This is a genomic window from Streptomyces sp. 11x1 (assembly GCF_032598905.1).
In the GTDB taxonomy this organism is placed as follows: domain Bacteria; phylum Actinomycetota; class Actinomycetes; order Streptomycetales; family Streptomycetaceae; genus Streptomyces.
The window spans coordinates 3722524-3778783 of sequence record NZ_CP122458.1 but is presented as its reverse complement, the minus strand read 5'-3'; the positions used below and the strand labels follow the sequence as shown (position 1 = coordinate 3778783).

The following is a 56260-nucleotide window of genomic DNA, read 5'->3' as shown; positions in this document are numbered from 1 at the left end:
CGACCGCGCGGCTACCATCCGAGCAGGGGAACTCATGGGGATTGTGGTCTGTCTTGGGCTCGTCACTCTGGCCGGGTACATGGTGCGGAGCGCCGTCATGGTGTGGCATGACCCCCACCGGGCACGGACGGAGGCCGACGGGTGGGACCGGCTCGGCAAGCGTGGGGCCTGGGCGGTCACGCGTGGCATAGTGCCCGTCGCTGCCATGTTCACCTGCGTGGCCCTCATGATGCTCTCAGCTCTCGGAGCCGATACCTGGGGCGCCGTTCGCGGCCCCCTGGAGACCACGGGGACCGTGTTCTTCATCCTGATGTTGGTCTGCTGGGTCGTGATCGCCTCGACAGCCGTGTTCAACAGGCCCAGGTTCCTCATACCGCCGTACCTGCGCGACAGGCGCCGTCTGTAGCGACGAACGGAGGACAGGCAGGCGGGGGCCGGGACCACTGTCGGCCAGGACGCGCACTGTGCCGCTGGCGACGGTCACTTGACGCACACGGCGATGGCGTGGCCGAGGCCGACGTCACCACGGCGCCGACTCCGCGACGCCGACTCCGCGACGATGGGCACGGCGGATCACCCGTCCGTGTCGGCGTCACCGCTCCGCCCGGCCTCCGGCTCCCTGGTGAGACGGGTCGCAAGGTGGTAGGCGACGGCGACGTCCTGGTATTCCTGACCGGGCACGACCGGGTCCGGAAGGTGGGTGCGATCGCTGTGGCTCGTCGACTCTCGCTTTTCGGTGCCGGGGAAGCGGACGACTGCCCGGGGTTCCTGCGTGAAGCGGAGCCGTTCGGCGTGGACCGTCGACCGGAATGAGATGTCCCCCACCGGGCTCCCGGCCCCAGCCTCTCGCGTTCAGGGCGGCTCCTCCGGCTCGCCTGCGGTACGTGGGCGACTGGACCTTGGCGGCAGCTTCCCGTCCTCTCCGCGCACCCGGCGCGTGCGGGTGCCGCCCTGGCTCCGGGCGGCTCGGCGCTCTCCCCTCGTGCCCTTGCGCGCCGCACGCGGCTCGGTCGGCTCGGTCCGTTCAGCGGTGGCGTCCGCCGTCTCGGCGGCGTGCGCGACGGCGTGGCCGCCGTCCCGGACCGTGTCGCCTGCTGCTTCCGTCACACCCGCGGCCTGTCCGGCCACGCTCCCGGCGGTGCCGCCCACCGCCTCGCCGGCGCTTCCGACGGTCCGGCCCACCTCATGGCCGACGTCCTCCACCGCGCGCCCGGCACCACCGCCCACGTCCCTGAACGGCCCGCCCGGCTCCCTGGCCGACATCCCGCGCCACGGAGCCGACGCCCCGACCCACGTCCTGGTCGGCAACCCCGGCACCACCGCCCACGTCCCTGAACGGCCCGTCCGGCTCCCTGGCCGACATCCCGCGCCACGGAGCCGACGCCCCGACCCACGTCCTGGTCGGCAACCCCGGCACCACCGCCCACGTCCCTGAACGGCCCGTCCGGCTCCCTGGCCGACATCCTGTACGGCCGCTCCGGCGCCCTGGCCGACCTCCTGGACGGCCCTTCCGGCACCCGTACCCAGCTCCGCCACGGCCTGACGGGCTCCGCCGCCGACATCCTGCACGGCGGACCCGACTCCGCGGGCCAGCTCGTGCAGGATCTCCGGGTTGCGGTCGAGCGTGGTGAGCACTCGGTCGATGATCTTCGCGACGTGGTGGAGACGCACCTTGAGCTGGGCCTGTGCCTCGACGCCCGAGATGCCCAGGTGCACCCGGCCGAGCGAGACGTCGGCGCCCACATTCAGCTTGAGCAGATCCAGTACCTCGGCCTGCAGCGAGACATGTGCCCGCAGGTCCTCGACGTCCAGGTCGATCTCGTCGACCTTCAGGATCGGAACGTCGAGGAAGACGTCAGGGCTCGCACCGGCCGCGTCCTCCTCGTCGTAGGACGGCGGCTCCTCTTCGAACGCTGCCGGCTCCTCGGCGTAGGCCTCGGGATCGGCGTACTCGTCACTGTTCTCGGTGTCGAGGTCGTCACCGTGCTCGTCGGCGTAGTCCTCGATGGGGCCCTCGTCGTTCTCGGCGTTGCCGCGCATCGCCACGCCTCCGCGGTTTTAGAGTATATTTCGACCATTTTCATCGATGCGCGCCAACCCGAAGCTTGAGCCGTTCCGCCGCAGGTCAGGGGCATCGTCCGGGAAGACCGGGAGCGCGCGCGTGCAGTGGGACCTCGCTCCGTGACGGAATAGCTGAAGTCGTGAGATCTCGGGGCCTCCGGAGTGAGGTTCCCCACCTGAGGCATGGGGAAGCCCGAGCGCTGTGGTGATCCGTCTCCATGGTCATCGAAGGGTGAGGACCTGTAGGTTCGTTGCCATCGAGTGCCGGGTTCGTAGGCACGGTGCTCCGTACCTACGCGTATCTGCGGATGTAAGGGAGTGGCTCCCGAAGTGTCGTCACCGCGTGAGTTCCTTGGCTTCGAATTGGTGCGGCGGGGTTATGACCGTCAGCAGGTCGACCTCTATCTCGCAGCCCTGTCTGAAGCCGACTCGTCAGTGGGCCCGCCTTCGTTCCGGGTCGTGCGGCGGGGTTATGACTGCCGGCAGGTCGACGAGCGCATCAGGGAACTCCTGGCGGACCGAGGCGTCGGCGGAGGTGAGGGGGTGGCTCCCGAAGTGTCGTCACCGCGTGAGTTCCTTGGCTTCGAATTGGTGCGGCGGGGTTATGACCGTCAGCAGGTCGACCTCTATCTCGCAGCCCTGTCTGAAGCCGACTCGTCAGTGGGCCCGCCTTCGTTCCGGGTCGTGCGGCGGGGTTATGACTGCCGGCAGGTCGACGAGCGCATCAGGGAACTCCTGGCGGACCGAGGCGTCGGCGGGTAACTGTCCCTGTCGTGCGAGACGGTGGCGTCAGCGCCTCGCACCACGAGCCCCGAAGCCGGCAATCCGCTCCGACGTTTTTGCCTGCCTGCCTGCCTGCCTGCCTGCCTGCCTGCCTGCCCCGCACCGCTGTCACCAGAAGGATCACGATCTCGGCCGGAGTGCTGCGCCGTAGCAGCAAGGGTTTTGGGCATGCGGCGGCGAAGTGCGTCTCCGGTACACGGGTGAACGACTCTCTACAACCTGCCGCCCGCAGCCGCGCATAGCGCCAACCCGCAGACAGCGCCCGGGCGATCGCCTCCCGCCTCACCCCGTGCGGAAGTGTTCGGCTTCGGCGAGGGTGAGGGTCCGCTGCTGAGCCCGGTGGAGATTCTCGAAACCACGGTCCTTCGGCCGGGGGCCCCATGGCGCCGTTGGGTGGGCAGGCCGGGTACCTGCCATGTCCCAGCCGGGCGGCACATCCGTGTTGCAGGCCACCCAGGGGCGTGATCACATCTTCCCGATGCCGCAAAAGGGATATTCCGTTGTGGCGACGAGGGCAGGCCGACCCGGCCTGCCAAGCCCCTGGGAGGATCACATGTCTCACCTCATACTCCGTTCCGCCGCCGCCCTTGTGCTGGCTGCCACGCCCCTCCTCGCGGCCGCGCCCGCGCAGGCTGCTCCCCAGCGGCAGCTGCCCTGCCAAGCCGACATCCAGAAGACCGACAGCGACCTGACCAGTACGGTCACCCTCACGGTCACATGTGACGTGGACAAGACCGTGGGGGCGAGGATCACCGTCGGGGAGACCGTGCTGGTGAACCTGCAGCAGACCGTGCGCGCCCATGTGGAGGAGCGCCTCACCCTCACCATCCCCCGCGTGCCGCGCGTGTGTGCCACGCTGCAGGCCGACGGGGAGACGACGACGGTCTGCACACCCTGACTGCCGCGCCGACAGGGGGGGGCTCCGGCCGGGACGACAGCGCCGGCCGCACCCGAGCACCACCACCGGTGCCACCTGCCGGCCCGGACTTTCCGCCCCGGACACCGAGTGCCGCTCGCGCGACCGCCCCACCCGCACCGTCTCCCTGTTGTCCCGTCACCGGCCGGTGCCCGCCGGTGCGCTTCATCCCGCAAGCGCAGGGAGAGAGCAGGGGGGCGGCCGTCGCTGTGGCGGAGGCTGACGGGCTGGTGGCGCGGCCAAGGACCGGTTCGCCGCGCCGGCATGGTCGGTGACGCGATGTCCAACCGGTCCCACCAACAGGAGATCGTCGCAGGAGGAAGCGGTTCAGGGCTGTCTTCGGCCGGGCGCCGCTTCCACCACACCGCCGACGAGCCCGCGGGACCGGCTGAGACGCCGGCAGCCGCCCGCTCGTACCGTGCGGTCCTCGTCCTGGCGGGTGCCGTCATCGCCTTCATGGGCCCGCGCAGGGCGCTGCGGCGGCGGTGACCGCCCGCCCTTCTCGCTCTCGCCGGGCCGCACGGGTGAACGCCTGAGCACGCTGGTGTGGCGGCAGATCCGCACCGCATCGACGCAGGCGAAGGGACGGTCCGGTCCGATTCACCACCCCTCTGCACCCATGTGAACGGAGATGCCTGCCGTGCGAATGACCGACATCCAGCATTGCGAGGCCCGGCCGGGACTCCTCGTCGAGTGGACGCTCGATCAGGAGGTCATCGAGACAGCGACGGGTCTGCCAGAAGATTCCCGACCACCGGCGTATGTCCAGGAGTCGCACATCCGGACGGCCAAGTCGGTGAGCGAGGACGGCCTGTTCGTTCCGACCTGGCTCGGCACGGTGTTCGACATGCCGGGCGTGGTCGATCTCGACGTACTGCAGGACGCACTGCGGACCTGGACCCTGCGGCACGAGACGCTGCGCAGCGGCTTCCGCTGGGCCGACGACGAACTGCGCCGGTTCACGCTCGATGCCGAGGCCGTCGTACTCCATCGCGAGGTGGTCGGCGAGTTCTCCGACGTGGAGAGACTCGTGCAGCGCCTCCAGGACCGCTTCGACGTCGCGGCGAACGCGCTCAGCTGGCCGAACTTCATCTACGCGGCGATCGTCCGCGAGGACAGCACGAGCGTGTACATGGCCTTCGACCACAGCAACGTGGACGCGTACTCCATCCAGAGGATCCCCGCCGAGATCCACGAGCTCTGCGCGGCGGCCATCGAAGGCCGTCCCGTTCAATGGGCACCGGTCGGCAGTTACGTGGACTTCTGCGAGGTCGAGCGGGCAGACGCGGACCGGATCGACGACACGCACGAAGTCGTCGCCCGCTGGCGGGAGTTCATCGACCGGTGCGGCGGGGACCTGCCGAACTTCCCCGTCGATCTCGGCCTGGAACCCGGCAGCGCTCTGCCCACCCAGAAGCTCATGCACGACATGCTCGTCGACGCCGACGACATCGCCGCGTTCGACGAGGCCTGCCGGCCCTTCGGCGGGGTTCCGGTCGGCCTCCTGGCTGCCACGAGCCTCGTCGTCCACAAGATCGGCGGCGAACCCGCCTTCCGGACTGTCGTGCCCTTCCACACCCGCGCGCAGACCGAATGGCGGGATTCCGTGGGCTGGTACGTCGGCGGCGCGCCGATCGAGATTCAGACGGCACAGGCGGTCGATTTCCGGTGCGTCCTGAAGATGGTGCAAACCGCGGTGCGTGCCAGCAGGCCGATGGCCCGCATGCCCATCGGCCGGGTGCTGCGCCTGCTCGGCTCGGACTTCCGCCCGACGTCGCCCGACCTGTACTCGATCGTCTCGTTCATCGATGCCCGGCATATCCCCGGATCGGAGCGCTGGACCGAGCTGAAGGCGTACGGCCTGGTCAGAGTGTCCTACGGGGACAGGGTGTGCGCCTGGTTCAACAGGCTCCACGAGGGGCTGTACTTCGCCGGCCGCTACCCGGACACCGACGTCGCCCACAAGAACATGCGGCGGTATGTCGAGCAGATGCGGGAGGTCATCCTCGCGGTGGCCCGGAACGGCCCCGACGAGCCCGTCTGACGGGACCGACGTCGGTGTGGCCGCAGGCAGGGGTGATCACGGCCGGACAACGGGGCGATTCCCCTCAGCCCTCCATCAGACCCGAAGCGGTTCACTCCGTGCGCATCCTCAACGCGTCCCGCACGATCGCCTCCAACTGCTCGTGGTGCGCGCCCTTCCAGTACGCCCGCCCGCATTCGCCACACTGCGCGAACACGTCGTACGACCGTTGCGTCCCACCCTCCAGCCGATCCGCGACCTCCTCCTTCGTCGCCGACTTCAGCAGCCCGTTGCACGCGGTGCAGCGGGTCCACGGCCGTAGCTCGGGCGCGAACCGATCGAGTACATCGCGCAGTTGCTCCTCCGGCTGCGTGCTGTAGACGTACGCCCCGGCCCACAGCTCGCGCCGCCGCAGCAACCCCCGGTCGCGGCTGAGCATCACCCGCTGCTCGGCGGCGGACAGCGAGGCCAGCGCGGGGTCGCCTATGTCCGTGGACTCGTACGCCGCGTCCACCCCCAACAGCCGCAGCCGCCGCGCGAGTGTGCCGAGGTGGACGTCGAGGAGGAAGCGGAGCGGGGCGCCCGGGACGCGTTGAGGGCGGGAGACCGGCCGTACCACCACCGACTCGTCCGCGGTGGGGACGTGCGAGACGGGGATCGCCCGCCCGTCCACCACGAGCGCGCCCACCTCCGTCAGCGGCACGCCCAGAGACTCGATGACGTGACCGAGGGTCGAGACCCCGTCGGTCGCCACCCGGCTCGGGCCGCCGCGTCGCCCGTGCGGGACGAACAGGGCCAGCTCAGGGGCGAATTCGACGAGGATCTCCGGTCCGTTCACCGGGTCAGGATGCCACGGCGAGGGGCGGCGGGCCGTTGCTTTTCCGGTGGCTCCCGGAGGGTCACCGCTTCGGCAGGTCCTTGAAGGTGTCGAGGGTACGGTCGAGCAGCTGGAGCAGGTCGTCCTGGTAGTCGTGCTCGGCCCAGTAGACGACCCCCTCCAGCAGTGCGCCCATCAACCCCATGGCGAAGACCCGCACTTCGAGGTCGCCCTCGTCGCGGCCGGTGCGTTCCGCGAACGCCCGGCACATCATGCGGCCGGTGACGGACATGCTCGCCATGGCGTGGGAGCGCACGGCCGGTACCTCGGCCAGCAGCTTCATCCGCAGCTTCAGCTCGCCCAGTTCGAATCCCGGGTCGTCGGCGATCGCCATGGTCATGTTCTGCCGGATCGCGTGGCGCAGCGAGTCGAGCAGCGTCTCCTCGGCCGGACGTTCCTGCAGCAACCGCTCCACCAAGGGGTCGTACTCGTCCGTCAGGACGATGTCCTCCTTGGTGGGGAAGTAGCGGAAGACGGTGCTCGGCGAGACCTCCGCGCGCTCCGCGATCTGCTCGACGGTCGTGGCCTCGTACCCCTGCTCCTCGATCAGCTCGTACGTGGCGTTCCTGATCGCCCGACGTGTCTTGATCTTCTTCCGCTCCCGCAGGCTCAGCTGCCGGGCGCCCTCCGGGACGGGGGTCCTTGCCGTGGTCATGCTGGTCATTGTCCGTCATCGGCGCCTCGGGCGTCATCGGTGCCCCGGGGGGTCGGCGCTGGTGTTCCGTGGGTGTCCCGCGCGGGCCGTGGGTTCGGGAGCAGGGCGGCCGTCAGCAGCGCGGTGACCAGCGCGGCCGCAGCGCAGACCAGCAGGGTCGCGCCCATGCCGTCCACATACGCGGCGTCGGCGGAGTGGGCCAGGGCGGGCAGGCCGAGCCGCTCGGCGACCAGGTGCGCGGCGGTGAGCGACTCGCGGGCCGCGTCCGCGGCCTCGGCGGGGAGTCCGGAGGTGTCGATCCGGTCCCCGTAGGTCCCGGTCAGGAGGCTGCCGAGCAGGGCGATGCCGATCGCGCCGCCCACCTGGCGCAGCGTCATCAGCAGTCCGGAGCCGCTGCCCGCCTCCTGCGAGGGGATTCCGCCGAGTGCGGCGTCCATCGCGGGCACCATCGCGAACCCGAATCCGAGGCCTGCCACGCTCAGCCAGAGCGCGGTGAATCCGTAGCCGCTGCCGGCCTCGGTGCGGGAGCCGAGGAGCGCGGCGAAGCACAGTACGGTGAGACCGGCTGCGACCACGGGGCGCGGGCCGAGGCGCTGGACGAGGGGGGCGCTCGCGCGGGCGGCGACGATCAGGCCGCCCATCATCGGCAGCAGCCGGAGCCCGGTACCGAACGCGCTGCCGCCGCCCACCTCCTGGAAGTAGGCCGGGAGGACGAACAGCAGCCCCGAGAAGACGAAGGTACCGAGGGTCGCGGCCAGGCTGTTGTACAGGAAGCCGCGGTGGCCCAGCAGCCGCACGTCCAGCATCGGCCGAACGGCCCGGCGCTCCCGTACGACCAGCGCGGCCAGCAGCATCACGGAGACGGCGAACGAGCCGAGCACCAGGGCGCTGCCCCACCCCCGTCCCGGTGCCTCGATGATGCCGAAGACCAGGGCGCCGAGGCCGAGTGCGCTGCACGCGGTGGACAGCGCGTCGACGCGTGGCGTCGCCGGGTCGCGGGACTCGGGCAGCAGGAGAAGACAGGCGGCGATGCCGACGGCGACCATCGGGACGTTGATCAGGAAGATCGAGCCCCACCAGTAGTGGTCGAGCAGCAGCCCGCCGATCAGCGGGCCGAGCGGCATGCCCGCCGCCATGGACGCCGTGACGGCGGCGACCGCCTTGCCGCGCTCCTCGGGGCCGAACATCGACGGCAGGACGGAGAGCCCGAGGGGGATCACCAGCGCAGCGCCGACACCCATGACGGTACGAGCGGCGATGACCGCCTCGGGGGCGTCGACCAGCGAGCCGAGGACCGAACCGACGAGGAACACGCCGAGACCCACGATCAGCATCCGGCGTCGGCCGAAGCGGTCGCCGAGCAGTCCGGCGGGCAGCATCAGCGCCGCGAACACGACGATGTAGGCGTCCACGATCCACTGCAGCTCACCGGTGTCGGCCCCCAGCTGCTCGGCCATGGTCGGCAGCGCCACGTTCAGGATCGTCATGTCGAAGCCGAGCACCAGCATGCTCGCGACGAGGGCGCCGAGGGCCCACCAGCGGCGGGGGGAGGGCCGGACAGGGGAAGACGGAATGACAGTAGCCATGAAATGAGAGTAACTCTCAAAAGATTGCCGCTGTCAATAGGTGGTGCCTCCCGTTCTCGCGGTAGGGGTGTCCGGGCGCACGAAAAGGCCACGGCTCGGAAGCCGTGGCCAGGAAGGGGGGGAGGGGTGGGGGTGGTCTACGTGTGCTGGTACGCCACCAGAGAGATCCCCACGTAGTGCGTGATGAACGCCGCCAGCGTCAGGGAGTGGAAGACCTCGTGGAAGCCGAACCAGCGCGGTGACGGGTCCGGGCGCTTGAGGCCGTAGATGACGCCACCGATGCTGTAGAGAACACCGCCGACGATCACCAGGACGAGGACGGCGATGCCGCCGGTGCGCATGAAGTCGGGCAGGAAGAAGACGGCCGCCCAGCCCATCGCGATGTAGCACGGGGTGTAGAGCCAGCGCGGGGCGCCCACCCAGAAGACCCGGAAGATGATGCCGGCGAGCGCCGCCGCCCAGATGCCCCACAGCAGCCACTGCCCCTTGGCGCCGGGCAGGAGCAGCATCGTCAGCGGGGTGTAGGTGCCCGCGATGATCAGGAAGATGTTGGCGTGATCCAGCCTGCGCAGGATGCCGTCCATGCGCGGGCTCCAGTTGCCCCGGTGGTACAGCGCGCTCACGCCGAACAGCAGGCACGCCGTGAAGGTGAAGATCCCGCAGGCGATGCGTCCGCGTGTGGAACCCGCGAGCGCGGTGAGCACCAGGCCGGCGACGAGCGCGGCCGGGAACATGCCGAGATGGAGCCAGCCCCGGAGTCTGGGCTTGATCTCATCGGTGATCTGTTGGATCTCGTCGGTGATCGTGTGGGCGATCTGATGCGGCAGGGATCGCGTGTCGGGATCGCGGCTGTCGGCCGGCGTCTCCGGGTGCGCATCGGGGACGGACGCTGTCATGTTCTGCATCGTACCTACGGAGCCGTAACTTACGGGAGTGTGCGGGCTGTTCGTGCCTCCACAAGTGGTCAGCGTCTCACGTGGAGGGCTCGCGGGGGGCATCCGGCCGCACGAGCGGACACGCCTGGTGAAGCGCTGGTGACGCAGGGAAACCTCCTGGGTGAAATCGGGCGAGTGGTGATGGTCACGATGCTCATGTGTACGGCCCTCTGGACAGATGGGCGCTCCCGTCGGATGATCAAATGAGTGTGGTCGGCACCGGATGAGCGCCCAAAGATCCAACCGTGAAGCATCCGGGTCGCAGCCCCCACGGGGCCTCCAACAAAAAATCCCTCATTTAGGAGCAATCGTGGCGCGCGACATCGCGGCTCCCCCTTCAACCGTCCCGACCACCCACCGAGAACTCCTCGCGTGGGTGAACGAGATCGCCGAACTGACCGAGCCGGACAACGTGGTCTGGTGCGACGGATCCGAGGCCGAGTACGAGCGCCTGTGCGGGGAGCTCGTCGAGAAGGGCACCTTCCGGAAACTCGACCCGATCAAGCGCCCGAACTCCTACTACGCCGCGTCCGACCCGACCGATGTCGCCCGGGTCGAGGACCGCACGTTCATCTGCTCGGAGAAGGAGGAGGACGCGGGTCCGACCAACCACTGGAAGGCCCCCGCCGAGATGCGGGAGATCTTCCAGGGCGAGAAGGGCCTGTTCCGGGGCTCGATGCGCGGCCGGACCATGTACGTCGTCCCGTTCTGCATGGGCCCCCTCGGCTCGCCGCTCTCCGCCATCGGCGTCGAGATCACCGACTCCGCGTACGTCGCCGTCTCCATGCGCACGATGACCCGTATGGGACAGCCCGTGCTGGACGAGCTCGGCTCCGAGGGCTTCTTCGTGAAGGCCGTGCACACCCTCGGTGCCCCGCTGGAACCCGGCCAGGCCGATGTGCCGTGGCCCTGCAACAGCACCAAGTACATCTCCCACTTCCCCGAGAGCCGTGAGATCTGGTCGTACGGCTCCGGGTACGGCGGCAACGCGCTGCTCGGCAAGAAGTGCTACGCCCTGCGCATCGCCTCGGTGATGGCGCGCGACGAGGGCTGGCTCGCCGAGCACATGCTGATCCTGAAGCTGACTCCGCCGCAGGGCGAGTCCAAGTACGTGGCCGCCGCCTTCCCGTCGGCCTGTGGCAAGACGAACCTCGCGATGCTGGAGCCGACGATCTCCGGCTGGACCGTCGAGACGATCGGCGACGACATCGCGTGGATGCGCTTCGACGAGGACGGGGAGCTCTACGCCATCAACCCCGAGGCCGGGTTCTTCGGAGTCGCGCCCGGAACCGGTGAGCACACCAACGCCAACGCGATGAAGACCCTCTGGGGCAACTCGGTCTTCACCAACGTGGCGCTCACGGACGACGGCGACGTGTGGTGGGAGGGGATGACGGAGGAGACCCCGGCGCACCTGACCGACTGGAAGGGCAACGACTGGACGCCGGACAGCGAGACGCCGGCCGCCCATCCGAACGCCCGCTTCACGGTGCCGGCCGCGCAGTGCCCGATCATCGCGCCGGAGTGGGAGAACCCCAAGGGCGTGCCGATCTCGGCGATCCTGTTCGGCGGCCGCCGGGCCACGGCCGTGCCGCTGGTGACCGAGTCCTTCGACTGGAACCACGGGGTGTTCCTCGGCGCGAACGTGGCGTCCGAGAAGACCGCGGCGGCCGAGGGCAAGGTCGGCGAACTGCGCCGCGACCCCTTCGCGATGCTGCCCTTCTGCGGCTACAACATGGGCGACTACATGGGCCACTGGGTCGACGTCGCCAAGGGCAAGGACCAGTCCAAGCTGCCGAAGATCTACTACGTCAACTGGTTCCGCAAGAACGACGCGGGCAAGTTCGTGTGGCCCGGCTTCGGTGAGAACAGCCGGGTCCTGAAGTGGATCGTGGACCGGCTGGACGGCAAGGCGGAGGGGGTGGAGACGCCGATCGGCATCCTGCCGGCACCGGGTGCGCTCGACACGGAGGGGCTGGACCTCTCCTCGTCCGACCTGGACTTCCTGCTGACCGTCGACAAGGAGGTGTGGCGGGAGGAGGCCGCGCTCGTGCCCGAGCACCTCAACACCTTCGGTGATCACACGCCGAAGGAGCTGTGGGACGAGTACCGGGCGCTGGTGAGCCGTCTGGGCTGACGCCCCCCTTTTTCTCCGCGACCGGCCGGATATGGGTTGCCCTGACCAGCGACGTCTCCTCGGCCGGTCGCGGATTTTTTGTGCGCGGGGTTGGTTGGGCGCCGGATAACTCGGGGGTTCGGATGTGTTGGCGGGTGCGGCTCCGGTGGGGCTTCTCGCGCAGTTCCCCGCGCCCCTAGAAGCTCCAGGCCCTGCGGGCCTGGAGAAAGCCGGGGCGCAGCCCCGCTTTTCCAGGGGCGCGGGGAACTGCGCGCTCAGCCCCCACTGGACGGACGTGTGGGGGTCCAAGGGGCGCAGCCCCTTCGTGGGGGTACCTCCCGCTCGAGCGAAGCCGAGAGCGGGGGAGGGACGGGTAGGGGCGGAGGGGGCGAAAAGGGCTGCCGCGCACCGGATTTCGCGGGACACTCGGGACATCCGCACCGAACCCCGAAATGAGGTGACCGGGGTGCGCACACCCGTAAGTGACCCCATGAAGATCGGCCCGTACAAGATAGTCGGCCGCCTCGGCTCCGGCGGCATGGGCTGGGTCTACCTGGGCCGCTCACCCGCCGGCCGAGAGGTCGCCGTCAAGGTCGCCCGCCCCGAACTCGCCGCCGAACCCGAGTTCCGCGAACGCTTCGCCCGCGAGGTCGCCGCCGCCCGCGTGGTCAGCGGCGCCTACACCGCCGCCGTCGTCGACGCCGACCCCACCGCCGAACTCCCCTGGCTGGCCACGCTGTACGTCCCCGGTCCCTCCCTCGCGGAAGCGGTCCGTGCCGACGGCCCCCTCCCCGAGGCCCAGGTCCGCCCCCTCGGCGCCGGTCTCGTCGAGGCGTTGCAGGCCATCCACGCCGCCCATGTGATCCACCGCGACCTCAAGCCGGCGAACGTCCTGCTCGCCCAGGACGGCCCCCGCGTCATCGACTTCGGCATCTCCCGTGTGGACGGGGCCCCCGGCCTCACCCGTGTCGGCGTCGTCGTCGGCACCCCGCCGTTCATGTCGCCCGAGCAGATCCGCGGCGACCGCGTCGGCCCGCCGAGCGACGTGTTCTCCCTGGGCGGCGTCCTGGTCTACGCGCTCACCGGCCGCCCGCCGCACGGCAGCGGAGAGGCGGTGCGCGTGGAGGTCGTACGAGGGGAGCCACGGCTCGACGGCGTACCGCCCGCGCTGCGGCCGCTCATCGCCCGATGCCTGGCCAAGCGGCCCGAGGAGCGGCCCCGACTCGCCGAGATCCTGGCCGAGTTGGTGGAGGAGGAGACCCGCGTCGAGGCATGGCCGCCGCCCCAGGTGGCCCGGACCATCGAGGTGCGGTACGAGGAGCTGAGGGAGCGCCATCTGCGCCGTACGACGAGCGAGTCCGTCCCCTCCTGTCTGATGCTGCACGCGCAGGCGCTGCTCGACGCCGGGCTGACCGACGCCATGGTCGCGGGGGCGGTGGTCCGTGACGGTTCCTGACTCCTACCCGGGCCGTGAGTCCCACCCGGGGCGAGACTCCTTCCCCGGTCGCGACGGCCGTGACTCGTACCCGGGGCGCAACGCCGAGATATACGACCTCGGTACGCACTGGCGGCAGTTGGTGCAGAGCTGGGTGGCGCGGCGGAATTACCACACGGTCCATGACACCGTCTCCGTCTCCCTGCAATTCGATCTCCATGAGGCGGGGCGGGTGGTCACCCTGCGATTCATGACCACCAAGAGGCTTCTGGTGGCCTTCGCGACGGACGGGAATTTCCTCCGACAGGACCAACTCGCCATTGCCGCGGCCGCGTCGAACGCGTGGAATACCGAACAGCTGAACCCCATGCTTTCCGTGTGGGACGTCCGCGGGCCTCGCCCCTGTCTCGCCGGAGTCTGCGATCTGCCGTTGACGTGCCGGATGACCCAGGCGGACTTTGACGCTCTGGCCAATGACTGGGTGGAACGGGCGCGGCAGATGTTCAGTCGTTGTCGCCAGGTGTTCAAGTTGTAGAAGTGAAAAGCATACTGATCGAACGTCGGCGCAACTCGCCGTAATTCCATCGGTGGAAATCGTCAAACCCTTCCGGTCGCCCGGCTGCCTGCTCCACTATTGGGTGGGCTTTTTCAGGGCCGCGGGGGCGTGCCTTTCAGGCCACGGGGGGTTGGGGCGATGGGTGCGATCGGGCGTTTGTCGTTTCTCGGTGTGCTGGTGGTGCTGTTGGTCGCGTGGGTGCCAGGGGGCTCCGCCTCGGCCGCGAGATCGTGTCCGGCCGAGGGGTTCAAACAACGGCTGGTGTGCTGGATCGACCGCGCGGACGAGGGACCCGTGCTGATCACGCTTGAGGGGCCCTTGGAGTACCAAGCCATGGGCGATGAGCAGCGCGAAGTGTCCCGACTGCTGAATGCCAAAGCCCACCCCTTGGTGGTGCGGGTACCGGAGGGTGTGCATACGGGGCAGGGCGGTACGGCGCTGCTCCTCTTCGCCAAGGGCCTGCTCATTCACCCTGGCGCCAAGATCGACCGGCTGGAGAAGTCGACGCTGGGGGATCTGAAGGCGAGCGGCTTCTGCGCAGGAACGGACAAGCTCTGCGGCAAGGTCGGCCCCGGCGAGGGGTCGGACCCGCTCAAGGGATCGGACCTGGCCGACCACGCCGCCGATCCGGATGCCAACAGCTTCACCATCCATGACACCGACAACAACCCGAGCCCCAACACCTCGCCCTCATCAGGCGGTCCCAGCCCAGGTGGCGCGGACGGCGAGACGGACGACCCGGCCGGCACCACCGTCCCCGAAGCCTCCGAAGCCGGCTACAGCAACGCCACCTGGACCGCGTTCTGGATGGCGCTCCTGCTCGCTCTCCTGCTCCTCGCCTTCGTGATCGTGATCCGGCGGTCCAGGGGCCCCGTCGCCGTGGGGCACCGCGCGCCGTCTCCAGGGCGGGCCGGACCCGGGCGGGCGGCCGGCGCGCTCTCGCGGGTCGGCCCCGCCCGGACCACGCGGGCGCACGCGGCGCGCGGCGGGGGCGTGGCCGCGAGCGGCAGTGGCGGCGCGGGGGGTGTGGGTGGCAACGGGGGCAGCGACGACGGTGAGTGCGGGGACGCGCCCACCGCCCGGCTGCGGGTCGCGCCCGCGCCCCAGCACGGGCGGCAGGTCGGCCCCCGTCCGGCGCACGCCCGGACCGCGGTCGTACGCACCGAGCTCCACCCGCAGGGCTATGTCGAGGTCGACCGGGTGCTCCGCCGGGCCGTGTGGGCCGAGCCGGGGCGCCCGTCGCCCGTGCCCGGCAGCCTCGTCGACGTCACCGACGCCCGGGAGCGGGACTCCGACGTCCTGTACGCCTTCCCGCCGACCGCCGCCCGCCACGCGAAGGGCACCACCCCGCCCAGGTGACCCCGACGGCACCAGGCCACCAGCCGCACCGGAACCACCCCGCGACACCAGAAGCACCCAGCACCACCAGAAGCACAGGGGGATGAACCATGCACAGCGAATACCCGCCCACCCTGCCGGCCGAATACGCCGACATCGAGTTCGAGAACAACGCCCAGCGCATGCCGCTCGTGCTCTGCCTCGACACGTCCAGCTCCATGGCGGGCCAGCCGATCCAGACGCTCAACAACGCGCTCGCGGAGTGGACCAGGGAACTCCACGACGACGTCAGCCTCAGCTACAGCGTGGAGGTCGCCGTCGTCACCTTCGGCGGACAGGGCGTCGGCGCCTGGCGCGGACCCCAGTTGCTCGACCCGCGCACCCGGACGAGCCCCTTCATACCCGCGCACGCCTTCCAGGCACCGCAGCTCACGGCCGCCGGGGTCACCCTGATGACCGAGGCGCTGGAGCTGGCGATGCACATCGTCGCCGCCCGCAAGAGTGAGCTGCGGGCGTCCGGCCTGCAGTACTACCGGCCGCAGATCTGCCTCGTCACCGACGGCCTGCCCACCGACCCCACCGGCCGGCTCACCGACTCCTGGCATCGGTTGGTCCCCGTCCTCGCCGAGGAGCAGCGCGCCCGCCGGTTCCGGCTGTACGCGATCGGGGTCGGCGGGATCACGGACATGGGGGAGTCGGTGCTGCGGGCGTTCGCACCCAAGTTCAACGCCCGGCTGCAGGGATTCCCGTTCCGCGAGCTGCTCCAGATGATGTCCGCCAGTGCCAACGCCGAGCAGAAGGGGGCGGGGGACGAGGTGTTCGAGAAGATCTTCAGCCAGTTCAAGACACAGCGCCCCGCCTGGGAGGCGTGAGGTGAACGCCGCCCCGCCCTGGCGGATCCACGGCCTGAGCGTCGAGGGCTACCGGCACCGGCGCCAGGGCCTGCCCTGCCAGGACGCGTGCGCCGCCGCGGCCACACCTTCCGTCGCCGTGCTCGCCGTCGCCGACGGGGCCGGCAGCCGGCCCCGGTCGGACGAGGGCGCGCGCCTCGCCGTGGGGCTCGCCACGGACCACTTCGTACGGCGGGCCGAGGCGGCCGCGGGGGTCCGGCCGGGGGACGCCGTGCACGAACTGCTGCGGGACGCGTTGCGCGACGTCAGCGAGGACTTCCTCGAACGGACCGGAGCCGACGCGCCCGACTTCGCGACCACGCTCACGGTGGTGGTGCTCACGCCCGGCTGGCTCGGGCACCTCTCCGTGGGCGACGGGTTCGTCGTCGTGCGGGCCGGGACGGAGGACGGGGAACGGCAGTTCCATCTGCTGCCGCAGGCCGCGGCGGCGAGCGAGTACAGCAACGAGACGGTGTTCCTGACCTCGCCCGACAGAGACCGCTGGACCCACACCGAGTGCGTCCTGGACGACGGCGTCGACGGGGTGCTCCTCTCCACGGACGGGCTCGCGCAGGCCATGCTCAACCGGACGGCCGACGGCGCACAGTCACCGAACACCTCGTTCGCCGACGCCGTCTTCCGCTCCCTCGACCAGGCCGCCGAGGACGACCGCGACCCCAATCTGGCCGCTCTCCTGCGCTCCGACCGCCTCACCGCCCTCAACGCCGACGACAAGACCCTGCTGCGCGCGGTCCGCACCTACCGGCGCTGAGCGCGCCCCATGCGCGCCATACGCCCCAGGCTCATCAGCGGTGACGACCGGCTCGACGAACACTCGGAGGTACGGCCATGAGCGGCCGCACGGTCTTTCTCGACGGTAGGCGGGTCACTCTGGCCGAGTTGCCGTTGAAGGGGGGTGGGCAGGCGGCCGTTTTCCCGGTGGAGGGGGACACGGGGATCGTCGTCAAGATCTACCGGGACACCCCGGGGCCGGACCAGGAACGGCGGCTGACCCGGATGCTGACCATGTCACCGCTGGCCGCCCGCCCGACCGATGCCAGCCAGCCGCCGGAGCTGGCCTGGCCCACCGCGATCGCCCGGGGGGCGAACGGCGAGTTCCTCGGCTACGCGATGCGCCGCTTCGGCGAACCCCAGCACGTGCAGCTGGTCGGCCTGTTCACCCGCGTCCAGCGCCTCAAGCTCTTCCCGGACCGGGCCGACTGGCGGTTCCTGCTCGGCGTCGCCTGGAACCTCGCCTTCATGACGGCCCGCATGCACTACGACAACCTCGTCATCGGCGACTTCTCCAGCAGCAACGTCGTCGTCGACGCCAACGGCTTCGTCACCTTCCTCGACTGCGACTCCATCGCCTTCACCGACCCGGTCACCGGCGAGCTCTTCCCGTGCCTGATGCACACCACCGACTACTCGTCCCCCGAGCGGCAGGCGGGCGGCCCCGCGACCCGGCAGAGCGACGACTTCGCCCTCGCCGTCCTCGTCTACCAGCTGCTCACCGCCGGCAACCATCCCTTCGGCGGGGTGCCGCACGAGAGTGCCTCCGAGTCGACGGTCAAGGACAACATCGCCGCGAGCTGCAGTTACGTCGTCCGGCCCGAACGGGTCACCATTCCGCGCGGCACGATCGACCCCTCCGTGCTGCCGACCGAACTCCTCGTCCTCGCCAAGGCCGCGTTCGGGCCGGGCGTCCAGGACCCCGACGCGCGGCCGCAGGCCGAGGCGTGGTTGCGGGCCCTGGACAAGGAGCGCGGGCAGGTGCGGGCCTGCACGGTGCGGCCCCTGCACACGTACGGCTCGCATCTGCCGACGTGCCCCTGGTGCACGCGGGCCGCGGTCACCGGGCACGACGTCTTCAACGGGTCGCGGCCCACGTCGGTACCGGGCCCTCCGGGGGTTCCGCCGGATCAGGCGGCGTCTCCGTACGCGGGGTTGAAGGTGTTGGCGGTGGTGGTGGGGGTGGTGTTGCTGATCGTGCTTCTGGCGAGTGTGGGGTGACGGGGGAGGGTGGCTGGGCTGCGTTGCCGGGTGCGGGTCCGGTGGGGCTTCTCGCGCAGTTCCCCGCGCCCCTGAAAAGCAGGGGCTGCGCCCCGTGCCTTTCATCCCCGAAGCCCCAGGTACGACGGTGTGGTCGCTGAACACGGTGGTGTCCGGGTAGAGGACCACCAGGTCGTCTACCCCCTGCCCCTCTGCCAGCATCGCGGCGACCTGCGACTCGTAGACCAGGACGAGCGGATTGCCGACCCCGCTGACGAAGTCGCGGAACGCCGCGTCGGTGCTCGGTTGCTGGGCGCCCTGGACGCTGATCAGTTCGCGCATCAGCGGTGCCGTCCGGTCCAGGTCCGCAGTGCCCGTGACAACCCGGCCGCCGTTGGCGACGTTGGAGGCGGCGGCGAGGTAGAGCGCTCCGGAGTCGGACGTGGTCGGATCGGTGGTGGCGATGTAGAGGAGCCCCCTCAACTCCCCTTACTCTCCGCCCCCTTGAGGTCCTGCCACGTCCGCCCGTCCTCGGCGGCCTTCAGATACGCGTCCATGTCGAGGACGCCCCGGCCCTTCTCGACGGTGGCCAGCCCGTTCCGCCGCGGCACGTCGGCGGCGCCCCGGTGGGCGACGACCACGAGGGGCGAGCAGAAGGGACGGGGCAACGGCTCGCGTACGCCGTACTTCTCGGCCAGCTCGTCGGCGGGCGCCTTGCTGGACGGGAACGCGTAGTCGTACCCCTTCGGGTCGAGGGCCTCCATGGCCCAGGATCCCGACGTCTCCGTCCGCACGGTGCAGCCCTGGGCGGCCAGGGCCTTCACCACCTCCGGATAGGCGAAGAACTCTGCCTTCTCCGCCCCGATCACTCCTCGCACGGTCTTCGTTGCCGTGCCCGTGCCCTCGGTCTGCCGGCCCGCCACGACGGCTGCCACCACGCCGCCGATCAGCAAGACCGCGAGGACGGTTCCTGCGATTCGTCTCACAAAGGGGAGAGTGCTCCCGGAATCCAACGTTCCTTACGGGCGCCGGTGAACGGCCGGTGAAGCCGCGGTCCCGGAACGCAACGGCGGCCGTCCCTGCCTCACCGGTGCCTCTCGGCACTTCGGCGGAGGGGCGTGACCCTGGACCGGCGGAGCGCAAGCAGGATGATCGGGGTGAGCGCCACGAGCAGGCCGCTCGCTCACAGGTGCTCGCGGTTCCCGGCTGCCGTGCCGAGGGCGGCGCCGATGACGAGCGGCCCGACGGCGGCATCGATCTTGAGCGCGGCGGTCGCGTAGGAGCCCGCCATGACGGGAGCCGCGGCGGCCTCGTGGGGAACTCGCCCCCTCGGGGCGCCCCTCAGGGATCCGCTCAGTGAGCCGCCAGCTCCCGCGAGGCCGGCTCCGGGGCGGAGGCCGTCCCCTCGGCCGCCGCGTGCGCGTCCATCCGCTCCGCCGCCAGGATCGCCGCCGCCGTGTCCGCGCGGGAGGCCGCGACGACGAGGGCGCGGCCCGCGAGGGCGTGGGCGCGGCGGTGGAGTTCGCCGACGTCCCGCCCGTCGTCGGCGGGGGCCCCGGTGGACCGTACCGGCGGCCGGCCACCGCGCAGGCGGGCCACCTGTGCGGCGAGGCGCTCCGCGGCGGTGTCGAGATCTGCGGAGGGGGCGACCGCGCGGAGCGCGTCCGTCGCCGCCAGCAGCGCCACCAGGTGACCCGCGAGCTGGATGTCCAGCTCTTCCTCACGCGAACGGTGAGGGAAGTCGGAGGAGGTCGTGCCGGCCATCGTGTGGACCGACTTGGTGCGGATCGGCTCGTACATGGGATGGCCTCCAAGCTCTCGGACGACCAGCCTACCTTAGATTTGGTCTAAAGTTGAGTGGCGTCCGAAAGTGCTGAAAGCCCTGGCTCGCCGTACGCGGCGCACGGTGTCAGGCCTGCCCGTACCCGTCCAGGAAGTTCCCGATCCGGGTGATCGCGGACCGCAGGTCACCCACCGTCGGGAGCGTCACGACCCGGAAGTGGTCGGGCTCGGCCCAGTTGAAGCCGGTGCCCTGTACGACCATGATCTTTTCCTGGCGGAGCAGGTCGAGGACCATCCGCCGGTCGTCCTTGATCTTGAAGACGTTCGGATCGAGGCGCGGGAACAGATACAGCGCACCCTTCGGCTTCACGCACGAGACGCCCGGGATCTGCGTGAGCAACTCGTACGCGACGTCCCGCTGCTCCTTCAGCCGCCCGCCCGGCAGCACCAGGTCGTTGATCGTCTGCCGCCCGCTGAGCGCGGCGACCACCCCGTGCTGCCCCGGCATGTTCGCGCACAGCCGCATGTTCGCGAGGATCGTCAGACCCTCGATGTAGGAGTCGGCGTGCGCGCGCGGCCCGGAGATCGCCATCCAGCCCACCCGGTAGCCGGCCACCCGGTATGCCTTCGACATGCCGTTGAAGGTGAGGGTCAGCAGGTCGGGGGCGATCGCGGCGGTCGGGGTGTGCGTGGCACCGTCGTAGAGGATCTTGTCGTAGATCTCGTCCGAGCAGACCAGCAGGTTGTGGCGGCGGGCGATGTCCGTCAGCCCGCGCAGCATCGCCTCGTCGTACACCGCACCCGTCGGGTTGTTCGGGTTGATGATGACGATCGCCTTGGTGCGGTCGGTGACCTTCCGCTCGACGTCCGCGAGGTCCGGCATCCAGTCGGACTGCTCGTCGCAGCGGTAGTGCACGGCCGTACCGCCGGACAGGGAGACCGCCGCCGTCCACAGCGGATAGTCCGGGGACGGTACGAGGACCTCGTCGCCGTCGTCGAGCAGGCCCTGCATCGCCATCACGATCAGCTCGGAGGCGCCGTTGCCGATGAAGACGTGCTCGACGTCCGTCTCGATGCCGATCGTCTGGTTGTGCATGACGACCGCCCGGCGCGCGGCGAGCAGGCCCTTCGCGTCGCCGTACCCGTGGGACGACGACACGTTGCGGAGGATGTCCTCCAGGATCTCGGGCGGGCACTCGAAGCCGAACGCCGCCGGGTTGCCCGTGTTCAGCTTGAGGATCCGATGCCCCGCCGCCTCAAGCCGCATCGCCTCCTCGAGCACCGGGCCCCGGATCTCGTAACAGACGTTGGAGAGCTTGGTCGACTGGATCACCTGCATGTCCGTGAGCTTACGGCGCGGTAACGCGATCCGGGCCGTGTTTTCCACCACGTGGGACGGGCGCAATACCCCGAAATGCCCCGCCGCTGTTCCCGCGGCGCCCTCCTCTCTACAATCCGCGAGCAGGTCCGGCCGACCCCCCACCGCACGGCCGCCGACCGCACGGCACCTGGCCGTACGCCCGTGGACCTGGGCGTTCGGCCCATGCCGCCTGGGCGTACGGCCCACGACGAAGCACGACGACGAAGGCAGTGGAACGCGATGAATGGGGTGGGCGGCGTGGACAGCGCGCACGGGCCGGACCGGAACGAGGCCGACACCGGGACACCGCCGAACGTGTACCTCCCCGTCGGCGACCCCCACGCCACGCCCGCGTACGAGGTCTTCGCGGACCCGGCGACGGCGCACGGCTGGCAGAACGCCTACGACGACACGGTCCAACTGGACGAGATCGTGCCGCCCGCCGACGCCCTCCCGGGGGAGATACGCGGGGGAGTCGGGGACGGCGCGGCGCCGGGCACGACCGGTGGTGCGCCGTACGGGGAGGGTGCCTCGTACGAGGAGGGCCTGGCATACGGCGGTGGTGTGCCGCACGGGGAGGGTGCGCCCTACGAGGACCCCGCGCCGCACGCGCCGGGGTATCCGGGGGCGTACGGAGGGGCGTACGACGGGACGGGCTGGCCGGAGGCGGTGGGGGGCGGGGCCGGACGGCGGGCGCGGCCGGTCGACGGGCGCCGGAGCACGCTCGGTCGGCGCCGGGCCCGCAGGCGGGGCGCGTGGGTCGCGGGCGGGATCGGCGCCGCGGTGCTCGTCGGGGGCGTGGCGGCGGGGCTGGCCGGGCTCGGAGGCGGGGACAAGGAGCGGCCCGGCACGCCGGAACCCGTCCGGTCGGCCCCGGCCGACGACCGCTCCGGCGACGCGGACGCGGCCACGCCGTCGGCCTCCGCCGACACGGGGGCGGAGAAGGCTCCCGGCGACTCCTCGCCCGACGCCTCCACGTCCCCGTCCTCGACCGCCACGACCACCGAGCCCGCCGACTCCGCATCGCCCTCGGAGACCTCCGCGCCGTCGTCGGCGGCCCCCACCACCACGGAGACCACGTCGTCCCGAGGTAACGGCAACGGCAACCAGGGCCGAGGCCAGGGCGCGACGAAGGACCCCAGGTAACCCGGGGCCGCCGCCACCGCCGCCGACGAACGCGCACTTACCGGCCCGGCCCCGGATCAGCCGGGGCCCACGTCCGCACGCCCTCACCAGCACACCCACGTCTGCTGGTTGGGCCTCCGCCGGCCTGTCGCTGGTCGGCGACTCGCTTACTTCGGCCGGTCGGGTTCCGTCGATCTGTCTTCGCCGATCGCCCTGCCGGCCGAGCTTCGCCGCTCCTCTCCCACCGGTCGATCACCGGTCGCCGTCGGTGGTCGACAATGGCCCGCTTCCGCCGGTTGGCTACCGCCGGTAGGCCTCTGCCGGGCCACCTCGCCCGTCCCCGTCAACCGCCGTCGGTCGGCCCCACCGGCCCGCTTCCGCCCGTCGGCCTCCACCGGCCCGCCCCACCCCTCCGCCCCTCCACCCCGTCGGCCTTCGGCCCCAACCCCCCACCCCCTGGCCGAAGATCACGCGGCCGGAACCAACTCCTTGCTCGTCCTCCACATCGCCCTCACAATGCGCATGACAAACTGCGGTGGCCGGAAGATCTTCTGCCACCACGCAGCCATATAGCTGTAGTGAGGGGACCCCCACATGAGAAAGCCTCTCGTTGCCTCGCTGTTCGCCCTGGTGATCACCGGGGCGGGCGCGGCACCGGCGGTCGCGGCGCCCGAACCGGCGGCACCCGGGAAGTCGGCGGACGCGGCCGTGAAGTCCGTGGTCGGCGATGTCGTCGACGCGGCGAACAAGACCGTCGCCGGCCTCACGGCCCCCGCCCCGGCGGTCCAGGCCGTCAACTTCGCCGGCACGGTCTCGCTCAGCAACTGTTCCGGCTCCGTCGTCCGGATGCCCGACTCCGAGGACAACGACCCGGCGCTGGTGATGACCAACGGCCACTGTCTGGAGGGCGGCTTCCCGACCCCCGGACAGGTCATCGTCGACCGGGCCTCCACCCGCACCTTCGGCCTGCTCAACTCCGCCGGCACTCGCGTCGGCACCCTGCGCGCCAGCAAGATCGCGTACGGCACGATGACTGACACGGACATGGCGGTGTACCAGCTCACCACCACGTACGCGCAGATCAAGAGCACGTACGGCATCGACGCGCTCGTCTACGACACCGCCCGCCCGGCGGTCGGCACCGACATCAGCGTCGTCTCCGGGTACTGGAAGCGGATCTACAGCTGCGACGTCGGCGGGTTCGCGTACCGCCTGAAGGAGGGTGACTGGACCTGGAAGGACTCCATCCGTTACACCTCCGCCTGCAACACCATCGGCGGCACCTCCGGCTCCCCGGTCCTCGACGTCGCCACCAACAAGGTCGTCGGCGTCAACAACACGGGCAACGAGAGCGGCGAGCGCTGCACCCTCAACAACCCCTGCGAGGTCGACGCGAACGGCACCGTGACTGTCCGCCAGGGCATCAACTACGCCCAGCAGACCTGGCACGTCCCCGCCTGCTTCGGCGTGGACAACAAGCTCGACCTCTCGGCCGCGGGCTGCGTGCTCCCCAAGCCGTAGCGCTCCGCTCGGGGGCCGTGGAGACCGCCGTTGCCCCGTCGGTCGTTCCCCGGCCGCGGGTCGGTGGGGCTTCTCGCGCAGTTCCCCGCGCCCCTGACGGGGCGCGGGAGGCCGAGTACCCCTTCAGACGGCCCGCCGAACCGACCGGCCCGCCAGGACGTCCGTCCGGCGGCCGTCCTCGATGACGAAGCGGCCGTCGATCAGGACGTGCGGGATGCCGGTGGGCAGCGTGCGGGGGGCCTCGTAGGTCGATCCGGCGGCCACGGTCGCCGGGTCGAACAGGACCAGGTCGGCGCGGTACCCCTCGCGGACGAGTCCCCGGTCCGCGAGGCGCAGCCGCGCGGCGGGGCGTGAGGTGAGATGGGCGACGCACTCCTCCAGGGAGAGCACGCCCAACTCCCTCACGTACCGGCCGAGATAGTGGGGGAACGTGCCGTACGCGCGCGGATGCGGCTTGTCCCCGCGCAGGATGCCGTCGGAGCCGCCGGTGTGCACGCGGTGGCGCATGATGGCCCGCACGTTCTCCTCGTGCCCGACGTGCTGCAGGATCGTGGAACCGAGCCGGTCCTCGACGAGCAGCCGCCGGGCGGTCACCCAGGGCTCCTCGCCGCGCGCCCCGGCCGACCGCGCGATCGTCCGGCCGACGTACGACGACAGGGCCGGGTCGGTGACGCCCGAGATCTCGATGGTGTCCCACTCGATGGGCACGCCGTGGCAGCCGTCCGCGCCGACGACCTCCATGTGGTGCCGGATGCGCCCGGCCGTGTCGTCGTCCGCCAGCCGGGCCAGGATCGCCTCGGGGCCACCCTCGCTCGCCCAGCTCGGCAGCATCGCGACGAGGGTCGTGCAGCCGGGGGTGTAGGGATAGGTGTCGAGGGAGATGTCCGCGCCGGTCGCGAGCGCCCTGTCCAGGAGCGCGAGGAGTTCCGGTGCCCGCCCCTCGTTCACACCGAAGTTCATGGTGGCGTGGGCCAGATGCAGGGCACACCCGGCCTCCCGTGTCAGGTCCACCATCTCCTCGTACGCCTGGAGCGCGCCCGCCCCGTACGAGCGGTGGTGCGGGCAGTAGTAGCCGTCGTACGACGCCACCACCCGGCACAGCTCGGTCAGTTCGGCGTCCTTCGCGTACATGCCGGGGGTGTACGTGAGCCCCGACGACATCCCGACGGCGCCCTCCCTGAGCCCCGCCGCCACCGACTCCCGCATACGGTCCAGCTCTTCGGGCGTCGCCTCCCGGTCCTCCCAGCCCACGGCGAGCATCCGGACCGTGCCCTGCGGCACGAGGTACGCGGCGTTCACGGCGATCCCCTCACCCCCGAAGCCGTGGTCGAGCCGGTCCAGGTACTCGCCGACCGAGCGCCAGCTGAAGTCGATGTCCTCGCCGTACCCGTTCCAGCCGGTGATCGCGCGGCGGACCTCCTCCAGGGTGCGGTCGTCGACGGGCGCGTACGACAGCCCGTCCTGGCCGATGACCTCCAGGGTCACCCCCTGGGCCGCCTTCGCGGTGTGCTCGGGGTCCCGCAGGAGTGCCAGGTCGCTGTGGGCGTGCATGTCGATGAAGCCGGGGGCCAGGACGAGGCCCTCGGCGTCGATCTCCCGCCGCGCCCGCGGCCGTTGGCATCCCGCCGCGGCCGCCTCCTTGACGATCGACGTGATCCTGCCGCCCGCCACGACCACGTCGGCGCGGTAGGACGGGTCACCGGAGCCGTCCACGACCTCGGCGTCACGGAAGACCAGTTCGTCCATGCGCGCTACCCGTTCGTCGTCCATGCGGGGCACCTTTCAGGGCTCGGCGGCCGGTTTCGGAAGCGGCCGGGGCGGAAGCCACCGGAGTGGGAAGCAGCCGGCGCCCGGAGCGACCGGAGCCGGAAGCGGCCGGGGTCAGAAATACGTGCGGACGTAGTCCGTCACGGTCCCGTCCGCCTCCGCCACCGGAATCAGCTTCCACTTGTCGAACGACGTGCACGGATGCGACAGCCCCAGCCCCACCCAGTCGCCGACCTCCAGCTCCGCGCCGGACTCCGTGCGCAGCCACGCGTGCTGGTCCGACAGCCCCGTCACCGTGATCCCGGCGGCCTCGCGGACCGCACCCGTGCCCGCGTCCCGCACCACCTCCGCCGACGGCAGGTCGAGGTCGTACGCGGCGTCGCGCTTGCCCGCGTTGACGAAGGCCTGCTCGGGGGTGGGCCGGGAGACGACCTGGGCCCAGAGCCGGAAGGCGGGCTCCAGGGCGCCCTCCTCGGGGACCCGGTTGAAGGGGGTGATCCGGCGGTAGTGCCCGGCGTCGTGCGAGACGTACGCGCCGGACCGCAGCAACTTCAGTACGGGCACGGACAGTTCGGGCAGCTCGGCGAAGACATCGGCGACCGTGTCGAACCAGGCGCTGCCGCCCGCGCTGACGATCACCTCGTCCAGGCCCGCGAACCGCCCCGCCTTGTCGAAGTCGACGGCCAGCGCGGTGAGCCGGCGCAGCCACGCCGCCACCCGCTCCGGGTTCGCGTCCGGTACCTCGCCCTCGTACCCGGCGACCCCGACCAGACGCAGCGTGTCCGCCCCGGCCACCGCGTCCGCGACCACCGCGCACTCGGCCTCCGTGCGCACGCCGGTCCGCGCGCCCTCGCCGGCACCCAGCTCCACGACGACGTCCACGGGACGCGCCGGGGGCGCGCCCCGTAGCGCCGCGTCCATCAGCTCCACGCCGCGCACCGAGTCGACGTAGCAGACGAACCGGAAGTCCGGGTCGGCCGTCAGCTCGTCGGCGATCCAGCGCAGGGCGGCCGGATCGACGAGTTCGTTGGCCAGGAAGACCCGCTCGATGCCGAACTCCCGTGCCACACGCACCTGGTGGGGCACGGCGAGGGTGATGCCCCAGGCGCCGTGCTCGATCTGCCGCCAGAAGAGCCGAGGCGCCATGGACGTCTTGCCGTGCGGGGCGAAGGTGAGGCCGTGGCGCGCGGAGTACGCCTCCATCAGTGCCAGGTTGTGCTCCAGGCGCTCGGCGGAGAGGGCGAGCACCGGGGTGGTGAAGCCGCCCGTGAACAGGTTCCGGCGTTGCGCGGTCAGCTCGGCCACCGTCAGTCCGTCGGCGTCCGACGGAAGGCCCTTGAAGCGGTGGTCGACGCGCTCCCGCGCCAGCCGGCCGGTCACTTCGCCACTCTCGACGCTCTCGACACCCACGGGACCTCCCTGACGGGGTACGTTGCAGTGAGTGCAACGCTCATTGCGTATATCGCTCGCGGCTATCTAATATCCCAGCCAGCGCCGGGTCAACGGTGCCGCCCCGCCCCGGGGCCTGTCGACGCGACGAGGAGCCCTCACCATCGTGACCGCCGACGGACTCCGTTCCCCCGACGCCGCCGCTCCCGACGTCGTCGATGTCGTCGCGCTCGGCGAGTCCATGGTCACCTTCCTGCCCACCCGCCCCGGGCGCCTCGCCGACGTCCCCTCCTTCGACCGGGCCATCGGCGGCGCGGAGTCCAACGTGGTCTGCGTGCTGGCCGCCGCGGGCCACACGGCGCGCTGGGTCAGCCGGGTCGGAGCGGACGGCTTCGGCGACCACCTGGTGGAGGAGATCGGCTCCTACGGCGTCGACGTGTCGTCCGTGCGGCGCGACCCGGTACGGCCCACGGGCGTGTACTTCCGCACGGCCGGCGACCGCGCCACGGGCGCCCACGAAGTCGCCTACTACCGCGCCGGTTCGGCCGCCTCGGCGATGTCGACGCGGACGGTGGACCTCACCGCCGTACGCGCCGGTCGCGTCCTGCACCTCTCCGGCATCACGGCGGCCCTCTCCGACGACTGCCTGCGCCTGCTCCGCGACCTGACCGCCCCGCGGCCCTCCCACCACCCGCTGGTCTCCTTCGACGTCAACCACCGCCGGAGCCTGTGGCGCGACCCCGACGGCCCCCACGTTCTGCTCGAACTGGCACGCGGCGCCGACCTGGTGTTCGTCGGAGAGGACGAGGCGGAGGAGGCGTGGGGTGTCACGGGCGGCCCCGGCTCCATCCGCGCCCTCCTCCCGGAGCCCCACACCCTGGTGGTGAAACAGGGATCCCACGGAGCCACCCTGTTCACACGCACGCCCCCACCGGAGGAGCGGCCGCGCACGGACGGAAGGGGGCGTGCCGGGGGGTGTCCGCCCGCAGCGGCAGGCGTCCACCACCGAGCACAACCCCACCCGACGGCGCCCGCCGGACCGAGGACGGAGACCCCCCGGCACGCCCCCGACCCCACCCCCTCGGTGAGCGAACCGGTGGGCGAGCCGGCGGGCGGGCCCACGCCGGCACACCCCCGGCAGCCCACGGACACGACCACCTTCGTCCCCGCCCCCACGGTCCACGTCACCGCGGCGGTCGGGGCCGGTGACGCCTTCGCCGCCGGTTTCCTCTCCGCCACCCTCCGCAGCCTGCCCGCCCGCGACCGCCTCCGCCACGGTCACCTCATGGCCGCCGCCGCCCTCACCGCCCCCGGCGACCTCGCCATCCCACCCCGGCGGGGCCACGCCGACCGCCTCGCCGCCCTGGACGACGACGCGTGGGGGAGACTTCGACTCGCCCCCGGCTGGACTGACGTACCGGACCGGGCCGAGGAGGAGGTACACACCCCATGAGCCAGACCGTCGACCGCGCGCTCAGCATCCTGCCGCTGCTCGCCGAGGGCCCCGCCGACCTCGGCCAGGTCGCCGACCGCCTGGGCGTCCACAAGTCCACGGCCCTGCGCCTCCTGCGCACCCTCCACGAACACGGCCTGGTCTACCGCCAGTCCGACCAGCGCTACCGCCTCGGCGCCCGTCTCTTCGCCCTCGCCCAGGAGGCTGCGGAGAACCTTGACATCCGCGAGATCGCCCACCCCCACCTGGTACGCCTCAACGAGCAGTGCGGCCACACCGTCCACCTCGCCGTCCACGAGGAGAACGAGGTCCTCTACATCGACAAGGTGGAGAGCCGCTACCCGGTCCGGATGTACTCGCGGATCGGCAAGCCGGTCGCCATCACGGTCGCCGCCGTCGCCAAGCTCTGCCTCGCCGACCTCCCCGAAGCCGAGCGCCGCGCCCTCGCGGAGAAGCTCGACTACCCCCTGTACACGTCCCGTTCGACCCCCAACGCCTCCGCCTTCCTCAAGGAGTTGGCGCGGGTCCGCGAACAGGGCTGGGCCACCGACCTCGGCGGCCACGAGGAGTCCATCAACTGCGTCGCCGCGCCCATCCGGGGCACCGACGGCCGGGTCGTCGCCGCGATGTCGGTCTCGGCGCCCAACGTCGTCGTCACCGCCGACGAACTCCTCACCCTGCTCCCGCTGGTCCGCCGCACCGCGGACACGATCAGCGGCGAGTATTCCGGAAGAACCCCCACGTCAGGCCCCGTATGACGGACAAGGACCCCCGATGACCGACAAGATCGCCCTCACCCCGAAGACCCACACCGCACCCCCCGCGAAGTTCTCCCACGGCGTCCGGAAGGGCAACATCCTCCAGGTCGCGGGCCAGGTCGGCTTCCTCCCCGCCGTCGAGGGCGAGCCCCCCACCCCCGCCGGCCCCACCCTGCGCGAACAGACCCTCCAGACCCTTGCCAACGTCCGGGCGATCCTGGAAGAGGGCGGAGCCACCTGGGACGACGTGCTGATGATCCGCGTCTACCTCACGGACGTGGACCACTTCGCCGAGATGAACGCGCTCTACAACGAGTACTTCGCCCAGCACCTCACCACGGCCCCGGCCGCCCGCACGACGGTCTACGTCGGCCTCCCGGCGGGCCTCCTGATCGAGATCGACGCACTGGCAGTCCTGGACGCCTGAGCCGCGCCCCGTGCCCATAGGGCCGCAGGCCCTACAGGGGCGCGGGGAACTGCGCGAGCAACCCCACACGACCCGCACCCGGCCGCGCTCAGCACCACCCCACCCGCAACCCCCGCACCCCGCACGGCGCTACCCCCTGCCCAAAAACCCCAGCCATGCCCCCACCCAGAGGACCCCCCCATGTCCGAAACACCCCCACACACCGGCGGCTTGCTCCTCCTCATAGACGGCACCGCCGGCCTCCTCACCGTCGCCGCCCTCGGCATAGCCCTCCTCCTCTTCCTGATCATCAGGACCAGGCTCCAGCCCTTCGTCGCCCTCCTCGCCGTCTCCATAGCCGTCGGCCTCGCCGCGGGACTCTCCGTCACCGAACTCTTCGGCACCGTCCAGCGAAGCGACGCCGTCTCGACCATCGAGTCCGGCATGGGCGGCATCCTCGGCCACGTCGCGATCATCATCGGCCTGGGCACGATGCTCGGCGCGATCCTCGAAGTCAGCGGCGGAGCCGAGGTGTTGGCCTCCCGCCTCCTGAACCTCTTCGGCGAGAAACGCGCCCCGCTGGCGATGGGCCTGACCGGCCTGATCTTCGGCATCCCGGTCTTCTTCGACGTCGGCATCTTCGTCCTCGCCCCGATCGTCTACGCCGCCGCCAAGCGCTCGGGCAGGTCGATCCTCCTCTACTGCCTCCCGCTGCTCGCCGGCCTCTCGATGACCCACGCCTTCCTGCCCCCGCACCCGGGCCCGGTGGCCGCCGCGGGCCTCCTCCACGTGGACCTCGGCTGGGTCATCCTGATGGGCCTCGTCTGCGGCATCCCCGCCGTACTGGCCGCCTGGGCGTTCTCCGCGTGGGTCGGCCGCCGTATCTACGTCCCCGTCCCGCAGGACATGGTCGAGGCCGCCGAGGAGTCCCGTCAGGCGGTGATCGACGAACAGCGCGCGGCGGGCGTGGTGCCCACGGAGCACCCGGTCCCGCTCACCACGGTCTTCCTCATCATCGGCACACCCCTCCTCCTCATCCTCGCCGCGACCTTCTCCTCGATCGCCCTGGACCCCTCCACGCTCCGCTCGGTGATCGAGTTCTTCGGCAACCCCTTCGTCGCGCTGACGATCGCCCTGCTCCTCGCCTACTACCTGCTCGGCATCCGCCGCGGCTGGTCCCGCAAGTCGCTGGAGACGGTGTCGACGTCCTCCCTCAAGCCGGTCGGCAACATCCTGCTGGTGGTCGGCGCGGGCGGAGTCTTCGGCGCCGTGCTGAAGGCGAGCGGCGTGGCGCAGGCCCTGTCGGACACGTTCAACGACGTGGGCCTGCCCGTGATCGTCCTGTCCTACCTGCTCTCGGTGGTGCTCAGGGTCGCCCAGGGCTCGGCGACGGTGGCGATCGTGACCACGGCGGGCATCGTCGCGCCCCTCCTCGCCGAGGGCGACCACTCCCAGGCCTTCGTCGCCCTGGTCATCATGGCCATCTCGGCGGGCTCGATCTTCGCCTCGCACGTCAACGACGGCGGCTTCTGGATCGTCGCCAAGTACTTCGGCATCAGCGAACGCGACACTCTCAAGACCTGGACGGTCCTGGAGACGGTGCTGTCACTGGCGGGCTTCGCGGTAGCGGCGGTATTGAGCGTGTTCGTCTGAACGCCCTGAAACCCAGATACGGACATATGCCTGGCCCGACTGTCCCCGACACAGGGTCGTCGACCATACTGCCCGCTGTGGAGCAGCGTATCGGTTCGAACAACCAGCCCCTGGCCGCCGCCGCGGTCGACCCGTCGCACATCCCCGGACTCACGGCCCCGCTGTCCGTGAAGAAGGAGAAGCAGGAGGAGCCGGAGGACATCAGGCCGACGGAGTCCGCCGAACCGGCGGAGACCGACGAGGCGGACGAGGCTGCCCCGACCCGGGACGAGCCGTCCACGTCCGGGAAGCCCTCGGCCGAAGCCGAGTCCGAGGCCGAAGAAGGCGACGAGGCCGACGGGGCCGAGGACTCCGCCGGCGAGGCCACACCGGACGGCCCCGTCTTCGAGGCCTCCGACCGCCGCGCGAAGATCGTCGCGGACGCCGGCGGCGTACGGCTGCGTCTGGACGACCAGGAGTGCGAGTTCACCTGGGACGAGATCGGCGCGATCGAGACGGAGTCCCCCCGCTTCGGCAAGCGTTTCACGATCACGGTCCACACCCCCGACCGCCGCTGGTACTTCCTGGAGATCGAGGCCAAGGCCAAGTCGGAGCACGCGGCCTGGGAGAAGCAGATCGACGAGGTCCTCGACGCGTACTTCGACGACGGTACCGACCAAGAAGAGCCCGAGGACAGCGCCCCCTGAGGGGCGCGGGGAACTGCGCGCCCAGCCCCGACGGACGCGCAGTTCCCCACTCACAGAAGCCCCCGAGCCCTCACCGGCTCAGGTGGCGCAGCGCAGGCGGCGCAGCTCAGGCGCAGTACTGCGCTTCCTTGCCGATCGACCGGTACATGCAGTCCGAGTTCTCCAGCAGCTGCAACACCGCGTCCCGGTTCCGCGCGGTCTCCCGGGCGATCACCTCGTCGGGCGGATAGAACCCACCCCCCCACGCCGACCCCGGATACATCTCGAAGGTGTACCCGAAGATCTTCTGGTTGCCCCACAGCCAGTCGTCGATCGACCCGTCCGTGATGTAGAGGTCGCTGGACTGCTCGGGCGTGTACCCGTTGCTCGCGGCCATCTTTCCGCCGACCGTCGCGAACGCGTTGCGGTCGTCCGCCGTCATCCCGGTCGCCGTGTCCGCGGTCGTGTACCCGAACGGCCACAGCACCAGCTCGCTGTAGGTGTGGAAGTCGATGCCGGTCTTGATCTGCTGGACCCCGCCGACGACCCGGCTGCGCACGAAGTTGGCGACGACCTTCACCTCGGGCGCCGACTCGGCGGCCGTACCCCGGTAGGTGTCCGAGGACGTGGACCCGGACGAGCCGCCGCAGCAGCCCCAGCGGTAGTTCCAGTTGCGGTTGAGGTCGGTGCCGACGGCCGACGAACCGCTGTTGGGCTGCCGGTTCTTGCGCCACGAGCGGTACGAGCCGGTGGCGACGTCGTACTCGCCGCCGTCCGGGTTGATGTCCGGGATGATCCAGATCTCGCGGTTGTTCACCATGTTGGTGACGCGGGAGTCGGTCCCGTAGTCGGAGGTCAGCTCGTTGAGCAGATAGAGCGCCATCTCGACGGTGAGGTGCTCACGGGCGTGCTGGTGGTGGGTGAAGAGCACCTCGGGCTCGGCCTCGTCCGTGCCGACGTTGTCGCTGATCTTGATCGCGACGATGTTCCGGCCCTGGTACGAGGTGCCGATGACCCGCTGGCTGGCGATCGAACTGTTCGCCGCGACCACGGAGTTGATCTCGTTCGTCATCTCCGCGTAGTTGTGGTAGCGGGAGTCGGCGGACGGGAAGTCGAAGAGCCGTACGTCGTCCTCGCCGTTCGACCGGTCCGGGGCCGCGCCGAGCGGGGTGATCTCGTAGCCCTGCTGCTTCAGCTTCTTGATCTGGTCCGCGCGTCCGGAGACGAACACCGAGTGGTCGTCGGCGTCGTCCACGGTCACCCCGGCCTGCTGCAGCGCCGTGCGGGACTTGCTGTCCGAGTGCATGTGGACCTCGTACTGACGGATGTCGTCGGCCGAGGCCTTCGGCCGCTCGGCGCTGGTAGCCGTCGCGTCCGTGGTGGTCGCGGCCACCGGGGCCGCGAGGGCCAGCGCCAGCAGGGTGGCGAGGGCGGCGGTGCGGCGACCGGATCTCCTGCCGGTGCCGTCGGGCGTGGCCGCCCTGCCGCGTGTGCGGAGTCGCATCGAGTCTCCTAGTTTCTCCAGGAATTCCGGGGTCTCCGGAAGTGGGGAGTGGAGCGGGGGGTGGATCCTTGCGACGTGCCTCGGGCCCGGCCGGTGACCGTGGGGTGCCGGCCGGGCCCTGGTGCGGGTGTGGCGCTCATGGTGCGGGTCTGGCATGACCAGGTCAAGAGTGGGCCGGTGTGGGCAGGGGGCGAGATGGCCGGAACGGGGGCGAACGGGCCGGGAGTTCACGGCGCACGTAAGCCCTACGCAGCCGCGTATAAGGCCATCGGTCGCGTAGGCACCCAATTGCGGACGTACCCGGGCGGGAAACAGGTATATGCAGGGCCGGAAACGGGTAGTCCTCCCCGTGTGCCGCGTACGCGTGGCGGCAACCCTGGAAGCATGCTGCAACTCTCCGGGGGTCTCCTTCCGGATTCCGGCCCCCATTTCGCCTCGTACCCCCAACCCCCCATGGGTGCGGGCCACTTGAGTGTCGAGTACGACCCCCGTCCCGCCGCCGCCGCACAGGCCCGCGCGCAGGTGCGCAGGCAGCTGGAGGGATGGGGTCTGCTCGACCAGACCGACACGGCGGAGCTGCTGGTGAGCGAACTGGTCACCAACGCGCTGGTGCACGCGGAGAGCCGACTGAAGCTGACCCTGTCGGCCGCCCACGGGGTACTGCGCTGCGAGGTGTCGGACACGGACGGACGCCCGCCCCGGGTGCGCCGGGTGACGGAGATATCGGAGAGCGGCCGGGGGATGTTCCTGGTGGACGCGCTGGCCGGGCGCTGGGGCTGCCGGCAGGACGGCTCGGGCAAGACCGTGTGGTTCGAGCTCGGCACGTGCGGGGCGGACGGCTGCGTGTAGCTCCGCCGGGTTGAGCGGTTCGGCGGGGCCGGTGGCTTCGGTGGCATCCGGTACCGAAGCCACCCGCCGCTGGTGCCGTCGGTTGTCTGCGGCGCCGTCGTGGCTGGTCGCGCAGTTCCCCGCGCCCCTTCGGGGGCGCCGGTGCGGGCCCTCTTGCCCGATGCCGCCCCTTGGGGTTTCTTGACCCTCATGGCGGACACCACGGGAAACCCCACTGACACACCCGCATCATCCGACACCAACCCCCCACCCCGTAGATCCAGTTGGAAGTACATCGGCCCCGGCATCGTCGTCGCGGCGACCGGTGTCGGCGCCGGCGACCTGGTCGCGACCCTGATCGCCGGCAGCAACTTCGGCTACACCCTGCTGTGGGCCGCCGTCATCGGCTGCCTCGTCAAGATCTCCCTGGCCGAGGCGGCCGGCCGCTGGCACCTGTCCACCGGCCGCACCCTCTTCGACGGCTGGGCCAGCCTCGGCCGCTGGACGACGTGGTTCTTCGTCGTCTACGTCGTGATCTGGGGATTCGTCTACGGCGCCGCCGCGATGTCCTCCAGCGCCCTGCCCCTCCAGGCGCTGTTCCCGGACGTGATGGACCTCAAGTGGTGGGCCGTGCTGTGCGGCCTGAGCGGCCTGGTCTTCGTCTGGTTCAACAAGTACGAGGTCTTCGAGAAGGTCATGACGGTCCTGGTGGGCGTCATGTTCCTGGTCACGGTCTATCTGGCGATCCGCGTCACCCCCAACCTCGGCGACGCCTTCGCCGGGCTGCTGCCCGTCCTGCCCGACGAGAAGGACTCGATCCTCAACACCCTCGGCCTGATCGGCGGCGTCGGCGGCACGATCACGCTGGCCGCGTACGGCTACTGGGTCAACGCCAAGGGCTGGACGAACACCGGCTGGATGAAGGTCATGCGCCTGGACAACCGGGTCGCCTACATCACGACCGGCATCTTCGTGATCTCGATGCTCTTCGTCGGCGCCGAACTGCTGCACTCCGCGAACATCGCCCTCGCCTCCGGCGACAAGGGGCTCATCCAACTCGGCGACATCCTGGCCGAGGAGTACGGCACGGCCACCGCCAAGTTCTTCCTGATCGGCTTCTTCGCCACCTCGTACACCTCCCTCATCGGCGTCTGGCACGGCGTGAGCCTGATGTTCGCGGACTTCGTGGCGCGCTTCCGCAGGAAGGAGGGGGTGACGGGCGAGGAGGTCGCCTCAGGCCGGCACGAGAAGTCCTGGCCGTTCCGCGCCTACCTGCTCTGGCTCACCTTCCCGCCCATCGTCCTGCTCTTCCAGGGCCAGCCGTTCCGCCTGATCATCCTCTACGGCGTCCTCGGCGCGGCCTTCCTGCCGTTCCTCGCCGCCACTCTCCTCTGGCTCCTCAACTCCTCCCGCACACCCCGGGAATGGCGCAACGGCATCGTCAGCAACGGCATGCTGGCCGTCGCGGGTCTGCTGTTCCTCGTCCTGGCCGTGAAGCAGATCTGGGACCAGCCGTGGGCCGACTTCTTCTGACGCCGGGCCGTCAGCCGAGCGACTTCCATCGCTCGCTGACGGCGATCTCCCTCAGCTGAGCCATGGTGAGCGCGGGGGTCTCACGGGTCGCGGCGGTGTGCTGGGCGCCGGAGTTGAAGGCGCTGACCACGACCCGCAGTCCGTCCGTGCGGAGCGTGTCCACGGTCCACATGACGACCTCCTCGCCGCCCTTCTCCCCGGGCTGCTTCCTCTCGACGACCTTCGTGCCGTCGGGCAGGGTCCCGGCGTCCGCGCCGAACAACGAGTCGGCGAGGTCCGCCATGCCGGGCTGCACGTTGATCTGCACCAGGCTCCGCCCCTCGCCGTCGTCGAGGACGACATACGCGAAGTCCGACACCTGACTGTCCTCGCCGACGATGTCGACGCCGCCGGGGAGGAGGCTGACGAGGGTCTTGTGAATGGCCTGTCCCTCGACGACCGGGGCATCGAGGGACCCGCCCCCGGGAGGAACCGTCGACGACTCCTCCTTCTCCCCCTGGTCCTCCTGCGGGCCGGCCTCCTCGGGCTTCTCGGTGATCGCGTCGGCGACCGCCCGCCAGCCCGGGTCCCTGACGATCCTCTTCAACGCGGCGAGGGACAGCGGCGGTTCGGGACGGGTGACCGGCGCGTCCTTCTGCGCCTCGGCGTTCCACTCCATGACGCTGACCTCGTACCCGGCCGGATCCACCAGCTGGGCGTACCAGTTCTTGGTGTCCACCCGGCGGTCCGGGTACTCGTAGCCCTGGAAGAGCATCAGCCGCGCACCGCCCGGCAGGGTGCTCTCCTCGCAGGAGTCGTACGCGACGAGCGTCCTGTCCGGGCAGTCGGTCAGCCGCCGGGCCTCCTCGCTGTCGGCCTCGATCCGCCCGAGCACGAGCTGCACGGCCGCCGCGCCCCTGCCGTCGTCGTACACGACCTGGGCGTACGGCGGCCCGTCCGCGCTCGTGCCCCGCGCGGACTCCCCGCGGATCTTCCCGTCCGGCAGCATCTCCTTGAGCCTGCGGACGATTTCCGTACCGGGCACCGCGCCGTCGTCGTCCCTGACGCCCGCCTCGGTGGATCGCCCGGCCGCCACGGACTGCTTCCCGCCGCCGTCGCCTGCCCCGGGCAGCAGCAGCGCCCCGCCCACCCCGACGAGCGCGATCCCGGCGACCCCGCCCAGCATCGCCGCCCGCCGGCGGAACAGCAGGCGGCGGCCGCGTTCGGCTCCTGCGCCGACCAGCGCCTGGTGATCGGTCTCGAAGTCACCGCCGACCCGGCGCAGGGCGTCACCGAGCCTGCCCTCGAAGGGGACTTCGTGCTGTTCCTGGGGCATGACGAACCGCCGTTTCTGCGAGGTGGGTGTGCTGGTGTCGGTGGGTGCGGGGCGTGGTGCCCCAGGACGTCGTGCGGGACGTGACGCTCAGGGCGTGGCGTACTCGCCGATGGCGTCACCGAGCAGGGCGCGCAGCCGGGCGAGGGCGCGGACGCACCGGGTGCGCACCGCCGCCGAGCTGGCGTTCATCGCCGCAGCGGTCTCCTCGACGGACCGGTCCTCCCAGTAGCGCAGGACGACCACGGCCCGGTCCTTGGGCGGCAGTTGGGCCAGTGCCTCGACGAGGGTGAGCCGCAGGGACGCGTCGACGCCCGGCGCGGCGGGCCCGTCCGGGAGCACGTCGGTGGCCCGCTCACGGCTGCTGCGCCGCCGTTGATGGGCGAGGAACGTCCTGGTCAGCACGGTCTGGGCATAGCCGGCCGGGTTGTCCGCCCGCCGCACCCGCCCCCACTTCACGTACAACCGACCGAGCGTCTCCTGCACCAGGTCCTCGGCGAGATGGGTGTCCCCACCTGTGAGCAGACAGGCGGACCGGTACAGATGACCCGCGCGCGCCGCCGCGAACTCCTGGTATCCGTCCGCGCGGACTGGTCTCATGCGTGGCTCCCCCTGAACGGACTCGCGTTGTCGCCTCTCACTCCCTTGATGCGCTGACCCCCGGGGAATGTTTCACCCGAGGGCGAGAGATACGGTGCGGTACGAGTCACACCAACGGGGCAGAGGACACACACCATGGACCAGCCGGAACAGGGGCACCAGCCACCACCGCCGCCGCAGCCGGGGACGCCGCCGGGCGCCGGGCAGGGCTTCGGCCCCCCGCCCCCGCCGTACGCGCCCCCGCCCCCGCCTCCTGGCCCGCCGTACGTGCCCCCACCGCAGCCATACGCGCCCCCGCCCCCGCCGTACGCCCAGGCACCTCAGCCGTACGCCCAGCCCCCGCAGGGCCGGCCCCCGCAGCCGTACGGCCAGGCACCTCAGCCGTACGCCCCGTCGTCCCAGGGCCCGGAGTTCCTGGCCGTCGACCGGCACAACTCCGTCGTCGTCGACGTCAACGGGGTCGCCTTCGAGGACCACGGCGTCTCCGTCGACTTCTCGTGGCCCGAGATTCGCAGCGTCCACTACAAGGCGAGCGGCAACGGCAAGGCCCTCATGGTCGCCGTCATCCACCTCGACGGCGGCTTCTTCGAGTGCTCGGTGGAGGCCAAGCCCCGGGAACGCCTGCACCAGTGGTTCCCCCACCTCGCCCAGGTGCTCGGTCACTACCGCCCGATGGGCTGAACGCCCATTCAGCGCAGGGAGGCGGAGAACTCCCGTACGTCCGACGCCAGCAGGTCCGGCTCCTCCAGGGCCGCGAAGTGGCCGCCGCGGTCGAACTCCGTCCACCGTACGACGGTGTTGACCTGCTCGGCCCAGTGGCGGATCGCCACGTCCTCCCCGAAGTTCGCCACCGCGGTCGGCACCCCGGAGGTCGTCGTCGGGAACCGGTCCGGGGCATGGCTGTGCTCGTGGCGAGGTCGCGGAGGTACGGCAGCGAGGTGCTGTACGCCCAGCCCGCGTCCGGGAGTTCGTCGGGCCAGCGGGTGAGGTCCAGGCGGGTGTGCAGATCGTCCAGCTGGGCCTGAGGGATGTCGATCCGGTGGCTGCGCACGCTGTTGTCCGTCATGAGTCCAGTGTGGGAAGGCTTGCGGACAAAATGGGTCCGCAAGGGCGGACGGTTTGCTCTCACATGGGCCGTGTCCCGGTCGGCGGGGGCACGACCGGCCGCCGACCGGGGCACCGATGCTCACGTACCCTCCCGCGCCGGACAAGCCCTTCGTATCTGCTCGAAAGGGGTTGACCGACGAGCCTCCCCGCCAGTTCCGGTGACCTGTGCCACAGCCGTACGGGCACGCCCGGCCGGGCCCAGGTCACCCCTGCTCACCTACGGCAGTCCGTGCACATGCGGACCCACCGCGTTGGACCAGGCGTTGCCCGCCGTGGCGTCCCAGTTGGTGGACCAGGTCATCGCGCCCCGCAGGTCGGGGTACGTCCTGGGCGGCCTGAAGGAGCCGCAGTTGGTGCCCCGGGCCAGACAGTCGAGAGCGTTGTTCACCACCGTCGGCGACACGTACCCGCTGCCCGCGCCCCGTGTCGAGGCCGGCAGCCCGAGCCCCACCTGTGAGGGGGCGAGCCCGTTCTCCAGCTGGATGCAGGCGAGGGCGGTGAGGAAGTCGACCGACCCCTGGCTGTAGACCTTGCCGTCGCAGCCCAGCATGGAACCGCTGTTGTAGTACTGCATGTTGACGACGGTCAGGATGTCCTTGATGTTCAGCGCGGTCCGGAAGTAGGCATTCGACGTCGACTGCATGTCGATGGTCTGCGGCGCCATCGTGATGACCAGCGAGGGGCCGGCCTTCGCCGACAGCGACCGCAACGCCTGGGTCATATAGGTCGCGTTCAGCCCGTTCTCCAGGTCGATGTCGACGCCGTCGAAGCCGTACGTCCGCATCAGGGCGTGCACCGAGTCCGCGAAGTTCGCCGCGGAGGCCGCGTCGTTCACGGCCACGGTGCCGCGCTCGCCGCCGACCGACACGATGACCTTCTTGCCGGCCGCCTGCTTGGCCCGGACGTCCGCCTTGAACTGGTCGACGGTGTAGCCGCCGAGCCCCGCCGAGTCGAGGGTGAAGTCGACCGCGCCCGGGGTGGCGGTGGCGTCCGCGAAGGCCACGGCGATGATGTCGTACTGCGCCTGGACATCGGAGAGCCGCTGCACCGCCGCGCCATTGTTGAAGTTCTGCCAGTACCCGGTCACCGCGTGCTTCGGGACGCCGGTTCCGCCGCCCGGAGTCGCCGTCGTCGTCCCCGTCACCGTGGCCGAACGCGCCGACTCACCGGCCGCGTTCACCGCCGTGACCTGGAAGGCGTACGAGGTGGAGGCCGCCAGCCCCGTCACCGTGGCCGAGGTCCCGGTCACCGACTGGACCCTCGTGCCGCCCCGGTAGACCTGGTAGCCGGTGGCGCCCGACACCGGGTTCCAGGCCAGGGAGACCGAGGAGGACGTCGAGCCCGACACCGTCACCCCGGAGGGGGCGGACGGGATCGTGGGCGGCTGGTCGCCGCCGCCCCCGCCGTCGGGACCGAAGACGGACACGTCGTCGACGAAGTACGCGGCCTGCCCGTACCAGCCGTGCGTGTAGACCGTCACCGAGGTGGTCGAGGCGCCGGTGGTGAAGGTGGTCGACAGCTGCTTCCAGGCCGTCGAGTCGGGCGTCCACGTCGAGACGTCGGTCGTCCCGGTCCCGGTCGCGCCCAGGTACGCGTACCCGCCGCGCACCCAGGCGGTGAGCTTGTACGTCGCGTTGGGCTTCACCGCCACGGCCTGGGTGCAGCGGGCGTTGTCCTGCCCGGCCGGGGTGGCCCGCAGCGCGGCCGCACCGCCGTGCACGGGGGAGGAGACGGTGGTGCCGCTGCCCGCCGAGCAGTTCCAGTCGCTGAGCCCCGACTCGAATCCGGCGTTCCTGGCGTTGTTGATGTCCGCGGCGGACGCCTGTCCGGCGCCGACGAGCGGGAGGCCGAGGGCGAGGGAGACGGCGACGACTCCCGCCCGGAGCCGGGTCCGACCCGGCGCCCGCGTGCCCTCGCACCCCGGCGCGTTCATCCGCGTGCGTAGGTGTCTTCTGTGTCTGAACATACTCGTAAGTTGGTCCAGACCAATCGAGTTGTCAATACTCCCGCACGAGCCCCGTTCGCTCGTTCGTGGAGCCCAACACCCCCGCTCGCCTGCCGAGTTGAGGCATATGCGTCTCACTCTGTGTGGATACGGCCCCACCCCGCGTGAGTTGATCAAGGAGATTCAGTGTTGATCGGGCCATGCCGTGGATATGGTGCTGATGCAAGACGATGCGGGAGGGACGTCGACGCGGACGTCGCTCCCCACAGGGGCCGTCTGAGGCGGTGGTCGACCACTCCGCCGAAGTGAACGGGGTGGTGTGCAGCGTGCCGACCGCGATAGCCGTCACCAGTTCCGACCTGGTGCTCCCACCGCACGACCGGCAGACCCCGCCCGCAGTCGTACAGCCGCAGGAGACCCTTGAGGACTCCCTGTACGGCATGCACGCGCTCATCGAGCAGCACGGCTACGTCATTGCCCTCCACTCGTCCTCCGACGCGCCCGCCGTCACCCGGCGGCTGCACACCGTCCGCTCCGTGCTGGAGAGTGACCGCATCGCCCTGCTCGGCGTGGACCTGCCCCCGCTCGGGGTCGCCCTGCTCGCCCAGCAGTTGCGTCAGCTGTCCGTGTGCGACTTCAGCCCCGGAGTGCTCGCCTCCTCCGTGCGCCTCCTCGCGCACTACATCTACGCCGGCGCGCTCCTCGGCTCGGTCGCCAAGCTCGACCGGGTGCCGGTCACGCTGAAGTCGCACGCCAAGTCCTGGCTGCCGGGCGCCCAGTTCGCCGTCCTGGCGAACCCGCGACCCCAGCTGGTCCGCCTCCACACCACCGACGAGGAGCCCCTCGCGGGACCCGAGTTCGGCACCCGGCTGCTCGTCGCGCAGGGACCGCAGCCGCCCTCCGACTGGGTCACCGGGACGCTCGCCCCGGCCTGGCAGGTGCAGGGGTCCCTGCCGGTGCCGCTGCCCGAGGGCTCCGTGCGCTGGTGGGGGACCGGCAAGCTCGTCGAGTTCGCCGCCGGTCTCAGTGACGTCTCCGTGCTCTACCAGCTCGTGTCGTCCGTGCGCCGCGAGACCTGCCACTGGTGCGGCCTCGAACTCATCGGCGACCGCTGCGGGTTCTGCGCGGCCCCGCTCCGAGAGCCCGAACCGCCGCCGCCCGTGCGCGCGCTGCCAAAAGGGGTCACATGACAGCCGTATGCCGACCCCTCGGCCCGCAGGACCGTAAGACCCGTCCGTCACCACCCCGTCCGTCACCGCCCCGACCGAGCGGCAGGCCCGCTCACGTGCCCGGCACGTCCCCACGAGGTGAGATGTAGTGAACTCGCGCCAGCGCCGCGGCGTCATCCTGCTGGTCCTCTCGGCCCTGTGCGCCCTGGCCGCCTTCGCCGGGGTGCTCTCGGTGATCCGTGACGTGAACGCGAAGGTCGGGCCCGAGGTGACCGCGTATCGGCTGAAGAGCGACATCGCGCCCTACAAGGAGCTGACGGCGGGCCAGTTCGAGAAGATCTCGATGCCGGAGCGGTGGCTGTCCGGCACGGCCGTCACCGATCTGGCGGAGATCCGCGGCAAGATCGCCGTCACCCGGCTGAGCAAGGGCTCCCTGCTCCAGTCGGACATGATCGTCGACCGGCCCGAACTCGAAGCGGGCCAACAGGAGATCGCCATCCTGATCGACGCCTCCACCGGAGTCGCCGGAAAGATCAACCCGGGGTCGCTGGTCAACATCTACGCCACGTTCGAGGAGAAGGACAGCGACTCGGGCAAGGACACCTCCAAGCTCATGGTCGCCGACGCCCGGGTCATCGACGTCGGCAAGCTGACCCCGCTCGAACCGGGCCAGTCCAGCAGCGACCGTCGGCGCACGGCGACCGAGGCCGTCCCGATCACCTTCGCGCTCGACACCGCCGACGCCCAGCGCGTCGCCTTCGCCGAGTCGTTCGCCGAGCACGTCCGTCTCGCCCTCGTCGGGGGCGGCGAGGCCACCGTCGTCGTACCGGACGACCGTTCGTACACCCTCGACGAGGACAAGTAGGAGGCCCCGCGATGAGGTCGGTCCGGAACGTCCGCACGAGGGCACCTCGAACGGGGGTGCGTCGAATGCGCCTACGGATGGGCGTGCCGAGGCTGGGCATGCTCAGGGGGGCACGGCGCACCGGGGCGCCGTGGGCGGCGAGTGGATCGAGGGAGCCCGGTACGCCGGGAACGTGGTCGCGGCGTACGGCGTACGGCGAATCCTGCCGGTGCGCGGCGCACGGCCAACCCCGCTGGCGCGCGGCGCACGGCGAACCCCGCCGGTGCGCGACGCCCGTACCCCGCCCGACCGAGACCTCCGCACCCCTCCCGATCGCCGTGATCTCCTCGCCCTCCGCACTCCGTCCGACCGCCGTGATCTCCTCGCCCTCCGCGTCCTTCGCCCCACGAACGGGGATCCGCCGATGACCATCCGCATCCTCCCCGCCGCCGGCGACGTCGACTCGGCCCGCGCCCTCACCACCCTCCTCGGCCAGCTCACCGACGCGGAACCGGCACCGCCCGTCTCCGACTCCACCGCGCTGCTGGACACCCTGGCGCGGCTGGCCGCCGACTCGCTGGACGAGCTGCCGGAGGTCGTCCTCGTCCACGAACGCATCGGCCCGGTACCGGCGTTGGACCTGGTCCGCGATCTCGTCCTGCGCTTCCCGGCGGTCGGCGTCGTGCTCGTCACCTCCGACACCAGCACCGGCGTCCTCACCGCCGCCATGGACTCCGGTGCCCGGGGCATCGTCCAGCTCCCCCTCTCCTACGAGGCCCTCGCCGAGCGCGTCCAGGCCGCCGCCGCCTGGTCGGCGGGCATGCGACGCCATCTGGGCAGCGGCGCGCCCGAGCTGTACGCGGGCCCCGGCGGCACCGTCGTCACGGTCAGCGGGGCCAAGGGCGGTGTCGGCGCCACCGTGACCGCCGTCCAACTCGCCCTCGCGGCCCGCGCGTCCGGCCGTACGGTCGCCCTCCTCGACTTCGACCTCCAGTCGGGGGACGTGGCCTCGTACCTCGACGTGCAGTTCCGCCGCTCGGTCGCCGACCTGGCCGCCATCACGGACCTCAACCCCCGGGTGCTCCAGGAGGCCGTCTACGCCCACGACACCGGTGTCTCCCTCCTCCTCGCCCCCGCCGAGGGCGAACGCGGCGAGGAGGTGACGGACCGGGTGGCCCGCCAGGTGGTGGCCACCCTCCGCTCCCGGCACGACGTGGTGGTCGTCGACTGCGGATCCCAGATGAACGCGGCCACCGCGGCGGCTGTCGAGATGGCCGACCAGGCCCTCCTGCTCGTCACCCCGGACGTCGTCGCGGTCCGCGCCGCCAAGCGCATGGTCCGCCTCTGGGACCGCCTTCAGATCCGCAAGGCCGAGGAGACCCTGACGGTCGTCAACCGCCTCTCGCGCGCCACGGAGATCCAGCCGCCCCTGGTCGAGAAGGTCACCGGCACCAAGGTGGCCCGCGCCGCCGTCCCCGCCGCCTTCAAGGAACTCCAGTCCGTGGTCGACGCGGGCCGCCTCCAGGACCTCGACGCCCGCTCCGTCGTCAAACAGGCGCTCTGGGCGCTGGCCGGTGAACTGGAACTGGTCGCCCCGCCGGAACACGGCCACGGCGGCCGACGCCGCCGCTCCTCCGACCGGGGCGCCCTCGTCCTGCGCCGCAAGGGCGGCGACCGGGGCTCGGCGACCCTCGAATTCGCCGGCATGCTCCCCCTGATCCTGATCACCATGACGATCCTCTGGCAGGCGGCCCTCTACGGCTACACCTACTCCCTCGCCGGAAACGCCGCCGACGAGGCCGCCCGCGCCGCCACCGCCGCGTACGCGGTGGACGGCGACATCGCCGGTGCCTGCGAGAGCGCGGGCAGCGCGAACCTCCCGGGCGCCTGGAGCGACACCTCCATCGACTGCGCCCCCGCGGGCCCCGTCATGCGAGCCGAGGTCCAGGCCAACGTCCCCCTCTTCTTCCCCGGCTTCGACACGGGCTGGACGGTCAACGGCGAGGCGGGCGCGGCACTGGAGGGGGACACACCATGACCGTCCGAACCCCCGACAACACGCATGCACACCGGCGGAAAGCCGACGCACCCGCGAAGACCCACCGGCACCCCCGACCCACCCACCGCGCGCCGGCGCGCCCCCGACCCACCCACCGCCCCCGCGCGAACCCCAAACCCACGGGACGCCGCTGGAACGACCGAGGCTCCTCCATCCTGGAGTTCGCCGGCTTCCTCCCCATCCTGCTCCTCGTAGGCATGGCGGCGATCCAACTGGGCCTGATCGGCTACGGCATCAGCCAGGCAGGCTCGGCCGCCCGCGCAGCCGCCCGCGCCGAGTCGCTCCAGCCCGGCACGGGCGCGGCCGCGGGCGCCGCCGCGGCGAGCGCGTGGCTGGACCCCTCCGTCGACCCGGGAGGCGGCGGCACGGACACCACCACCGCCACGGTCGTCGTCACCGTCCCCTCCGTGATCCCCCTCTTCGACCCGGTCTCCGTGGAACGCTCGGCCACCATGCCGAACGACCTCGACCCCTGACCCCCGCCCCCCCCAACCCCAACCCCCGCCCCCGCCCCCCCCGAGAGGAGTTGACGAGAAGATGAGCCTGCGATCCCGTATCGCCGCCCCCGACGAGGGGGGAGCCGGACGCGAGGACGGACACCTCGTGGCCGTCTACCGCGCCAAGCTCCTCGAAGAGATCGACCTCGCCGAGATGTCGGCCCTGACCGCAGCCGACCGCAGAGCCCGCCTGGAACGCGTGCTCGGCCACATCATCAGCCGGGAGGGCCCGGTCCTCTCCTCGGGCGAACGCTCCCAGCTGATCCGCCGGGTCGTCGACGAGGCCCTGGGCCTGGGCGTCCTCGAACCCCTCCTCGCCGATGCCTCGGTCACGGAGATCATGGTCAACGGCCCCGACTCGATCTTCGTCGAGCGGGGCGGCCGCGTGGAGCAACTGCCGCTGCGCTTCGCCTCCACCGACCAGCTGATGCAGACGATCGAACGCATCGTCTCGACCGTCAACCGCCGGGTCGACGAATCGAACCCCATGGTCGACGCCCGCCTCCCCACCGGTGAGCGCGTCAACGTGATCATCCCCCCGCTGGCCCTCACCGGCCCCACCCTCACGATCCGCCGTTTCCCCCGCGCGTACACCCTCCCCGAGCTCATCGACCTCGGCTCTCTCGACGAGCAGATGCTGATGCTCCTCGCGGCGTTCGTCCGCGCCCGCTTCAACGTGATCGTCAGCGGCGGTACCGGCACCGGAAAGACAACGCTCCTCAACGCCCTCTCCGGCCTCATCCCACCCCGCGAACGCATCATCACCATCGAGGACTCCGCCGAACTCCAACTCCAGCAGGACCACGTCATCCGCCTCGAATCGAGGCCCCCCAACATCGAGGGAAAGGGCCAGATCACCATCCGCGACCTGGTCCGCAACTCCCTCCGGATGCGCCCCGACCGCATCATCGTCGGTGAGGTCCGGGGCGGTGAGACCCTCGACATGCTCCAGGCCATGTCGACCGGCCACGACGGCTCCCTCGCCACGGTCCACGCCAACTCCGCCGAGGACGCGCTGATGCGCCTGCAGACCCTCGGCTCGATGTCCGAGGTCCTCATCCCCTTCGAGGCCCTCAAGGACCAGATCAACTCGGCGGTGGACGTGGTCGTCCAGCTCACCCGCTTCGCCGACGGTTCCCGCAAGGTCACCGAGATCGCCCTGCTCGTCTCGCACGGCCGCGAACAGTTCCGGATCGCGACCGTGTCCCGCTTCGCCCCGGACCCCCTCGGCGCCGACCGTGTCGTCCACGGCCGCTTCGAGCACCTGCCGATACCCCGCCCCGTCGCGGAGAAGCTGTACGTGGCCAACGAGCCGCTGCCGCCCGCGTACGGCGTGGCCGAGGCCATCGACCCGCTCAACACCCGCCAGGCCATCGGATAGCCGAGAGCCCCCGAGGAGGTAGGACCGACCATGGCGACCACCGACAACACCACCCTGCTGGCGCTCGGCGCCACCGTCCTCTGCGGCACCCTCGCCGTCGCGGGTGCGCATGTGTACGCCTCCGGCCGGGCCCAGCGCCAGGCCCTCGTCGATCGTCTCGCGGGCCGGCAGGGCGGCCCGCTCCGCACGGCGACGGGCCGCGTGCGACGCTTCACGGCCGTCGACCGCCGCCTGCGCCGCACCCGCCTGGGCCGCGCGATCCACCTCCGGCTGAACACGACCGGACTGGACCTCACGGCGGGGGAGTTCGCGACCTACGTCGCCCTCCTCGTCGTGGCGCTCTGGCTGGTCGCCGCCGCCACCCTGGCCCCCTTCTTCGGCCCGATCGCGGGTGCCGTGGGCGTATGGGCGGCCGCCATCTTCCTCAACTGGCAGCGTCAGAAACGCATCGAGGCCTTCATCAACCAACTCCCGGACGTGGCCCGCCTCCTCGCCAACGCCACCGCCGCCGGCCTGGCCCTGCGTACGGCCCTGGCGATGGCGGCGGAGGAACTGGAAGCCCCGGCCGGTGAGGAACTGGCGCGGGTCGCCGACCAGTTGGCGCTCGGCCGCTCGGTCGACGACGCCCTCGGCGAACTCGCCGAACGCCTCCCCTCCCGCGAACTGATCGTCCTCGTCACCACCCTCGTCCTGTCCAACAAGGCGGGCGGAACGGTGGTCAGCTCGCTGCGCAACCTCACCCAGACCCTGGAGGACCGCAAGGAGACCCGCCGGGAGGTCCGCACGATGCTCTCCGAGGTCAACGCGACGGCCTTCACCGTCCCCCTCCTGGGCCTCGGCTCGCTCCTCCTGATCAACTCCTCGAACGACGGCGCCCTGGCCCGGGTGACCGGCTCGCCCCTCGGTCAACTCCTGGTCCTGATCTCGATCGGCCTCTACACGATCGGTTTCTTCGTCATCCGCCGCCTCGGCAAGATCGAAGTATGAGAAGGCCCCGGTGACCGACATGACGACCTCGACGCCCTCCTTCCTCCCGCTCCTCCTGGCCCTCCTGATGGCGATCTCCGTGGCGGGCGTCCTCCTGGGCATCCGCATGATCCGCGCGGACGCGAAACTCCCCAGCGACCTCGCCCTCGCCCTGGAGGTGGGCGCCACCCGCGTCTCCAGGACGGGTTCGGCGGTCGACCGTCTGGGCATGCGCTTCGCGCCCCTCGTGCTGCGCCTCATGGGCCCGCGCCGGGTCGAGGCCAAACGCCACCGCATCGACATGGCCGGCAACCCCGGCGGCCTCACCCTCAACCGCTACGCCGCCCGCCGGGCCGTCTACGGCTTCTTCGGCGCCTTCATGGGCCTCGTCTTCCTCACCAGCGGACGCCCCCTGTTCGCCGCGTTCACCTTCGCCTTCGGTCTCCTCGCCGCCGACGCGGCGATCTGGCAGGCCGTGCGCGAGCGCAAGGACGTCATCGACCGCACGCTGCCCGACTTCCTCGACGTGCTCGCGGTCGTGGTCTCGGCGGGGCTGGGCTTCCGCCAAGCGCTGGACCGGGTCGCCGAGAAGTACGAGGGCCCCTGGGCCGACGAACTGCGCATCACACTCCGCCAGATGGACATGGGCGTCAGCCGCCGCCAGGCCTTCGACGAACTCCGCAGGCGCAACTCCTCCGAACAGGTGGCCCAGTTCGTCTCGGCCCTCCAACAGGGCGAGGAGCTGGGTTCCCCCATCGCCGAGACCCTGATCCAGCTGGCCGCGGACATGCGCCGCACCGACGCGCAGAACGCCCGCCGCCGAGCCGCCCGCACCATCCCCAAGGCCACCCTCGTCACCCTCGTCTTCATGCTCCCGGCCACGATGATCCTCATCGCCGCGGGCATGTTCCTGGGCTCAGGAACAAACTTCGGCGAAATCCTGGGCCGCTGATGATCCCCCCAATCCCCTGGCGGCCCCGCCTGCACCTCCCGCCCCTCCCCTCCTGCGGGCAATCGTGCCCCTGGGGCGATGGGGGTCCCCCCGGTCGAGCGAAGCCGAGACTGGGGGAGGGTGGGCGCAGGAGGCACCTCGCAACCGCCGAGCAGCGGAACCCACCCCCGCCCGGCCCCGGCAAGGGCCCCCGCACGCAGCCCCCGCCCAACACCAGCGAGGGCCCCCACCCACAGCCGCCCGCCCCCGGCGAAGCCCCCACCACCGGATACCTCGCCGACGACGCCACACCCCCCGCCACCCTCCGCCTCCAGCTCAACGCCCTCCAGGCCCTGGCCCGCCAGACCTTCGCCGTCCGCCTGGTCACGCTCACCATCGGCACCCCCTTCGCGATGGCCAACACCACCAACGGCCCCCCGACCCACGCCGTACTCATCGCCGCCGTCCTCGGCATCACCGTCTCGTACGCCATGCTCAGGGACTGGGACCGCTTCGCCCCCCGCCTCCTCGCCCACCCCACCCTCATGGCCCTGGACCTCCTCTTCGGCGCGGTCCTCCTCCTCACTGCCTCCCCGGTCTCCCCCCTCGCCTACGCCACCGCCTGCACCCCCCTCCTCTCCGGCCTCCTCTACGGCTGGCGCGGCGCCGGCGTCCTCACCGGCCTCCAGCTCGCCGTCCTCCTCACGGTCCACCGGGCCTGGGAACACCGCCCCGGCGCGGGCGCCAACACCCTCCTCATCGCCGGCTTCTGCGTCGCCGCCGGCATCATCGGCGTCACCCTCCGCAACCTGATGTTCCGCTTCGGTACGGCCACCCAGGCGCTCGCCGAGGCCACCTCCCGCCTGGCGGTCGCGGAGGCGGTGGAGTCCGAACGCGCCCGCCTGGCCCGCGACCTCCACGACTCGGTGGCCAAGACCCTCCACGGCCTGGCCCTCGCCGCCGACGCCCTGGCGACCTCGGCCGACCACCCCACCCCCGACCCGACCCACCTCAGACAACAGGCCGGCCTGGTCGCGTCGGCCGCCCGCCGGGCCGCCGCCGAATCCCGCGACCTCCTCACGGACCTACGCCGTCACACCGACCTGACGACACCGGCCCCGCCCACCGACCTCGCGGCCGAACTGCAGGCGAGGGCGGCGGACTTCGAGTCCCGCACCGCCCTCCCCACGCACGTCACCATCGCCCCCCATCCCGGCTCGTCACCCCCACCCCTCCCACCCGAGACGACCCACCACCTCCTGGCCATCACCTCGGAGGCCCTGGAGAACGTCCACCGCCACGCCCACGCGGCGCGAGTGGACGTGTCCCTGACGACCACACCGGACAAGCTCCACCTCACGATCAAGGACGACGGAGTGGGCCTGTCGCCCACCCTCACCCTCGAAGAAGCGCAAAGATCCGGCCACTTCGGCCTCCTGGGCATGGCGGAACGAGCCGCCCGCACGGCCGCGACCCTCGACGTACGCACGACCCCCACCGGCACGGAAGTAAGGCTGACCCTCCCGCTGCCCACCGCCGAACCCCCCGTCACTCCCCTCACCTCCCGACAGGAGGCCGCACATGCCTGACCAGCCGCAGGCACGCCCCGGCCCGCCCCTCCGCGTACTCGTCGCGGACGACAACCCGGTGGTCCGCGCCGGCCTCACGGCGCTGCTGGGCGCGCACCCCGACATCACGGTGGTGGCCCAGGCCACGAACGGCGAGGAAGCCGTGACCGAAGCGCGTCGGCACCGCCCCGACGTCGCCCTCCTCGACGTCCGCATGCCGGGCACGGACGGCCTGACCGCGCTCCCCGAACTGGCCGCCCTCTGCCCCGTCATGATGCTGACCTACAGCACGGAGCCCGAGGTGGTGACCGAGGCCCTGCGCCGCGGCGCGTACGGCTACCTGGTCCACGGCGACTTCACGGCCCCCGAACTGATGGCAGCGGTACGGGAGGTGCGGGAGGGGCGCCCGGCCATCTCCGCGACTGTCTCAACTTCACTCGGCGTTTCCTACGAACCTTCACATGAAAGTCACGACCTTACTTCGCAGCTGCAACCATCTATGACACAGTCGCCAAAGGCGGGTTCCGCTCGCGTGCCGACCCCGCACCGCCGTACTCTCGACCGTTCCAACCGACCGTCCTTCGGCCTGAGTTCAAGGGAGGTGGAGGTGATGGACCTCATCGCGTCCGGCATGAACAACCGTCAGATCGCCGCCACCTGCTTCATCAGTGAGAAGACCGTCAAGAACCACATCAACCGCATCTTCGCGAAACTGCACAGCTCGACCCGCAGCGAAGCGATAGCCCACTGGCTGGGCACGGCCCTCGGGGGGTGGCCCCGATGACCCCACCCCCCGACAAAAATTGGGCCCCCGGACCCACCCCCCGTACGTGCCGACTCACGTACGGTGATCCGGTTGGTGTCGGCATCGCGCGGGAAGGCAACCGCCATGAAGGTGAAACACCGTTTCGAGACCTGGAAGACCACGGTCGCGTCCCGCATGCGCGGAAGGGGCCGGGACGCGGGCGCGGGGTTCGTGGAGTACGCGGGCATCATGATCATCGTCGCGGGGATCTTCGTGATGATCGATGGTCTGGGGCTGGACGGGTTGATCTCGGGCGCGATCTTCGATGCTGTGAACAGCGTCATCGGCGGAGGCTGACACCTCCACGGCTCCTCGGGGACCGAGGGTCGACTCTCCCTATCTACATCTGGCTTACGACCATTTTGCTCTTCGTGGCGTTGGCTTTCTTCGCGTTCGCCCAGGCCGCGTCCGCCCGTAACGGTGCCCAGTCCGCCGCGGACGCGGCTGCGTTGGCAGCCGCTCAGCAAGCGCGGGACGAACTGTTGCTTGAGCTTGGGGACGCCATCGACGCGGGCGGCGGCGACTGGCTGGAATGGCTCGACCTGAGCGGGGGAGCGGTACTACCCGTCGAGGGCGCTGATGCCGCGGCTGCTGAGCTGGCAGCCCAGAACAACTCGACCCTCGAAGGCGGCGCTCAGCTCACCGAGGTGGACGGAGCCCCCGGCTTCCAGGTCGGCGTCGTGACGGACTACACCGTCGGCGATTCGATCATCCCCGGCACCGAGAACATGACAGCCACGGCCCAGGCGGTCGCCGTCATCCAGCCGCGCTGCGACTTCGGTGTGAACACGAATCCCGCGGATCCTGTCTCCCTGGACTGCGACGGCGTTTCCGTGGACATCGACCCCGGAAATTTCGATCTGGCCGACCTTCCCGATGCGTCCGTGATGTTCTCTGTGTATCTGGCCAAGTGAGAGGAAGCAGTACCGATGAACCTTCGGCACACCATGAAGGGCCGCAGGACAGTGACCGCGGTGGCGATCGCGACCGTGCTGCTCCTCACGGTTGCCGGTTGTGGCGGGGGAGGGGACGACGACAGTTCGGCAAAGAACGATTCGTCTTCGGCACCTTCCAGCAAGTCAGTTGAGCCCGATGGGAACGACGGTAAACAGGAGACCGACTCCCCTGCCGGCGAGTCGGTGCTGGCCGAGGTCAAAGGCGACAACCTGACGCTCAAGGTCACTTCCGCCGTTCGCGACGGTGGAGGCTTCGTCACCGTCGAGGGCACGGTGACGAACAACGGCAGCCGGTCCTGGGTTGCTGCGGACTGGCGGGGCGACGAGCGCGAACTGTCCAACAACGGCGGTTCAGTCGCGGGCGCGAGCCTCGTCGATCAGGCGGGCAAGAAGAAGTACCTCATTCTCCGTGACACCCAAGGCCGCTGCCTGTGCACCCGGTTCACCGGCGCCCTGGTGCAGGGAGCCAGCGCCGACTGGTTCGCCCAGTTCCCCGCCCCTCCCGAAGGCACCACCTCCGTGGACTTCCAAGTCGGCTCCATGCCCCCCGCCACGATCGAACTCTCCGAGGACGAGTGACCATGACCGTCCTCACCCCACGGGTCACCGCGGCCCTCGCCGTCCTCGCCGCCCTCGGCCTCGCCCTGGCGACCCCGTCCCCGGCCGCCGCGGACGACCCCAGCGAACCCCCGGGCACCGTCACCACCTCCCCACCCCCGGAGGTCGACGCGAACAGCCCGGGGCTGAAGCTCGCCCAGGGGGCCACGCTCGCCCCGGCCAAGGTCCTGGACATCAAGTCGGTCGTGGAGGACCTCGGCGGCGAGGAACGCCGCGAGGACACCAACGAGAACGTCACGTTCGCCCTCCAGGCCGAGGTCCTCTTCCCCAAGGACAGCGCGAAGCTCAACCCGCAGGCGCGCTCCCGCATCCAGACCATCGCGGAGGAGATCAAGAAGCAGAGCGCGGGCACCGTCCGCGTCTTCGGCTTCACGGACAACCTCGGCTCGTACGCCCACGGCCTGACCCTCTCCAAGAAACGCGCCGAGGCCGTCCACGACATCCTCGCCGCCGACCTGGGCGGCAACATCACCTTCGAGGTGCGCGGCTACAGCGAGGACTACCCGATCGCCGACAACGCCTCCGAAGAGGGCCGCAAGAAGAACCGCCGGGTGGAGGTCTCGTTCCCGAGGACCGCATAGGGGGCCGGCGACGAAACGTCCTTCGCATACGGCTCGGGAGTCCTAATGGTCCGGATCGGTGTTGCTGTCCGCTTCCGACTCCTGCGGGTAGGCGACGAAGGTGCCCTTCGCGGCGAGAGTGACGACCAGGCCGCGTTCGCGTAGCTCGCGGATGGCGCGGCGGGCGGTCAGGTAGGCGACTCCGTATTCCGTGCCGAGATCCCTCTCGCCGGACAGTCGTGCGCCGGGCCTCAGTTCACCCGACGCGATTCGGGCAGCGATGTGGTCGGCCACCTGCATATAGACGTAGGCAATCTTGTTGGGGTCGATGGGTGAGTCGCCTGCTTCTGCTGCCATACCTCCCACCGTAGAACAGCTCTGAGCTGCAGCAATGGCCGTATTGCTGCGTACTGCTACGCACTGACATGCGTAGCAATGTAGGCTGAGACGGACAGACCCCGGCGGCCGTGCAGGGCCCCGGGGCATGGCCGAACGCTTCGAAGGAGCGCCGACAATGCTGGACTTTATCGTCCGCCCCTGGCCCGGATGCTGGGCGTCTGGTTGCCGCACTCACGCGGCCGCCACCGCGCGGGCCCCGTCCCCGTCCCGTCCGCTCCAGCTCTCCACCGCGCGGCGTCACCGCCCCCACCCGGCGCCGTGACCCGCACACCCACCCCGCCCCACTCCCGTGCCCTCACCCTGGACGACCGCGTCCGCCGCCGCGCGAGCCGTGGCCTGCGCGAACGCCGCCGCGCCCTCTATCTGGCGAGCCTCGGTCTGGACACCGAGCCACCCGCACGCCGCGAGGCGCACGGCCCCGGCGCCCTGACGGGAGCGACACGATGACGAGCCGCGCCGACCACCGCGTACCGCGACGTCCCCCGGTCCGTATGTGCGCCCGCTGTGAACGCGTCACCGAGAGCCCGCCTGGTCCACGAGCACCACGGCGCCACCGGCCGCGGCTTCAACGTGTACGCCTGCACGGAATGCGCCCCGCACTACCCACCGCCGACGGAGGGACCGGACAGGCCGTGCTGACACCCTGCCCGTGTGACGTCAGGCCCCAGGGCCGACGGCCTCGCCCCGCCCGTGCTCGTCCGCGTAAGCCCGCAGTGACCCCACCACCGTGTTGGTGACCGCGACCAGCGGCACGGCCACCACCGCGCCCCCGATCCCGGCGATCATGCCACCGGCGGCGACCGCCAGCACGACGGCCAGGGGGTGTACCCGGACGGCCCGGCCGAGGATGAACGGCTGGAGGATGTGCCCCTCGATCTGCTGCACGGCGAGCACCACGACCAACGTCATGACGGCCGTGAACACGCCCTGGGTCACCAGCGCCACGACCACGGCCAGCGCGCCCGAGACGACCGCACCCACCAGCGGGATGAAGGAGAACAGGAAGATGAACACGGCCAGCGGGACCGCCATCGGCACATCGAGGAAGTAGATCCCCAGGCCGATGAAGATGGCGTCGATCAGCGCCACGACCACCGTGCCGCGCACGTACGCCGTCAGCGTCCGCCAGGCGCGCGGCCCCGCGTCGGCGACACCCGGCCGGGCCGCCGTGGGCACCAGCTTCAGCGTCCACCGCCAGATCCTCTTGCCGTCGTACAGGAGGAAGAGAGTGGAGAACATCGTCAACAGGATGCCGGTGAGCGCCTCGACGATGACCGTCACGCCCTCCAGCCCCGCCGAGGTGATCGTGTCGGTGTTGTCGCTGACCGCCTCGCGGAGGTTCTTGGCGATGTCGTTGATCTGGTTCTCGGTGACGTGGAACGGGCTGTCGAGCAGCCAGCGTTGCAACTCGTCGATGCCGTCCTGGATCTGGTCGGAGAGATCGTCGATGTTCTCCATGACCTGCCAGGTCACGAACCAGCCGATCAGTCCCATGACGATGAAGCCGAGGGCGGCGGTCAGCGCGGTGGCGAGGCCGCGCGGTACGCCGTGCCGGGTCAGCCGTGCCACGGTCGGCTGGAGCACGGCGGTGACGAGCAGTGCGGCGGTGAACGACAGCACCAGCAGCCGTACCGAGCTGATGACCCGCATCAGCACCCAGACGGTGCCCGCGAGCACGAGCAGCCGCCAGCCGGCCTCGGCCGCCACCCGCATGCCCCAGGGCACCACCGACGCGGGGTCCGGACGGCTGTAGAGCACGGGGGTGGTCGTCGGCCGGCTCTGCGAGGCCGTGGATCCGGCGGAACCCGCCGCATCCGCAGGGCCGGTGGAGCCGCCCGCTTCGGCGGGGGCGTCAGAGCCGTGCGCCGCGGCAGGAGTGTCGGATCCGTCGGCCCCGGCGGCCGCATCAGCGCCGCCCGTGCCGGCACCCTCACCGGAGCCGGTGCGGCCCTCCGAGCCCGTCTCGGAGTCCTCCGCCTCCATCTCCGCCCGGCGCCGCTCCAACCGCTCGCCCCATCCGCTCAGTCCGGCGCCGAGCCGGCCGAGCCACCCTGGAACTCGCGACATCATCCGTCCTCTTCCCCCGTCGCTCCTGTGGGTCACCACTCCTCCCGGAGGCCGCGAATCCTCTCGGGGGCTCCGACCGTACATGGCAGAAGCCCCCCACCAAAGGACGGTGGAGGGCTTCAGAAGGTTGAGCGGCGGGTGTGCGTCACCCTGTCGCCGACCGGCCTAGTACCAGTTGTTGGCCTGCCAGAACGTCCAGGCCTCGCACGGGCTGCCGTAGCGCGATTCCATGTAGTTCAGGCCCCACTTGATCTGCGTGGCCGGGTTGGTCCGCCAGTCGGAACCGGCGGAGGCGTACTTACCGGCGGGCAGCGCCTGGAAGAGACCGTAGGCGCCCGAGGAGGGGTTCACGGCCTTGTAGTTCCAGGTGGACTCGTGGTTCACGATGTTGCTGAAGCACGTCCACTGGTCGCTGGCCACGACCGCCTTCGCCATCGCCTGGATCTCGGCGACGGTGTACGAGCTCTGTGCGGGGATGTCACCGAGCGAGCCGGCGGCAGCGGCCTTCGACTTGGCCTCGGCCTCCGCCGCTTCCTTCGCCTTGCGCTCCTGCTCCGCCTTCTCCGCGG

At 70.9% G+C, this 56260-nt stretch carries 54 protein-coding genes and 2 pseudogenes (1 of these 56 cut by a window edge); 36 read left to right on the top strand and 20 right to left on the bottom strand.

Annotated elements, in window-relative coordinates; all coding sequences use genetic code 11:
- Window positions 1-97: 97 nt before the first annotated feature.
- Window positions 98-406, top strand: coding sequence for a hypothetical protein (locus P8T65_RS16315; RefSeq protein WP_316726082.1), 309 nt, complete (start codon window positions 98-100; stop codon window positions 404-406).
- A 167-nt stretch (window positions 407-573) separates the two neighbouring features.
- On the opposite strand, the gene P8T65_RS16310 is transcribed toward P8T65_RS16315, so the two are convergent.
- Window positions 574-825: a hypothetical protein gene (locus P8T65_RS16310; RefSeq protein WP_316726081.1), complete on the bottom strand. Its 252-nt coding sequence runs from the start codon at window positions 823-825 to the stop codon at window positions 574-576.
- Between the two features lie 27 nt (window positions 826-852).
- Window positions 853-2040, bottom strand: coding sequence for a hypothetical protein (locus P8T65_RS16305; RefSeq protein WP_316726080.1), 1188 nt, complete (start codon window positions 2038-2040; stop codon window positions 853-855).
- A gap of 339 nt (window positions 2041-2379) precedes the next feature.
- Between P8T65_RS16305 and P8T65_RS16300 the strand changes: the two genes are divergently transcribed.
- The 4 genes from P8T65_RS16300 to P8T65_RS16285 all read left to right on the top strand — a co-directional run bounded on the left by P8T65_RS16300 (window position 2380) and on the right by P8T65_RS16285 (window position 5804).
- Window positions 2380-2823 (top strand): hypothetical protein, encoded by a 444-nt coding sequence (locus P8T65_RS16300; RefSeq protein WP_316726079.1) that lies wholly within the window; start codon window positions 2380-2382, stop codon window positions 2821-2823.
- 574 nt (window positions 2824-3397) lie between these two features.
- Window positions 3398-3742, top strand: coding sequence for a hypothetical protein (locus P8T65_RS16295; protein WP_316726078.1), 345 nt, complete (start codon window positions 3398-3400; stop codon window positions 3740-3742).
- Window positions 3743-4039: 297 nt separating this feature from the next.
- Window positions 4040-4249, top strand: coding sequence for a hypothetical protein (locus P8T65_RS16290; RefSeq protein ID WP_316726077.1), 210 nt, complete (start codon window positions 4040-4042; stop codon window positions 4247-4249).
- A 157-nt stretch (window positions 4250-4406) separates the two neighbouring features.
- Window positions 4407-5804 (top strand): condensation domain-containing protein, encoded by a 1398-nt coding sequence (locus tag P8T65_RS16285; RefSeq protein ID WP_399103112.1) that lies wholly within the window; start codon window positions 4407-4409, stop codon window positions 5802-5804.
- A gap of 91 nt (window positions 5805-5895) precedes the next feature.
- Here the strand turns inward: P8T65_RS16285 and P8T65_RS16280 are convergent, their stop codons facing one another.
- The 4 genes from P8T65_RS16280 to P8T65_RS16265 all read right to left on the bottom strand — a co-directional run bounded on the left by P8T65_RS16280 (window position 5896) and on the right by P8T65_RS16265 (window position 9797).
- Window positions 5896-6621 (bottom strand): Mut7-C RNAse domain-containing protein, encoded by a 726-nt coding sequence (locus tag P8T65_RS16280; RefSeq protein WP_316726075.1) that lies wholly within the window; start codon window positions 6619-6621, stop codon window positions 5896-5898.
- Between the two features lie 61 nt (window positions 6622-6682).
- Window positions 6683-7315 (bottom strand): TetR family transcriptional regulator, encoded by a 633-nt coding sequence (locus P8T65_RS16275; RefSeq protein WP_316726074.1) that lies wholly within the window; start codon window positions 7313-7315, stop codon window positions 6683-6685.
- Window positions 7316-7320: 5 nt separating this feature from the next.
- Window positions 7321-8901, bottom strand: a complete 1581-nt coding sequence (locus P8T65_RS16270) for an MFS transporter (protein WP_316726073.1) — start codon at window positions 8899-8901, stop codon at window positions 7321-7323.
- Window positions 8902-9038: 137 nt separating this feature from the next.
- Entirely contained in the window at window positions 9039-9797 is a 759-nt protein-coding gene (locus P8T65_RS16265) for a hemolysin III family protein (RefSeq protein WP_316726072.1), read from the bottom strand.
- Between the two features lie 349 nt (window positions 9798-10146).
- Here P8T65_RS16265 and P8T65_RS16260 point away from each other — a divergent pair, with 349 nt between their 5' ends.
- The 7 genes from P8T65_RS16260 to P8T65_RS16230 all read left to right on the top strand — a co-directional run bounded on the left by P8T65_RS16260 (window position 10147) and on the right by P8T65_RS16230 (window position 18184).
- Window positions 10147-11973 (top strand): phosphoenolpyruvate carboxykinase (GTP), encoded by a 1827-nt coding sequence (locus P8T65_RS16260; RefSeq protein WP_316726071.1) that lies wholly within the window; start codon window positions 10147-10149, stop codon window positions 11971-11973.
- 445 nt (window positions 11974-12418) lie between these two features.
- The gene (locus P8T65_RS16255; RefSeq protein WP_316726070.1) at window positions 12419-13408 is read left to right on the top strand and encodes a serine/threonine-protein kinase; all 990 of its coding nucleotides are present in this window, start codon (window positions 12419-12421) and stop codon (window positions 13406-13408) included.
- 229 nt (window positions 13409-13637) lie between these two features.
- Window positions 13638-13922 (top strand): hypothetical protein, encoded by a 285-nt coding sequence (locus P8T65_RS16250; protein ID WP_316726069.1) that lies wholly within the window; start codon window positions 13638-13640, stop codon window positions 13920-13922.
- A 177-nt stretch (window positions 13923-14099) separates the two neighbouring features.
- A complete protein-coding gene (locus P8T65_RS16245) occupies window positions 14100-15302 on the top strand; it encodes a hypothetical protein (protein WP_316726068.1) in 1203 nt (400 codons plus the stop codon).
- 89 nt (window positions 15303-15391) lie between these two features.
- On the top strand, window positions 15392-16153 hold the full coding sequence (locus tag P8T65_RS16240; protein ID WP_215457217.1) for a VWA domain-containing protein: 762 nt from the start codon (window positions 15392-15394) through the stop codon (window positions 16151-16153).
- A gap of 1 nt (window position 16154) precedes the next feature.
- Complete coding sequence (locus tag P8T65_RS16235) at window positions 16155-16943, top strand: PP2C family serine/threonine-protein phosphatase (protein ID WP_316726067.1); 789 nt, start codon at window positions 16155-16157, stop codon at window positions 16941-16943.
- Window positions 16944-17020: 77 nt separating this feature from the next.
- The gene (locus P8T65_RS16230; protein ID WP_316726066.1) at window positions 17021-18184 is read left to right on the top strand and encodes a hypothetical protein; all 1164 of its coding nucleotides are present in this window, start codon (window positions 17021-17023) and stop codon (window positions 18182-18184) included.
- Window positions 18185-18301: 117 nt separating this feature from the next.
- Here P8T65_RS16230 and P8T65_RS16225 read toward each other — a convergent pair.
- From P8T65_RS16225 to P8T65_RS16215, 3 genes and pseudogenes are all read right to left on the bottom strand, one after another.
- Window positions 18302-19149, bottom strand: a pseudogene (locus P8T65_RS16225) (hypothetical protein); the annotation flags it as partial.
- A gap of 367 nt (window positions 19150-19516) precedes the next feature.
- Window positions 19517-19963, bottom strand: a complete 447-nt coding sequence (locus P8T65_RS16220) for a hypothetical protein (protein ID WP_316726065.1) — start codon at window positions 19961-19963, stop codon at window positions 19517-19519.
- 109 nt (window positions 19964-20072) lie between these two features.
- Complete coding sequence (locus P8T65_RS16215) at window positions 20073-21284, bottom strand: pyridoxal phosphate-dependent aminotransferase (protein WP_316726064.1); 1212 nt, start codon at window positions 21282-21284, stop codon at window positions 20073-20075.
- 279 nt (window positions 21285-21563) lie between these two features.
- Between P8T65_RS16215 and P8T65_RS16210 the strand changes: the two genes are divergently transcribed.
- A complete protein-coding gene (locus P8T65_RS16210) occupies window positions 21564-22451 on the top strand; it encodes a hypothetical protein (RefSeq protein WP_316726063.1) in 888 nt (295 codons plus the stop codon).
- Window positions 22452-23024: 573 nt separating this feature from the next.
- Window positions 23025-23951 carry a serine protease gene (locus P8T65_RS16205; protein WP_316726062.1) on the top strand — a complete coding sequence of 309 codons (927 nt, stop codon included), beginning with the start codon at window positions 23025-23027 and terminating at the stop codon, window positions 23949-23951.
- Window positions 23952-24074: 123 nt separating this feature from the next.
- On the opposite strand, the gene P8T65_RS16200 is transcribed toward P8T65_RS16205, so the two are convergent.
- Both P8T65_RS16200 and P8T65_RS16195 read right to left on the bottom strand, forming a co-directional pair.
- Window positions 24075-25697: a D-aminoacylase gene (locus P8T65_RS16200; RefSeq protein ID WP_316731606.1), complete on the bottom strand. Its 1623-nt coding sequence runs from the start codon at window positions 25695-25697 to the stop codon at window positions 24075-24077.
- Window positions 25698-25832: 135 nt separating this feature from the next.
- Window positions 25833-27128: an amino acid deaminase gene (locus P8T65_RS16195; protein WP_316726061.1), complete on the bottom strand. Its 1296-nt coding sequence runs from the start codon at window positions 27126-27128 to the stop codon at window positions 25833-25835.
- A gap of 145 nt (window positions 27129-27273) precedes the next feature.
- Between P8T65_RS16195 and P8T65_RS16190 the strand changes: the two genes are divergently transcribed.
- From P8T65_RS16190 to P8T65_RS16170, 5 genes are all read left to right on the top strand, one after another.
- Window positions 27274-28560: a PfkB family carbohydrate kinase gene (locus P8T65_RS16190; RefSeq protein WP_316726060.1), complete on the top strand. Its 1287-nt coding sequence runs from the start codon at window positions 27274-27276 to the stop codon at window positions 28558-28560.
- Window positions 28557-29318: an IclR family transcriptional regulator gene (locus P8T65_RS16185; RefSeq protein WP_316726059.1), complete on the top strand. Its 762-nt coding sequence runs from the start codon at window positions 28557-28559 to the stop codon at window positions 29316-29318. The genes P8T65_RS16190 and P8T65_RS16185 overlap by 4 nt, the downstream gene beginning before the upstream one ends.
- A 16-nt stretch (window positions 29319-29334) precedes the next feature.
- Window positions 29335-29745 (top strand): RidA family protein, encoded by a 411-nt coding sequence (locus P8T65_RS16180; RefSeq protein WP_316726058.1) that lies wholly within the window; start codon window positions 29335-29337, stop codon window positions 29743-29745.
- Between the two features lie 180 nt (window positions 29746-29925).
- Window positions 29926-31377 carry a gluconate:H+ symporter gene (locus tag P8T65_RS16175; protein WP_316726057.1) on the top strand — a complete coding sequence of 484 codons (1452 nt, stop codon included), beginning with the start codon at window positions 29926-29928 and terminating at the stop codon, window positions 31375-31377.
- Window positions 31378-31454: 77 nt separating this feature from the next.
- Window positions 31455-32063 (top strand): hypothetical protein, encoded by a 609-nt coding sequence (locus P8T65_RS16170; RefSeq protein WP_316726056.1) that lies wholly within the window; start codon window positions 31455-31457, stop codon window positions 32061-32063.
- Between the two features lie 106 nt (window positions 32064-32169).
- Here P8T65_RS16170 and P8T65_RS16165 read toward each other — a convergent pair whose 3' ends face one another.
- Entirely contained in the window at window positions 32170-33546 is a 1377-nt protein-coding gene (locus P8T65_RS16165; protein WP_316726055.1) for a M14 family metallopeptidase, read from the bottom strand.
- Window positions 33547-34014: 468 nt separating this feature from the next.
- On the opposite strand from P8T65_RS16165, the gene P8T65_RS16160 reads away from it, so the two are divergent.
- Window positions 34015-34395, top strand: a complete 381-nt coding sequence (locus P8T65_RS16160) for an ATP-binding protein (RefSeq protein ID WP_316726054.1) — start codon at window positions 34015-34017, stop codon at window positions 34393-34395.
- A gap of 189 nt (window positions 34396-34584) precedes the next feature.
- Window positions 34585-35907 carry an Nramp family divalent metal transporter gene (locus P8T65_RS16155; RefSeq protein ID WP_316726053.1) on the top strand — a complete coding sequence of 441 codons (1323 nt, stop codon included), beginning with the start codon at window positions 34585-34587 and terminating at the stop codon, window positions 35905-35907.
- Between the two features lie 10 nt (window positions 35908-35917).
- Here the strand turns inward: P8T65_RS16155 and P8T65_RS16150 are convergent, their stop codons facing one another.
- Window positions 35918-37222 carry a hypothetical protein gene (locus tag P8T65_RS16150; protein ID WP_316726052.1) on the bottom strand — a complete coding sequence of 435 codons (1305 nt, stop codon included), beginning with the start codon at window positions 37220-37222 and terminating at the stop codon, window positions 35918-35920.
- An 87-nt stretch (window positions 37223-37309) separates the two neighbouring features.
- Window positions 37310-37819 carry a SigE family RNA polymerase sigma factor gene (locus tag P8T65_RS16145; protein ID WP_316726051.1) on the bottom strand — a complete coding sequence of 170 codons (510 nt, stop codon included), beginning with the start codon at window positions 37817-37819 and terminating at the stop codon, window positions 37310-37312.
- A gap of 135 nt (window positions 37820-37954) precedes the next feature.
- Here P8T65_RS16145 and P8T65_RS16140 point away from each other — a divergent pair, with 135 nt between their 5' ends.
- Window positions 37955-38500 carry a hypothetical protein gene (locus tag P8T65_RS16140; protein WP_316726050.1) on the top strand — a complete coding sequence of 182 codons (546 nt, stop codon included), beginning with the start codon at window positions 37955-37957 and terminating at the stop codon, window positions 38498-38500.
- 8 nt (window positions 38501-38508) lie between these two features.
- On the opposite strand, the gene P8T65_RS16135 is transcribed toward P8T65_RS16140, so the two are convergent.
- The 3 genes and pseudogenes from P8T65_RS16135 to P8T65_RS16130 all read right to left on the bottom strand — a co-directional run bounded on the left by P8T65_RS16135 (window position 38509) and on the right by P8T65_RS16130 (window position 40859).
- The gene (locus P8T65_RS16135) at window positions 38509-38682 is read right to left on the bottom strand and encodes an alpha/beta fold hydrolase (RefSeq protein WP_399103428.1); all 174 of its coding nucleotides are present in this window, start codon (window positions 38680-38682) and stop codon (window positions 38509-38511) included.
- Between the two features lie 104 nt (window positions 38683-38786).
- Window positions 38787-38885 (bottom strand): annotated as a pseudogene (locus P8T65_RS47275) (hypothetical protein); the annotation flags it as partial.
- A 258-nt stretch (window positions 38886-39143) separates the two neighbouring features.
- Window positions 39144-40859, bottom strand: coding sequence for a glycoside hydrolase family 18 protein (locus tag P8T65_RS16130; protein ID WP_316726049.1), 1716 nt, complete (start codon window positions 40857-40859; stop codon window positions 39144-39146).
- A gap of 338 nt (window positions 40860-41197) precedes the next feature.
- Between P8T65_RS16130 and P8T65_RS16125 the strand changes: the two genes are divergently transcribed.
- The 13 genes from P8T65_RS16125 (at window position 41198) to P8T65_RS16065 (ending at window position 53246) form a co-directional block, all read left to right on the top strand.
- Window positions 41198-42061, top strand: a complete 864-nt coding sequence (locus P8T65_RS16125; RefSeq protein ID WP_316726048.1) for a hypothetical protein — start codon at window positions 41198-41200, stop codon at window positions 42059-42061.
- Between the two features lie 127 nt (window positions 42062-42188).
- Entirely contained in the window at window positions 42189-42905 is a 717-nt protein-coding gene (cpaB, locus tag P8T65_RS16120; protein WP_316726047.1) for a Flp pilus assembly protein CpaB, read from the top strand.
- Window positions 42906-43308: 403 nt separating this feature from the next.
- Window positions 43309-44922: an AAA family ATPase gene (locus P8T65_RS16115; protein ID WP_316726046.1), complete on the top strand. Its 1614-nt coding sequence runs from the start codon at window positions 43309-43311 to the stop codon at window positions 44920-44922.
- A complete protein-coding gene (locus tag P8T65_RS16110; protein ID WP_316726045.1) occupies window positions 44919-45419 on the top strand; it encodes a TadE/TadG family type IV pilus assembly protein in 501 nt (166 codons plus the stop codon). Before P8T65_RS16115 ends, P8T65_RS16110 begins: the two co-directional genes overlap by 4 nt.
- 61 nt (window positions 45420-45480) lie before the next feature.
- Window positions 45481-46821, top strand: a complete 1341-nt coding sequence (locus P8T65_RS16105; protein ID WP_316726044.1) for a CpaF family protein — start codon at window positions 45481-45483, stop codon at window positions 46819-46821.
- A gap of 30 nt (window positions 46822-46851) precedes the next feature.
- Window positions 46852-47808, top strand: a complete 957-nt coding sequence (locus tag P8T65_RS16100) for a type II secretion system F family protein (protein WP_316726043.1) — start codon at window positions 46852-46854, stop codon at window positions 47806-47808.
- A gap of 19 nt (window positions 47809-47827) precedes the next feature.
- Window positions 47828-48739 (top strand): DUF5936 domain-containing protein, encoded by a 912-nt coding sequence (locus P8T65_RS16095; protein ID WP_230220305.1) that lies wholly within the window; start codon window positions 47828-47830, stop codon window positions 48737-48739.
- Window positions 48739-50307, top strand: a complete 1569-nt coding sequence (locus P8T65_RS16090) for a histidine kinase (protein ID WP_316726042.1) — start codon at window positions 48739-48741, stop codon at window positions 50305-50307. The genes P8T65_RS16095 and P8T65_RS16090 overlap by 1 nt, the downstream gene beginning before the upstream one ends.
- On the top strand, window positions 50300-51070 hold the full coding sequence (locus tag P8T65_RS16085) for a response regulator transcription factor (protein WP_316726041.1): 771 nt from the start codon (window positions 50300-50302) through the stop codon (window positions 51068-51070). Before P8T65_RS16090 ends, P8T65_RS16085 begins: the two co-directional genes overlap by 8 nt.
- A gap of 105 nt (window positions 51071-51175) precedes the next feature.
- The gene (locus tag P8T65_RS16080; protein ID WP_316731605.1) at window positions 51176-51388 is read left to right on the top strand and encodes a hypothetical protein; all 213 of its coding nucleotides are present in this window, start codon (window positions 51176-51178) and stop codon (window positions 51386-51388) included.
- Complete coding sequence (locus P8T65_RS16075) at window positions 51385-52005, top strand: pilus assembly protein TadG-related protein (RefSeq protein ID WP_268270059.1); 621 nt, start codon at window positions 51385-51387, stop codon at window positions 52003-52005. Before P8T65_RS16080 ends, P8T65_RS16075 begins: the two co-directional genes overlap by 4 nt.
- Window positions 52006-52020: 15 nt before the next feature.
- Window positions 52021-52626 carry a hypothetical protein gene (locus tag P8T65_RS16070; protein WP_316726040.1) on the top strand — a complete coding sequence of 202 codons (606 nt, stop codon included), beginning with the start codon at window positions 52021-52023 and terminating at the stop codon, window positions 52624-52626.
- Between the two features lie 2 nt (window positions 52627-52628).
- The gene (locus P8T65_RS16065; RefSeq protein WP_316726039.1) at window positions 52629-53246 is read left to right on the top strand and encodes an OmpA family protein; all 618 of its coding nucleotides are present in this window, start codon (window positions 52629-52631) and stop codon (window positions 53244-53246) included.
- Between the two features lie 42 nt (window positions 53247-53288).
- On the opposite strand, the gene P8T65_RS16060 is transcribed toward P8T65_RS16065, so the two are convergent.
- Window positions 53289-53582, bottom strand: coding sequence for a winged helix-turn-helix domain-containing protein (locus tag P8T65_RS16060; RefSeq protein WP_316726038.1), 294 nt, complete (start codon window positions 53580-53582; stop codon window positions 53289-53291).
- 300 nt (window positions 53583-53882) lie between these two features.
- Here P8T65_RS16060 and P8T65_RS16055 point away from each other — a divergent pair, with 300 nt between their 5' ends.
- A complete protein-coding gene (locus tag P8T65_RS16055; protein WP_316726037.1) occupies window positions 53883-54071 on the top strand; it encodes a hypothetical protein in 189 nt (62 codons plus the stop codon).
- 210 nt (window positions 54072-54281) lie between these two features.
- On the opposite strand, the gene P8T65_RS16050 is transcribed toward P8T65_RS16055, so the two are convergent.
- Entirely contained in the window at window positions 54282-55691 is a 1410-nt protein-coding gene (locus P8T65_RS16050) for an AI-2E family transporter (RefSeq protein ID WP_316731604.1), read from the bottom strand.
- A 165-nt stretch (window positions 55692-55856) separates the two neighbouring features.
- Window positions 55857-56260 carry the 3' portion of a transglycosylase SLT domain-containing protein gene (locus P8T65_RS16045; protein ID WP_184898961.1) on the bottom strand. 322 nt of this gene lie beyond the right edge of the window, so the window shows 404 of its 726 coding nt (coding positions 323-726); its start codon lies off the right edge, out of view; it ends in the stop codon at window positions 55857-55859.

Coding starts and splice junctions, on each gene's coding strand:
- P8T65_RS16315 (WP_316726082.1), top strand. CDS start 98: ATGGTGTGGCATGACCCCCACCGGGCACGGACGGAGGCCGACGGGTGG.
- P8T65_RS16305 (WP_316726080.1), bottom strand. CDS start 2,040: ATGCGCGGCAACGCCGAGAACGACGAGGGCCCCATCGAGGACTACGCC.
- P8T65_RS16295 (WP_316726078.1), top strand. CDS start 3,398: ATGTCTCACCTCATACTCCGTTCCGCCGCCGCCCTTGTGCTGGCTGCC.
- P8T65_RS16290 (WP_316726077.1), top strand. CDS start 4,040: ATGTCCAACCGGTCCCACCAACAGGAGATCGTCGCAGGAGGAAGCGGT.
- P8T65_RS16285 (WP_399103112.1), top strand. CDS start 4,407: ATGACCGACATCCAGCATTGCGAGGCCCGGCCGGGACTCCTCGTCGAG.
- P8T65_RS16275 (WP_316726074.1), bottom strand. CDS start 7,315: ATGACCACGGCAAGGACCCCCGTCCCGGAGGGCGCCCGGCAGCTGAGC.
- P8T65_RS16270 (WP_316726073.1), bottom strand. CDS start 8,901: ATGGCTACTGTCATTCCGTCTTCCCCTGTCCGGCCCTCCCCCCGCCGC.
- P8T65_RS16265 (WP_316726072.1), bottom strand. CDS start 9,797: ATGACAGCGTCCGTCCCCGATGCGCACCCGGAGACGCCGGCCGACAGC.
- P8T65_RS16250 (WP_316726069.1), top strand. CDS start 13,638: ATGACCACCAAGAGGCTTCTGGTGGCCTTCGCGACGGACGGGAATTTC.
- P8T65_RS16240 (WP_215457217.1), top strand. CDS start 15,392: ATGCACAGCGAATACCCGCCCACCCTGCCGGCCGAATACGCCGACATC.
- P8T65_RS16230 (WP_316726066.1), top strand. CDS start 17,021: ATGAGCGGCCGCACGGTCTTTCTCGACGGTAGGCGGGTCACTCTGGCC.
- P8T65_RS16220 (WP_316726065.1), bottom strand. CDS start 19,963: ATGTACGAGCCGATCCGCACCAAGTCGGTCCACACGATGGCCGGCACG.
- P8T65_RS16215 (WP_316726064.1), bottom strand. CDS start 21,284: ATGCAGGTGATCCAGTCGACCAAGCTCTCCAACGTCTGTTACGAGATC.
- P8T65_RS16205 (WP_316726062.1), top strand. CDS start 23,025: ATGAGAAAGCCTCTCGTTGCCTCGCTGTTCGCCCTGGTGATCACCGGG.
- P8T65_RS16200 (WP_316731606.1), bottom strand. CDS start 25,697: ATGGACGAACTGGTCTTCCGTGACGCCGAGGTCGTGGACGGCTCCGGT.
- P8T65_RS16185 (WP_316726059.1), top strand. CDS start 28,557: ATGAGCCAGACCGTCGACCGCGCGCTCAGCATCCTGCCGCTGCTCGCC.
- P8T65_RS16180 (WP_316726058.1), top strand. CDS start 29,335: ATGACCGACAAGATCGCCCTCACCCCGAAGACCCACACCGCACCCCCC.
- P8T65_RS16175 (WP_316726057.1), top strand. CDS start 29,926: ATGTCCGAAACACCCCCACACACCGGCGGCTTGCTCCTCCTCATAGAC.
- P8T65_RS16165 (WP_316726055.1), bottom strand. CDS start 33,546: ATGCGACTCCGCACACGCGGCAGGGCGGCCACGCCCGACGGCACCGGC.
- P8T65_RS16155 (WP_316726053.1), top strand. CDS start 34,585: ATGGCGGACACCACGGGAAACCCCACTGACACACCCGCATCATCCGAC.
- P8T65_RS16150 (WP_316726052.1), bottom strand. CDS start 37,222: ATGCCCCAGGAACAGCACGAAGTCCCCTTCGAGGGCAGGCTCGGTGAC.
- P8T65_RS16145 (WP_316726051.1), bottom strand. CDS start 37,819: ATGAGACCAGTCCGCGCGGACGGATACCAGGAGTTCGCGGCGGCGCGC.
- P8T65_RS16140 (WP_316726050.1), top strand. CDS start 37,955: ATGGACCAGCCGGAACAGGGGCACCAGCCACCACCGCCGCCGCAGCCG.
- P8T65_RS16130 (WP_316726049.1), bottom strand. CDS start 40,859: ATGAACGCGCCGGGGTGCGAGGGCACGCGGGCGCCGGGTCGGACCCGG.
- P8T65_RS16115 (WP_316726046.1), top strand. CDS start 43,309: ATGACCATCCGCATCCTCCCCGCCGCCGGCGACGTCGACTCGGCCCGC.
- P8T65_RS16110 (WP_316726045.1), top strand. CDS start 44,919: ATGACCGTCCGAACCCCCGACAACACGCATGCACACCGGCGGAAAGCC.
- P8T65_RS16105 (WP_316726044.1), top strand. CDS start 45,481: ATGAGCCTGCGATCCCGTATCGCCGCCCCCGACGAGGGGGGAGCCGGA.
- P8T65_RS16100 (WP_316726043.1), top strand. CDS start 46,852: ATGGCGACCACCGACAACACCACCCTGCTGGCGCTCGGCGCCACCGTC.
- P8T65_RS16095 (WP_230220305.1), top strand. CDS start 47,828: ATGACGACCTCGACGCCCTCCTTCCTCCCGCTCCTCCTGGCCCTCCTG.
- P8T65_RS16090 (WP_316726042.1), top strand. CDS start 48,739: ATGATCCCCCCAATCCCCTGGCGGCCCCGCCTGCACCTCCCGCCCCTC.
- P8T65_RS16085 (WP_316726041.1), top strand. CDS start 50,300: ATGCCTGACCAGCCGCAGGCACGCCCCGGCCCGCCCCTCCGCGTACTC.
- P8T65_RS16080 (WP_316731605.1), top strand. CDS start 51,176: ATGAAGGTGAAACACCGTTTCGAGACCTGGAAGACCACGGTCGCGTCC.
- P8T65_RS16070 (WP_316726040.1), top strand. CDS start 52,021: ATGAACCTTCGGCACACCATGAAGGGCCGCAGGACAGTGACCGCGGTG.
- P8T65_RS16065 (WP_316726039.1), top strand. CDS start 52,629: ATGACCGTCCTCACCCCACGGGTCACCGCGGCCCTCGCCGTCCTCGCC.
- P8T65_RS16060 (WP_316726038.1), bottom strand. CDS start 53,582: ATGGCAGCAGAAGCAGGCGACTCACCCATCGACCCCAACAAGATTGCC.
- P8T65_RS16050 (WP_316731604.1), bottom strand. CDS start 55,691: ATGTCGCGAGTTCCAGGGTGGCTCGGCCGGCTCGGCGCCGGACTGAGC.